The sequence below is a fragment of the Pseudogemmobacter bohemicus genome (genome assembly GCF_003290025.1).
In the GTDB taxonomy this organism is placed as follows: domain Bacteria; phylum Pseudomonadota; class Alphaproteobacteria; order Rhodobacterales; family Rhodobacteraceae; genus Pseudogemmobacter; species Pseudogemmobacter bohemicus.
The window spans coordinates 881,592-935,248 of sequence record NZ_QNHG01000001.1; the positions used below are offsets into that span (position 1 = coordinate 881,592).

Here is a 53,657-nt window from a genome sequence, read left to right on the forward strand (position 1 = left end):
GATGTGAACAGCCATTCCATCGGGATCGAGCTGGCCAATCCTGGCAATCACCCCTTCCCCGAGCCGCAGATGGCCGCGCTGGAGCATGTGCTGGCCGGCATCATGGCGCGCTGGCAGATCGCGCCTCAGGGCGTGCTTGCCCATTCCGATATCGCGCCTGATCGCAAGATCGACCCCGGACCCCATTTCGACTGGCAGCGTCTGGCGCGCCAGGGGCTGGCGCTGGCGCCATCCCCGGTTGCTGCGGCTGGCGGGGATTTCACAGCTCTGGCCCATGCGATTGGCTACGACCCGGGCCTTGATGCCGAAACGCTGCTCGGCGCTTTCCGGCTCCGGTTCCGGCCCTGGGGGCGGGGCGCGGTCACAGCGCAGGAGATTGACCTCGCGCAGCGGGTTCTTGCCGCATTTCCCGCCGGTTTTCCGGTTGACGGCGCCGGGGCAGGCGCCTAATTCCCGCCTCGCACGGATGGCCGGATGACCGCGGGGGGCGCGCAAGCGTCGTGCCGAGGAAAGTCCGGACTCCATGAAGCAAGGGCGCCGGGTAACTCCCGGCCGGGGTAACCCGAGGGAAAGCGCAACAGAGAAGAGACAGCCGCGCCGCCGGCTCTGGTCGGAGACCGGTGCGGTGATGGTGAAACGGTGGGGTAAGAGCCCACCGCGGTCCTGGCAACAGGAATGGCATGGCAAGCCCCGCCCGGAGCAATGCCGAATAGGGGCCTCGCGCGGGACCGGTCGGGCAACCGATACCGCCGCAGGGATGCTTCAGCCCGAGAGGCCCGGGTTGGCAGCTGGATCCCGTCCGTAAGGGCGGGGGCAGAGGAATGGTCATCCAGGGCGGCCCCCTTGCAAGAGGGACCAGCCGCCTGGACAGAATCCGGCTTACAGGCCATCCGTGCATTTTTCGCAGATATCGAGCCGCTGGCGGCAGGGCCGCCGGATTTGCGCATGGGGGCAGGGACCAGACCTGCCGCATCCCGTACCAATCCGGGTGCTGCGCAGCAATAACCATGCCTGGCGCGGCCCGGTTCCGTTCCTGCCGGATTCTTTGGCCTCCGGGCGGGGATTCTGCCCGCAATTCGGGCGGGTTTCTGGCCGGGCGGCGCCGCCCGGGCGAGAATCGACCTTCTGCATCCGTGAAAAACAGGGGTGAGCCATGCGCCGGCCAGGCCCCCGACAGGGCCGGCCCCCCAGGTGCCACCGCCCGCCGCCCCGCCGGGGCCGGAGCGCGTGGCATGCCCGGCGGCGGAGTTCCTTTCTATTGGTGAATTTTCAGGCAGATTGCCTGCATCCTGCCGCCACATCCGGCCAGTTGCCACGATCTTTTATTGCCCGTTGCATTGGGCTGCGGCATTTGCTTACGTCTGTGGCAACAGAGCGGACAATCCGCCACCCAAAAGACAGCCGGCAGCGCCGGCCGGGAAGACAGGGAGAACTGAGTGACGGTTGATCCGAAGAACGACGCTTTCGTCGCTTTTGAGCATGTGCAGAAAAGCTATGACGGTGTCTCGCTGGTCGTTAAGGATCTGAACCTCAACATTGCCAAGGGCGAGTTTCTGACCATGCTCGGCCCGTCCGGATCGGGCAAGACCACCTGTCTGATGATGCTGGCAGGGTTTGAAACCGCGACCCATGGCGAGATCCGGCTTGATGGCCGCCCGATCAACCAGGTGCCGCCGCATAAGCGCGGCATCGGCATGGTGTTCCAGAACTACGCGCTGTTCCCGCATATGACGGTGGGGGAGAACCTGTCCTTCCCGCTGGAAGTGCGCGGCATGGGCAAGGATGAACGCGAGACCCGGATCAGACGCGCGCTCGATATGGTGCAGATGGGGGCCTTTTCCAATCGCCGCCCGGCGCAGCTTTCGGGGGGCCAGCAGCAGCGGATCGCGCTGGCGCGCGCGCTGGTGTTTGACCCGACGCTGGTGCTGATGGATGAGCCGCTCGGCGCGCTGGATAAACAGCTGCGCGAACATATGCAGCTTGAAATCAAACACCTGCACGAATCGCTCGGCATCACGGTGGTCTATGTGACCCATGACCAGGGCGAGGCGCTGACGATGTCGGACCGCGTCGCCGTCTTCAATGATGGCCGCATCCAGCAGCTTGCGCCACCCGCCGATCTTTACGAGCGCCCCGATAACAGCTTCGTCGCGCAGTTCATCGGCGAGAACAACAAGCTGCCCGGCACCATCGAAGAGATCAATGGCGCGAAGGCCCGCGTGCGTCTGACCACCGGCGAGCTGATCGACGCGACCCCGGTGAATGTGACCCAGAAGGGCGAGAAAACCGTCGTCTCGATCCGCCCCGAACGCGTCGAGTTCAAGCCCGAGCTGATGCCGCCTGGCGCGCTGACGCTTGATGCTGATGTGCTGGAAGTCATCTATATGGGCGATATCCTCCGCACCCGGATGCGTGTCGCCGGAACCGATGATTTCGTGGTAAAATGCCGCAATACCCTTGGCCAGACCCGGCTTACGCCCGGCGGCAGGATCAAAGTCGGCTGGCATCCGGAAGATGCCCGCGCGCTTGACGCTCCCTGAAACGCTGCAGGCGGGCGAAAGACCCGCGCGGTTCAGAGGGTAAGGACTTTCCCCGAAAAACGGGGATCAGATATCAACACGGGAGACTGATATGAAGAAACTCTTGGTCCTTTCCACCGCGCTTGCGGGCTTTGCCCTGCCGGCGGTGGCGCAGGAAATCACGGTCATGGGCTGGGGCGGTGCTTACACCAACAGCCAGATCGAAGCCTATCAGAAGCCCTTCACCGAAAAGACCGGCATCAAGGTCAATTCGGTTGATGCCGACAACCCCGCCACCCCGGTCAAGGCTCAGGTCGATGCGGGCAACGTCACCGTCGACGTGGCCTCGCTGGAGATCGCCGATGCCGTGCGTCTGTGCGACGAAGGCCTGATCATCCCGATCGACGCCGCCTCGCTGCCCGATGGTGTCGATGGCAGCAAAGCCACTGACGATTTCATCGCCGGCACCCTGACCGAATGCATGATCCCGACCGATATCTTCTCGACCGTCGTGGCTTATGATGCATCGAAATTCCCGGAAGGCGCCGCTCCGACAACCATCGCCGATTTCTTCGATCTCGAGAAATTCCCCGGCAAGCGCGGCGTGAAAAAAGGCGCGAAAGCGACGCTTGAAATGGCGCTGATGGCGGATGGCGTGCCTGCGGGCGAGGTCTATGCGCTGCTCGCGACCAAAGAGGGCCAGGACCGCGCTTTCGCCAAGCTCGACACGATCAAGAAAGATGCCGTGTTCTGGGAAGCCGGCGCACAGCCGCCGCAGCTGCTGGCAGATGGCGAAGTCACCATGACCATGGGCTGGAACGGGCGGATCTACAACGCCGCCGTGGCCGAGAACAAACCCTTCACCATCATCTGGGACGGCCAGGTCTTTGAATGGGAAGGCTATGTGATCCCGAAAGGCGCCCCCAATGAGGCGGCGGCGCTTGACTTCGTGAAATTCGCCACCTCCTCCGAGGCGCTCGCCAAGGCGGCTGAATACATCTCCTACGGTCCGCCCCGGAAATCCTCGGCTCCGCTCGTCGGCAATGTCTTCGGCACCGATGTGCCGATGTCGCCGAACCTGCCGACCTCGCCCGAGAACATGACCAATGCGCTCGGCTCGGATCTGGAATTCTGGGTCGACCGCGATACCGAACTGGGCGAACGCTACAACGCCTGGCTGGTGTCGAACTGATCTGAGACCTGCGGCCATGGGAATTTCTCTCATGGCCGTTCTCATTCTGGCGGGAGAGATCTGATGGCCTCAGCTGACCCTTTCCGTATCGCGTCGGCTTTTCTGCTGGGGCTGGTGCTGAGCAGTGGCGCATTCACAGGCGCGCTCAGGGCCGAGACCGCAAAGGCGATGGATTTCGCCCGCGCAGATCCCGCGATGAATGCCGCGATTGATGCCGCCCGCGCCACCCTGCCGGAGTTTCTGGCAAAGGCGGCGGCGGCGGATCTGTCTTCGGGCGATTACCGCGTGAAATGGGCGCGTCCGACCGATGAGGGCAATGCGGCCACCGAACATATCTGGGTGGTGCTGACTTCGGTTGACCCGGAAAGCGTCGAGGGTACGCTGGCCAGCCGCCCGGAGACTTTTCGCGGTGCCAGTGGCGATGCGGTCCGTTTCGCGCAAAGCGAGATCTCCGACTGGATGCTCTTTCGCGCCGATGGGCTGATCGAGGGCTGCTACACGACCCGCGTGATGCTTGCCCGGATGAACGAGCAGGATCGCGAAAGCTATGAGGCGCAGCTGGCGCCGCTGCCGGCCACCGGGACGTCCACTGGAAAATCCACTGGGGCGGACAGGAAAATAAGCGCCGGGAACTGACCGGCGACAGGAAGAACGGGCCGCAGGGCCCTGCAGAGGTTTCAGGGACAGACTATGGCAGAGTTGACACATGGTGACGCCACCCCGCTGACGACAGCGGATGGCCGTCCTCTCAAGGCGGCGCTGGCGGCGGCACAGGCAAAGGCGAAATGGCGCGCGTTCTTTCTGGTGCTGCCCTTGCTTTTGTTCATCGTGATCACCTTTGTCGTCCCGATCGGTCAGATGCTCCAGCGCTCAGTCTACCATGACGGGTTCTCGAAAACCTCGCCCAATCTGGCGGCCTGGTTCGATGCCAACCCCGCCGGGACCGAACCCGATGAGGCAGCCTTTGCCGCCCTCGCCGCCGATCTTGTGCTGATGAAAGACAACCGCCTTGCCGGTGAGGCCGGCACAAGGATAAACTATTCGGTGCCGGGGACGCGCTCGCTCTTCACCGCCTCGGCGCGTGGGGCCGATGAGCTGGCACCGCCCTTCCGGGAGGCACTGACCGGGCAGGATGCCAAATGGGGCGATCCGCTGATCTGGGTCGCGATGCGCGAGGCCGCCTCCCCCTGGACCACCGATTTCTATCTGACCGGCATCGACATGCAGCGCACGGCCGATGGCGGTATCGAGAAGGTCGCAGAATCAAGCCGGGTCTATCTCTGGCTCTATGCCAGGACCTTCATTCTCTCGGCGGTGATCACCGGCATCTGCCTGCTGCTCGCCTTTCCGATTGCCCATATGCTGGCCACGCTGCCGATGGCGAAGGCCAATCTGCTGATGATCCTCGTGCTCTTGCCGTTCTGGACCTCGCTTCTGGTCCGCACCACCTCCTGGATCGTGCTTTTGCAAGGCCAGGGCGTGGTCAATTCGCTGATGGTCTCGCTTGGCATCATCGACGATGCCGGGCGGCTGCAGATGATCTACAACCAGACAGGGACCATCATCGTGATGGTGCATATTCTGCTGCCTTTCATGGTGCTGCCGCTTTACTCGGTGATGCGGGTGATCCCACCAGGCTATGCCCGCGCTGCCCGCTCGCTTGGCGCCACCTCCTGGACGACCTTCCGCCGCATCTACCTGCCGCAGACCCTGCCCGGGATCGGGGCGGGGGTGCTCCTCGTCTTCATACTGGCGGTCGGCTATTACATCACGCCCGCGCTGGTCGGTGGCGCCGATGGACAGCTCTTCTCGAACCAGATCCAGTTCCATATGTCCAAATCCAACTGGAGCCAGGCGGCCGCCCTTGCCGCGATGCTCCTCGCAGGCGTGCTTGTGCTTTACTGGCTCTATGACCGCCTGATCGGCATCGACAAACTGAAGCTCGGCTGACCCCCCTGAGAAAGGGAAGGGCAATCCGGCCCCTCCCTTTCATCTGTCCATAAATATCCTCTGGGGGTCCGGGGGGCGAAGCGCCCCCGGCGATCTCCGGATACGACACCACCTGTCAGGAGACAGACATGGCCCTTCCGACCTATGCCGACCCGCTGGAGCGCGCCTGGTATTACGCCTATATCGTGATCTGCACGCTGATCTTCATCTTCCTGATCGCACCGATCCTGGTGATCATTCCGCTGTCCTTCAACGCAGAGCCCTATTTCACCTTCACCTCAAAGATGCTGAGCTTTGATCCCGAGGGCTACTCCCTGCGCTGGTATAATGAGCTGGTGGTCAAGGGCATGCAGTCCACCGGCGCGACCGGCACGGCCTGGTGGTCGGATATGTGGCAAAGCTCCGTCTGGGTGAAAGCGGCGAAGAATTCGGTGATCATCGGCTTCTGGGCCACGATTCTCTCGACAGTGCTGGGGACGCTCGCGGCGCTTGGCCTCTCGCGCCCCGAAATGCCCTCCCGGCGGCTGATCATGGCGGTGCTGATCTCGCCGATGATCGTGCCTATCATCATCGTGGCGACGGGGATGTTCTTCTTCTATTCGAACCCCTGTTCGGTTATCGGCCTGACCTGCGGCACCGAAGAGAAACCCTGGCGCCTGACTTCGACTTATCTCGGCGTGATCCTCGCCCATGCTGCGCTTGGAATTCCTTTCGTGATCATCACCGTGACGGCGACGCTGTCGGGCTTTGATCAATCGCTGATCCGGGCTGCGGCCAGCCTTGGTGCCAATCCGCGCACGACGTTTTTCAAGGTGATCATGCCGCTGATCCTGCCGGGTGTGATTTCGGGCGCGTTGTTTGCTTTTGTGACCTCTTTCGACGAGGTGGTCGCTGTGCTGCTGATCGCCGGGCCAGAGCAGCAGACCATCCCGCGCCAGATGTGGAACGGGATCCGTGAGGCGATCAGCCCGGCCATCCTCGCTGTGGCGACCATTCTCGTGGTGATCTCGATCGCGCTTCTGACCACCATCGAGGTCCTGCGCCGCCGTTCCGATGCGATGCGCGGCGTGACGGGCCGCTGAAAGCGGCCCCGATTTCTATCAAGAAATCGGACCGGAGTTTTTGAAAACTCCGGTTCACCGCATCAGGGCAGAAGCTGTAGCCAGATCCAGACCGAGACGATCGAAAACCCGGTGCCGAACAGCACCGCCGAGGCATTCACCCGCTTTGCCACCCCATCCATATGGGCGAACATATAGGCATTGGCGCCCGGTGCCATCGCGGCAGTCAGGATCACCGAACGCAGGGCTGCATCGCTGATCCCGAAAGCGCCGCGCCCGATGCCCCAGGCTATGGCCGGATGGATCACCAGCGAGGTCACACAGACCATGGCGATGGTCCAGCGATCGCCCTCTGGCCGGTAGCGGTACAGCACCCCGCCCAGCCCGAACAGGGCTGCCGGCAGTGCCGCCAGCGCCAGCATATCCACCGCCGACCAGAGCGGACCGGGCAGCGGCACCCCGCTCAGATTGACCGCGAAGCCGAAGATGATCCCCAGCACCAGCGGCTGATGCAGGATCGCCCCCGCGATCTTGCGCGCAAGCCGCAGCGGAGACAGGCCCTGACCGCGCGTCCGCGCCCATTCCATCAGCGAGATCCCCAGCCCGTAAAACAGCGGCGAATGCACCGAGATGATCGCGAAATTCCCCGCCAGCGCTTCGGGACCATAGGCGCGCTCGGTAATCGGCAGGCCAAGCAGCAGCGAATTCGAGAACATCCCCGCGAAACCGATGGCAATCGCATCGGGGAGTGGCCTTTTGAACAGCCACAGCGCACCGGCGAAACAGATCGCAAAACCGGAAAACGCTCCGATATAGAAAGAGAGCATCAGCCCCGGATCATAGGCCAGCGACAGGTCCAGCCCCGCCACGCCGCGAAACAGCACACAGGGCAATGCGTAATTCTGCGCGAATTTCATCAGCCCGTCGATATGGCTGTCGCTGAACTTCCCCATCCGCGCCGCCAGCCAGCCGAATCCGATCACGATGAAAACCGGCAGGATAACGTCTAACAGGGCTGACATGTCTGGAACTCTTGCAGGGCCTCAGCCCGGGATGTCGTACTCTATGACCATGCCGTCAAAGGCCGGACGAATATGCGCCGGCAGCTCGGCGCAGAGCGTCTCATAATCAAGATCGAGATGCATATTGGTCAGCACTGCCCGTTCTGGCGCTGCGCGGGCGATCCAGTCCAGCGTCATCGCCAGATGGGCATGGGTCGGATGCGGTTTCCGGCGCAACGCATCGACCACCCAGCACTCAAGGTCCTGCAGATGCTCCCAGGCCGGCCCGGGGATCGCGACTGCATCGGGCAGATAGGCCAGCGGCCCGATCCGGAAGCCGAGCGCGTCGATGGTGCCATGTTCCGCGAGGAAGGGAATGAATTCGATATCCCCCCCGGCGCCAGAGATCACCACCGCGCCGTCAATCGTGTTCATCTCGAGGATCGGCGGATAGCTGCTGCCGGCCGGCTGGATAAAGGCATAGGCAAAGCGCGAGAAAAGTGCCTCCTGCGTCGGGCCGTCGGCCCAGACTGGCAGCCGGCGCTGCATGTTCAGCACCACCTGGCGCAGATCATCCAGACCATGCACATGATCGGCATGGGAATGGGTATAGATCACCGCATCCAGCGTGCCGATACCGGCATCAAGCAACTGATCGCGCATATCCGGGCCGGTATCGATGAGCACGCGGGTTGTGCCGCCGGTGCCGGTCCGTTCAACCAGCATCGAGCAGCGGCGGCGGCGGTTCTTCGGATTGGCCGGATCGCAGTCACCCCAGTTATTGCCGATCCGTGGCACACCGCCTGACGAGCCACAGCCGAGAATGGTAAAGCGCAGGCGGGTCATGGCTGGCCCCCGGCGGGGGGCGCGCCGAATGCAGCTGCCTTTGGGAACAGGCGGTCGAAATTCGCGCTGGTGGCGCTGGCGAATTCTGCCTCGCTCAGCCCGAAGATGCCGGCGCCGATCCGGGCGGTATGGGCGACATAGGCGGGCTCGTTGCGCCTGCCGCGATGGGGGGGCGGTGCGAGATAGGGGCTGTCGGTTTCCACCAGCACACGCCCGAGCGGGGCGCGGGCAAAGATGTCGCGGATCTCCTGGCTTTTCGGGAAAGCGGCGATCCCCGACATCGAGAGGTAAAAGCCCAGATCCAGCGCCACCTCGGCGAGGCGGGCGCCCGAAGTATAGCAATGCATCACGCAGCTATAGGGGGCGCGTTTCATCCCCTCGCTCAGCAGGCGCTCCATATCCTCATCGGCATCGCGGGAATGGATCACCAGCGGCAGACCAGAGGCTTGCGCGGCTGCAATATGGATTTGCAGCGAAGCGATCTGGGCGTTGCGGGTTTCGGGCGTGTAATGATAGTCGAGCCCGGTCTCGCCCAGGGCCACAAATTTCGGATGATCGCTCAGTGCGACAAGCGCTTCGGCAGAGATCGGCGGCTCTTCGGTCACATGCAGCGGATGGATGCCATAGGTGTAGAAAACGCCCGGATTGGCTTCGGCGAGGCCCTGGCACAACGGCAGCCGCGCGATCCTTGTGCAGATCGTCACCATCCGCGTGACGCCGGCTGCGGCGGCGCGGGCGATCAGCTGGTCGGTCTCCCCTTCGAAATCGGGGAAGTCGAGATGGCAATGGCTGTCGACCAGCTCTGGCAGCGGGGAGGGCATATCGGCGGGCATCCGTGTTCCGGTCTCGGTTCTGGCCGGCGTTTCAGCCGGAGGCGAGGCTTCCCGCCGTGGCGTCGATCCTCAGGAGGATATCCATGAGAAGCGCGGCAGGGTCAAGGTTGACCGATTTGCCGCGCCGGGCGCGCAGCGTCAGGCTTTGCGCGAGTTCCGCCCAGGGGCGGGCGGCGGCGGTATCCGGGGCGAGGCGGGTGAAAAGCGCAGCCTCGCCGGGGGCGGCCTCGGGTGGGGTCTCGCGCTTAGCGGCGGCGCGGGCGAGGCGGGAGAGCAAAAGCTCGATCTGGGTCAGAATCAGGTCGAAGCGTTCGCCCTGGCCGCGCGCGCCGGCCGCTTCGCTGAGCGCCAGCGCCTGGGGGCGGTCGAGGCGCGGCAGGCTGGACAGGAGCCGGACCAGCGCGGCATAGGTTTCCAGCCCTTCGAGATTGGTCAGGCGAAAGGCCTCACCCGCCGAGCCGCCGGCCAGTTCCGTAAGCGCGGTGACCTCGACCGGATCGGCGGCGCCACCTGCCTGGGTCAGCGCGTCCGAGAGCGCGTCAGGTGCCAGCGGCTGCAACCTCAGTTCGCGGCAGCGCGAGCGGATCGTCGGCAAAAGCCGCGCCGGCTGATGCGAAATCATCAGGAAAGTGGTGCCGGGCGGCGGCTCTTCCAGCAGTTTCAACAGCGCATTGGCGGCATTGGGGTTCATCTCATCGACGCTGTCGACAATGGCGACGCGGCGGCCGCCATCGGCGGCAGAGAGGGAGAAGAAGCTTTTCATTCGCCGGACCTCATCGACCGTGATCACCTGCGAGATGGCATTGCGCTTTTCATTGGGGGCGCGGCGCAAGAGGAAGAGGCGCGGCTCGGCCAGAGCGCGCATGCGCCGGGCGATGGGGCTGTCAGGATCGGTGTCGAGCGAGGCGGGCGGCTCTGGCGCGCCGAAAAAACCGCCATCGGCTTCGGGTGCGGTCAGGAGGAAGCGCGCGATCTTCCAGGCGAGGGTGGCCTTGCCCACGCCTTTCGGGCCGGTCAGCATCCAGGCGTGATGCAGGCGTCCGTGATTCCAGGCGTCGAGGAAGCCGTCTTCGGCCGGCTGCTGGCCGAAAAGGGTCGCGGTTTCGCGCGGATGCGGCGCGCCCTCGGTGCGGTCGGGTTCCGGGAGATCGGGATCTTCAGCCATGGGCTTTCTTCGCATGTCGGGCCGGCCGGGGGAAGGGGCCGCGCTGCAGGAGATCCCGCATGCGCGGGCGGGGGCGCTGCCCCCGGCTTTGCGCGGGCGGGCCCGCACAAAGCGCCCCCGGAGTATTTTCGTCAGGGGGAAGGGGGAAGGCCGGCCGCGATGGTCTGGCGGATCCTGGCGGCGATCTGGTCGGGCTCGGCATCGCCGTCAATCACCCGGAAGCGGGCGGGATTGGCCAGGGCCAGGGCGAGAAAGCCGTTGCGGGCGGCGGTCTGGAAGGCGAGGCCCATATCCTCGAACCGCATCTCATGGCCCTGGCGGGCGGTGGCGCGGGCAAGGCCGGTCTCGGGGGAGAGGTCGATCAGGATCGTCAGGTCGGGCTCGATCCCGATCATCAGGGCGTGGAGCCGGTTGACCGTATCGGTCAGATCGCCGCGGGTCAGGCCCTGGAAGATGCGGGTGCTGTCGGCGAAACGGTCGCAGATCACCACCTCGCCCCGCTCAAGCGCCGGGCGGATGGTTTTCTCCAGGTGGTCGCGGCGGGCGGCGGTGAAGAGGAGGATCTCGGTCTCGGCCGACCAGCGGTCGGTGGCGCCTTCGAGCACGAGGCGGCGGATTTCCTCTGCGCCCGCAGAGCCGCCCGGCTCGCGGGTCAGGGTGACAATGCGGCCTTCGGCACGCAGGCTTTCGGCAAGGCGCCGGGCCTGGGTGCTTTTGCCGGATCCGTCGATCCCTTCGAAGGAGAGGAAAAGGCCCGTCAAGCCGCGCTCAGCTGGCAGGCGCGGCATCGCCCGCGACATAGGTATTCCACAATATCTCCGAGGTGACCGTCAGGCGGCGCATGAAGCCCGCTTTGGCGACGGGCGCTTCGGCGACCAGCGGCACACGATTTTCCGGCAGGCCGGGGACGCGGACGATCAGCTCGGCCAGCTTTGCCCCGGCCTCGATCGGGGCGGGGATCGGGCCGCTATAGACGACCGAGGCGTCGATACTGGTGGTGCCCATTGTCGGCACCAGCAGCGTCAGATCCTGCGATGCCACCAGTCCGACCATGCCAGCCTCACCCATGAAGACCTCGGCCTCGGCGACCCGGTTGCCTTGTTTCACCACGGTTTTCGCAGCGAACTGGCGGAAGGCCCAGTTGACGATGGCCTCGGATTCCTGGGCGCGGGCGGCATCGGTATCAAGGCCGGTAATCACAAAGACCACCCGGCGCCCGTCATCATGCACCGCCGAGCCGACAAGGCCGAAGCCTGCCTCCTGGGTATGGCCGGTTTTCAGACCGTCGGCCTTCCAGTCGCCCCCTTTGATCCTGAGGAGCGGGTTGCGGTTCTCGCTGTTCGAGGGAACGCGGTCCTTATAGACAAAGCCCGTCATGCCAAACATCGGATAATATTCGGGAAATTCCTCGATCAGCCGCACGGCGAGGATACCCAGATCCTGCAGGCTCATCCGCTGGCCCGGGTCCGGCCAGCCCGAGGAATTGGCAAAATGCGACTGCATCATGCCCAGTTCGCGCGCGCGGTCGGTCATCAGACGGGCGAAATTCTCTTCCGATCCGGCCATGCCCTCGGCCACGACCACACAGGCATCATTGCCGGAATTGATGATGATCCCGTACAGGAGTTCCTCGATACTGGGCCGGTCATCGGGTTTGACGAACATTTTCGACCCGCCCATCTTCCAGGCCTTTTCCGAGACCGGGAAAGTGTCGGTCATCTGCATCCGGCCCGATTTCAGCGCTTCGAACACCATATTGATGGTCATCAGCTTTGACATCGAGGCGGGCGGCAGCGGCTCGGAGGCGTTTTTGTCCAGCAAAACCGTATGGGTGGTCACGTCATAGATCCAGGCGGCGCGCGCCTGAGTTTCAAAGGCCTGAGCCGGCGCCAGCGCGGTCACGACCACCGCGAAAGCGTATTTCAGGGAATTTGTAAGCCGTCTCAGGGGCATGGGATCGTCCTATTTCAGCATATAGGCATCGGCAAAGCCGGCGGATTTGATTTTTTTCAGCGTGGCCGCATCGCCTTTGGTAAAGACCGACCAGTAATCCTTACCCTGCGAGCTTTCCTTGCGGACGGTGGCGGTGACGCCGGCTTTGGCCAGCTGGTCGCGGGCGCGGGTGGCATTGGCCTCTTGCGAGAAGAAGCCGATCTGGATCGAGCGTCCACTGGTTGCGGCAGGGGCTGCTGGCTTTGCAGCCGGGGCAGGGGAGGCGGGTTTTGCGGCTGTGGCGCCTGCGGCGGCGGCCCCTGCTGCTGCGGGGGCGGCATTGGCCGCCATACCACCGGCGGCAGTGCCTGCCTCTGCGGCGGCCAGCGTGGCCTCGGCCTGTTTCGCGGCCTCTTCCGCCTCACGTTTCAACTGACGTTTGGTCTTTTTCTTGGCCGGTTTGGCGGGATCGGCCGCAGGCGCCGCCGCAGTGGCCGCCGTCGGGGTTCCGGGGGTGGCCAGCGCCGTGGTGGTGACTCCACCCGCTTCCACCGCCCCGGCCGTCACCGGCGCATTGGCAACCGCAAGGCTTTCATTGCTGTCGAGCACGGGCTGATCTGGCGTCGTCTCCTCGGCCTCTTCGCGCCGCAGCGCGGTGACCGAGAGCTTCGCCGGCTGACCAGCCAGCAGGCCAAGCGCATCGGCCGCATCAGACGAGATCTGCAGTTTCGGACCGGGATTGTCGACCTCGCGCCGGAACAGGGCGCCGATGACGAATTTGCCATTGGCCTGATTGCGCATGATCACGCGCTCCGGATCGGTCACATTTGGCGAGGCGACCCATACGCCGCCCAGCGAGGGCCGCCCGTCCCAGAGCGCCTCCTCGGTGACCTGGAAGACCTGCGGCGCCTCGACATCGCGCTCGACGATTTTGGTCGAGCGTTTAGGCTTTGCCGCCGTGGAAGCTCCGGCATTGCCGGCTCCGGGCGAGGATTTGAACGGGCCGGTACCAGGTTCGCAGGCCGCAAGCGCCAGCACGGCGCCGGTTGCAAGAAGCGCCCGGAAAAGGCGCCCGGAGGTCGCGGTTCTGCCCATCCCGCCAGAACCCGGTGCAACAGTCGGCCCTGCAGCCGCGCGGGTTGTTCCTGCCGGTTCCGGAAAACCGGAGGCAGCCTTCGAACCCTGATCGACCGGCTGTTCACGTCTGCTCATTTCCGCCCTCATTCGCGCCAGGCGCGGTCTCTGATGCCGCGCTTCAAATTTGTTTTCAGGCGCGCGCATCAGACGGTCTGCCGTCTGCCGGAATCTCTCTGGCCAGCAATGGCAGGCCAGCGTGGATCTGGCCTTCAGCCCTTCGGGGCCGTCCCGCTGGCGGGAATGTCTGTCTGCGGTGCCTGTCTGCTCTTTTGCGCGTCAGTATAGCCAGAGGTCTCCGCTATGGAAAGAGCCGAGGCTGAACCGCCCTTCACGATCAGCGGAGAACGACAGTGCGGCGGCACTGCTGAAATTAACCTATAAATTACAAGGTTGTGAGTGCTGATCGCGCGAAGGCTGCCGGCCCCCGAAGCCGGATCAGCCCCGGTCACGCGCCATATTCACCCCCGCTGGCCCGCTCGGGCGATGCACCGGCGCAACAGTCTGGAACAGGCGGACGGGCACCGGGTCTCTCTGCATGAGGGCCACAAATCGGCTTGGAAATCCCCGCGCCAGTCAGTAAGCAGGAGCTGCGCGGCTCGGGGCAGGAAAACCATCCTCTTCCCCGGATCCCGAGGATGAGTGGCCGAGTGGTTTAAGGCACTGGTCTTGAAAACCAGCGAGGGGCAACCCTCCGTGGGTTCGAATCCCACCTCATCCGCCACTTTGGAACCCCTCTGGGCACGCCAGCCACCGCCGATTGCCGCACTTGGCCAGCAATAAGCGTCCTTAGCAGCTCCGTCTTCGATCCCATGATGCGAATTGCGTCGTCGGCGACCTCGACACGCTGCGCCAGTGAGCGCAGATGATCCCGCCGATAGCCGCCCTCGCTGCCCCGGATGCGTTCGCGTGCGCGACGCGCAAATCCCCGGATCATGGTCGGGGTGATGGCGCTGTGGCCGGGGCTGTCGAGCAAGGCTTGCGCCCGGTCGGCGTCGGCCCTGGCCTGATCGCGGATGACCTTGAGGCCGGCGATGCGCTCCTTGAGCGCCGGGTCGTCAAGATCGGCGACGCCCGCCTCGATGGCGTCGTAGAGGCGCTTGAGGCGCAATTCCGATTCGGTCGCGCGCCGCTCCAGTTCGGCGATGTGCTGCCGGCGACGCTCGGCCTGATCGTCGCGACGGCCGAGCACGGTGCCAAGCAAGTCCTCCAGCCGGTCGGCATCAAGCAAGCGTTCCTCGATATGCCCGACCACCATGCGGTCGAGCTTATCCATCGGGATCGCGCGGCCCTTGCAGCCGGTTTCGCCCTGACGCGCCTTGATCGAGCACGCATAGTAGCGATAGCGGCCACCCTTGCCGGTGCGAATGGTCATCGCGCCTCCGCAATTGCCGCAATAGCAGATGCCGGTTAGCAGCGTCGGCCCGATCACGACGCGCGCGGGCAACTCGGTCTTGGGATTACGGGCCTGCAAAAGCTTCTGCACCGCGTCGAACGTCTCCCGCTCGATAAGCGCCGGCACCTGAACGGTGATAACCTCGTCTTCGGGCTTCACCTCTCCCTTGTTGGAACGGCGATTGAACCGATGCTCGCCGATATAGGTGCGCCGGGTCAGGATGCGGTGAACCTGACCGATGCCCCAGCGCCCGCCGTCGCGCGTGAAGATGCCTTTGCCATTGAGATATTTGACGATGGCCTTCACGCCCATCTGGCCGGATGAACCTTCACCCTCCAGCGCAAGGCGATAGATGAGCCGGATCGTCTCGGCGTGCAGAGGGTCGATTTCCAGCTTCTTCTTGACCTTCGCGCCGCGCTGCTCGGCTGCGACGACGCGGTAGCCGATGGGCGGCAGCGAGCCGTTCCAGAAGCCTTGCCGGGCGTTCTCCTTCAAGGCGCGCAGGACGTGCTTGGCGTTCTCCTTGGACTGGTATTCGTCGAATAGCGACATGATCCGCCGCATCATGTCGTGGATCGGATCGTCGCCAAGCTCCTGCGTGATCGAAACCAGCTTCACGCCGTTCTTCGCCAGCTTGCGGTAATAGAACTCCATTTCAAATTCGTCGCGGAAGAAGCGTGAGAAGCTGTGAACCACGACGACATCGAACGATGCCGGCTTGGCGGTGGCAGCCTCTATCATCCGCTGGAACTCCGGGCGGCGGTCGTTGGTCGCGCTGTTGCCCGGCTCCACGAATGTTTCGACAAGCTGATAGCCGCGCGCCTCGCAATAGGCTTCGCCCTGGCGCTTCTGGTCGGGGATCGACACGTCATGCTCGGCCTGCCGAGTGGTGGAGACGCGCAGATAGAGGGCGGCGCGCAGCGTGACGTTGGGATTGTGGACGGTGGGACTATGGACGTTCATTGCCGGCCTCCTGCCGCCTTGCGCGGCCCTGCGCGCTCGGTCAGCGGCAAGTCTAGTTCTACTCGGTCGTGGATGACCCTGGGCGTGAGCTTGCGGCCTTCGCCCTTCTCCATGCGGACAAGGCCGTAACTGGCCATCCGTTTCAGAGTGCGGGACAGGTTGGACTTGGCCCGGCCGGTGATCTCGGCCAGTTCCTCCAGCGAACCCGGCGCTTGCTGGTCGATGACGCGCAGCAATTCGCGATTGCCCGCCGACAGCACCTTGGCGAAGGATTCCATTGATGTGAACCACACCTTCGGATCGCCGGGCGCGGGCTTTTCCTCGCCCTTGGCAATCCGCATGGTGCGGGCCTTCATTTCTTCGTAGCCGGCAATCCCGACTTTCAATGTGGTCATGTTACGCCTCGCTCCTTCAACACCGCGTCCACCGCCTGCCAGAAGTCGGCCAGCAGCGTGGCCGCATCCTCGTAGGCGTAGGGCTTCACGGTCTGGAGGCGGTGCCGATGGTCCATCGGATCGCCGCGCCTGCCTCGGCCGACTGGATGGGCGTTGTCGAAGCCGACCAACCGTTCGCCCGAAGGCCCGTGAAGCGTGAGCGAGTAATCGAGGCCGTGCGGCTTCTCCGGCGATGCCGGAACGCGGGTGACGATGAACTTCACCCAATGGCCGCCCTCGGGATCGACAACGAGCACCTGGCCGTCGAGGTCCAGAAGCGTGTCGAGGTTCGGATCACGATCCTCGCTCATGGCTTTTTGTTATCAGATGAGGATAACTTTGTCAATCCTGCCAGGGGTGGAAGTGGGCCGAACATCTCGTCGAAGACATCGGCAAACCATCGCTCGAATACCTGAATCTCTGCCTCGGTGATCGGCACTTTCTCCGGCCAGTCGTCGATGACGGGCAGCTTCTCCACGTCGAAGGCATCGGGCGGGCTTCCGCGCGGCGGGCTGATGCGCGGCGCGGGATCGTCGTCATAGTCGTAAAGGTCATCGGGAAGCGTCTGCGGAGCCGGCTGTCGTGGGCGGCCCCTTTGGGTATGGCGGCGTCTCGCGCACATGGAATCCTCCGTGGTTCGTTGCTGGATTCCGGGTGGCTGGAAGCCCCGGAATTAGGCGAAGCATGGAGGGGGATCGGCGGCCTGTAGCGTGCCGCATTTGCGCTCACGCGCTGGCGGCACCCCTGCTGTCGGGTGCCGCCAACTAGGTTAGCTGGCCGCGCGGCGGGCCTTCTGAAACTCTCGATCCGTGGCGAGGAAGCGTTCCAGCATCGGCACAATTAGCTTTTCCGGCTCTATCGGCGGCTGTCCTGCCCCTGCCAACAAGCGTCCATAAAGTTGCAAATCTCGAAAGAGTGTCGCGGGCAATTCGCGTGACACCTTAACGGGCTTGTCGTCGGGCAACGTGCCGAGTTTCAGCTTGCTCATGGTCAACCTCTGTATGGTTCGAGCACAAGGTCGCGGGTGACGATCACGCGGACGGGGAAGCCCGGCCTGATCGTGAGCGTCGGCGCAACCTGCAACTGGCGGCGGATGATCTGCTGGCCGGCGTCGTTGATGGTGTCCTGCGCCCCGTCGCGGATGGCGCGCACAAGGCGGTCCTCGTCGCTGACGGCCAGCTCCGTGCCGACCGCAAGTAACGTCGAAAGGCCGGCGGCCTTCGCCAAATCCCACCAATGATAATCGACGCCATCCTCAAGACCGGCGTAGCCCTGGCTATCCGCGCCCGGCTGGCGCTCCAGAACGATAGAGCGGCCATTGGGGAGGATCAGCCGATTCCAGACGAGCAGCACACGGCGCTGGCCGAACTGAACGCTATTGTCATACTGCCCGATGATCCGCGTCCCCTGCGGGATCAGGAGCAGGCTGCCGGTCGGGCTGTCATAGATGTGCTGCGTCACCTGGGCGGTGATCTGGCCCGGAAGATCGGAACGGATGCCGGTAATGAGCGCAGCCGGGATCACGGCCCCGGCCTGGAGCACGAAGGGCGAGGCTGGAGCCATGACGCGATCCGACGACGTGGTGCGGCGATCGACGGGTGCATTGAGGAACGCAAGCTGCTTGTCCTGCGCGGTCTGCTGGCCGGGTTGCCCTGTCAGGCCGGCAAGGTCGAGGCCGGGAAGTCCCGGCGTGGTCGCGCCGCCCGGCGTTGCGGCCGGGCTGCCGGTGCGGGCCTCGGTCTGGAAGAACACGCGGCTGACGCGCGCGGCTTCTTCCTCGGCAAGCCGGCGTTCCTCGGCGCGATCCACGGGCGGCGTGGTGATCGTCGGCGGCACGACGGGCTGGCCCCTGTTCTGCGCATCCAAGATGGGTCTGCCGAGGTCGCCCGGCAGCGGCGGCCCCAGGACCGGGCCGGTATAGTCGCGCGGCAGGCCGGCAAGACGCGGCGGTGATGCCGGCGCGTCTTCCTTGCGGGTCATTTCGATGGCTGTCGCCGTGATGGCGATGGCCACGAATACGATTGCGCCCAGCCGGGCCAGCATCTTGCCGTCCATGGCCGCGCCCTCAATTGCCGTTGTTGAACATTTGCGCGTTGCCGGGCTGGTAGCCGTTGCCGGGCGTGAGGAAGCGACGGCGCTGCTCGCGCCCCTGTTCGGCTGCCGCTGCGCGTTCGGCCTCGGTCAGCGCGCCCGCCCGGCCGTTGGCTGCTAGCAACGCAACAAGGTCGGAAAGCTGCTGCGACTGGAGGGCTAGAAGCTGGTTGCCGGCTTGCGTCGCCTGGAGCGCGCCGGTCGCGTTCTGGCTCTGGCCGACCAGCTCCGACATCTGCGTGCGGTTGCTGTCGATGTTGCCGACTACGCCGGCCTGAACGCGCATGGCGTCCTGCAAGCCGCCTACGGTGTTCTGCCAGCGCGTGCGAGCGTTGGCGACGAGCTGCTGATCCGTCGCCGACATCGACACGTTGCCGTATTGCTGCTGGAACGCCTGGTCGATGCGCTGCACGTCGAAGGCGATGTTCTGCGCCTGGCTCAAAAGCTGCTGCGTGCGCTGGACGTTCTGTTGAAGCTGCTGGAGCGACGAGAACGGCAGGCTCGCCAGATTGCGCGCCTGGTTCATCAACATCGTCGCCTCGTTCTGGAGCGACGTGATCTGATGATTGATCTGCTCCAGCGTGCGCGCGGCCGTGAGGATGTTTTGCGCATAGTTCGACGGGTCGAAGACGATCCTTCCGAATTGCGCATGTGCCGGCGTCGCCAGCATGGGCGAAATCGCGAGCGGCGCGGCGAGGACCGTTGCGGCCATGACGATGGCGCGCGAGCGGAAAAGACGAATGGTCATGGTTGGGACTCCTTTTCGGTTTGGGGGATCAGCGTCGGGAAGTTCGGAAGAAGATCGACGGCCCAGCCGACATCGCGGGTCGTGAGCCAGGCCGCGAGAAAGCCGTCGCGGCCGTGTTCGGCGACGATCTGCGCAATGAGTGTCTGATCGGATTTGGCGGATGCGGCGCAGAGCGCGAGGCCGATTTCGGACAGGCCCAGCTCGAATAGGCGATTGCCGCGCCGCGACTGGCAGTAGTAGTCCCGCTTCGGCGTAGCGCGGGCTATCAACTCTATCTGGCGGTCATTGAGGCCGAAGCGCCGATAGATGGCGGTGATCTGCGGCTCGATGGCGCGTTCGTTCGGCAAAAGCAGCCGCGTCGGGCAGCTCTCGATGATCGCAGGCGCAATGTTGCTGCCGTCGATGTCGGACAGGCTTTGCGTGGCGAAGATGACGCTGGCGTTCTTCTTGCGCAGCGTTTTAAGCCACTCGCGGAGCTGGCCGGCAAAGCCTTCATCGTCGAGCGCAAGCCAACCCTCGTCGATGATGAGCAGCGTCGGCCGCCCGTCCAACCTGTCGCCGATGCGGTGAAACAGGTAGGCCAAAACGGCGGGCGCGGCTCCCGTGCCGACAAGTCCCTCGATCTCGAACGCCTGCACGTCGGCCGAGCCGAGATGTTCGGCTTCGGCATCGAGCAGCCGGCCATAGGGACCGCCGACGCAATACGGCCGAAGGGCTTGTTTGAGGTCGTTGGATTGCAGCAGCACCGCGAGGCCGGTGATGGTGCGTTCCCCGATTGGCGCGGAGGCAAGCGAGGTCAGCGCCGTCCAGATATGTTCCTTCACCTCCGGCGTGATCGTCATGCCTTCGCGCATGAGGATGGCCACGATCCAGTCGGCGGCCCAGGCGCGTTCATAGGTGTCGTGAATGCGGGCGAGCGGCTGGAGCGATACGGAAGCGTCGGAACCTTCGGTCAGGCCGCCGCCTAGGTCGTGCCAGTCGCCGCCCATTGCGAGCGACGCGGCGCGGATGCTGCCGCCGAAATCGAAGGCGAAGACTTGGCTGCGGTCGTAGCGCCGGAACTGGAGCGCCATAAGTGCGAGCAAGACGGACTTACCCGCGCCTGTGGGGCCGACGACGAGCGTATGGCCGACATCGCCGACGTGAAGGGAAAACCGGAACGGGGTCGAGCCTTCGGTCTTTGCATAAAGCAGAGGGGGCGCACCGAAATGCTCGTCCCGTTCCGGCCCCGCCCACACCGCTGAAAGCGGGATCATGTGGGCGAGATTCAAAGTGCTGATGGGCGGCTGCCGGACGTTGGCGTAGGCGTGGCCGGGCAAGCTGCCGAGCCATGCGTCAACCGCGTTGACCGTCTCCACCATGGCGGTGAAGTCGCGGCCCTGGATGACCTTTTCGGCCAGCCGCAATTTCTCGTCGGCAATCCTGGGGTCCGCGTCCCATACGGTGATGGTGGCGGTGACGTAGGCCATGCCGGCGACATCGGCCCCAAGCTCCTGCAAGGCCATGTCGGCGTCGGCGGCCTTGTTGGCGGCGTCCGTATCGACGAGAACGGATGCCTCGTTGGTCATCACTTCTTTCAAGATCGCGGCGATGCTTTTGCGCTTCGCGAACCATTGTCGCCTGATCCTGGTGAGCAGCTTCGTCGCGTCGGTCTTGTCGAGCAGGACCGCGCGCGTGCTCCAGCGATACGGGAAGGCGAGCCGGTTCAAGTCGTCGAGCAGGCCGGGCGTTGTCGCGGTGGGAAAGCCGGTGACGGTCAGGACGCGGAGATGCTGGTCGCCAAGGCGCGGCTCCAGCCCGCCGGTCAACGGCTGGTCGGCGAGCAGCGCGTCGAGATAGATCGGCGTTTCGGGAACGCGGACGCGATGCCGGTTGGTCGAGACGGTGGAATGGAGGTAGGTCAGCGTTTCGCTGTCGTCGAGCCACCGGCAGGACGGCATGAAGCCGTCGAGCAATGCGAGCACGCGGTCGGTGCGGTCGATGAAACCGCGCAGCACTTCATAGGGATCGACGCCGGATTGCTCGCGGCCTTCATAGAGCCAGGTTTCGGCGCGGGCGGCTTCCTCGGCCGGGGGCATGTAGAGGAAGGTCAGGAAATAGCCCGACACGAAATGCGCGCCGGCTTCCTCGAAGGCGGCCTTGCGCTCGGCGTCGAGCAAGGCCGACGCGGGATCGGGAAAGGTGCTGTCGGGATAGGTCGCGGCCTCGCTGCGCTGCGCCTCGACGAAAATCGCCCAGCCCGATCCGAGACGGCGGAAGGCGTTGTTGATGCGACCGGCGACGGCGACCAGCTCGGCCGCAACGGCGGAATCCAAATCGGGACCGCGAAACCTGGCCGTGCGCTGGAATGAGCCGTCCTTGTTCAAGACGACGCCAGAGCCGACCAGCGCGGCCCAGGGCAGAAAGTCGGCAAGGCGACTGGCGGTGCGGCGATATTCGGCGAGGTTCATCATGGCCACGCCCTCACGCTGCAAGGTTTGCGGGGATGCGCAGATGCCGCCGCCCCACCTCGACAAAGAGCGGGTCGCGCTTCGCCGCCCATACGGCCGCGAAATGGCCGATGGCCCATATGGCGAGGCCCACAAGCCAGAGGCGCAGGCCAAGGCCCACGGCCCCGGCGAGAGTGCCGTTCATGATGGCGATGGAGCGCGGTGCGCCGCCGAGCATGATGTGCTCGGTCAGCGCCCGATGGACCGGGACCGAAAATCCCGGCACCGCGTCGAGTTGTTCGAGGACGGCGGCCATCAAACGAGCGCCCCGCCGCCGAACGAGAAGAACGACAGGAAGAAGCTCGATGCCGCGAACGCGATGGACAGACCGAATACGATCTGGATCAGGCGACGGAAGCCGCCCGACGTATCGCCGAACGCCAGGGTCAGGCCGGTTGCGATGATGATGATAACGGCCACCACCTTGGCAACCGGCCCTTCGATGGATTGAAGGACTTGTTGAAGCGGTTGCTCCCACGGCATTGACGAGCCGGACGCATGAGCGGCCGGGGCGAGGATCATGCTGATGGAAACAGCGGCGGTTGCGGTCGCCATGGTGCGGTAGCCGCGCGAAAGCGTGCGGATCATTTGGGTTCTCCTGTGCTGTTGGGGATTGCGGGGGTGATGCGGTAATCGCCGTCCGGCCCCAGCCCTTCGACGCGGGCGAGTTCGGCCAGCCGGCGCGCGGAACCGCGCCCGGAAAGGACGGCAACAAGGTCGATGGTTTCCGCGATCAGAGCGCGCGGGACCGTGACGACAGCCTCTTGAATGAGCTGTTCAAGGCGACGGAGCGCGCCGATGCCGGTGCCGGCATGGATGGTGCCGATGCCGCCCGGATGGCCCGTGCCCCAGGCTTTGAGTAGGTCGAGGGCTTCCGCGCCGCGCACCTCGCCGATGGGGATGCGGTCGGGGCGCAGGCGAAGCGAGGACCGCACTAGATCGGATAGCGTCGCCACGCCGTCTTTCGTCCGCATGGCGACAAGGTTGGGCGCGGCGCATTGCAGCTCGCGCGTATCCTCGATGATGACGACGCGATCCGCGCCCTTCGCCACCTCGGCGAGCAGCGCATTGGTCAGCGTCGTTTTGCCGGTGCTCGTGCCGCCCGCGACAAGGATGTTCGCACGCGATGCGACGGCGGTGCGCAACGTCACGGCCTGGTCGGCGGACATGATGCCGGCAGCTACATAGTCATCGAGGCTGAACACCGCGACGGCGGGCTTCCTGATCGCAAATGCCGGTGCAGCGACGACGGGCGGCAAAAGTCCCTCAAACCGCTCGCCGGTTTCGGGAAGCTCTGCCGAGACGCGCGGGGATCGCGCGTGAACCTCTGCGCCGACGTGGTGAGCGACAAGACGGACGATGCGTTCGCCATCGGCCGGCGACATCGTTTCGCCCGTGTCGGCCAGCCCTTCGGAAAGTCGGTCGATCCAGATTCGCCCGTCTGGATTCAGCATGACCTCGACCACGGCCGGGTCTTCCAGAAACCGGGCGATGGCCGCGCCGAGCGCGGTGCGCAACATGCGCGCGCCGCGCTGTATCGCTTCCGGCTTATGGTGTGTGGATGTCATATCGGCCCCGATTCCTGACGGGGCGCGACAGACCGTCCCCGCAACGGGGTCGATTAAAGGAGCCTGAAATCAGGCTGATTCAACAAGTATCGAAGAGGATGCGGTGATCGGCGGCTATCGGCGGCGAATAGGACGGGTTGGAAATTCAGGTTACGCTGCCATCGGCCTCGAACTGATCTTGCGATGGACTATCGGGAAGCGAATCGACATCGCGCGACAACTCTTTGAGGAACCTGTCGCCGGTCGCAAGACGCCGGCCGAGCGTCTGCATGAAACCCTCGAACCGTTCGGCACCTTTCGCGCGGGCGGCGGCCTGCGCGCTCTCCGGCAGCGGCGGCGTGGCGGAAAGCCAGATGTTGACGAACAGCGAGACGGTTTCGCCGAGCACGGCAAGATCCTCGTCGAGCGCGTGGATCTCGCGGCCGAGCTTGTCGAGGCGGCGCGACATGGCCGCCTCCAGCCGATCCGAACTGTCGCCGGACAGGAAGGAAGCGACGGCTGCCTCGACGATGGCGGATTTCGACACTTGGCGGCGCAGCGCCAGCGCCTCGACCTGGGCGAGCAAGTCCGGGGCGAAATAGACGTTCATGCGGGTTCGGGTGGTCATGGGCGTATCCTCAAAGCTCGATGCCGTCGCCGGGGTCGAGCGACGCTTGCCGCGCGACCATCCGCATACGCTGGCGCAGCGCGCGGGCTTTGGCGGCGTCAACGTCCGGTTCATCGTCCAGAATGTCGAACTCCTGTTCGGGCGGACGTGGCGGCGCGACGATTTCCTCATGCTCCGGCAATTCCGGCTCGCGGCGGATGCCGGCATTGGCCGGATCGCCTTCGGTCCCGCCAGCCGTGGCCTGGGCCGCTGCTTTCGTCGCCGCGACGATGCGGCTCGACCAATCGTCGGATGACGGGTTCGCGGCGGCGGGATCGGCTGCCGGATCGGGCGGGGTCAGGATGCGTTCCATGAACCGCGCATCCTCGAAATAGCGGGCCTTGGTCGCGCGGATGGGCGGCGTGCCGGCGACCATCACGATTTCGTCGCTCGGCGGAAGCTGCATCACCTCTCCAGGCGTGAGCAGCGGCCGTGCCGTCTCCTGCCGCGAAACCATCAAATGCCCTAGCCACGGCGCAAGCCGGTGGCCGGCATAGTTGGTAGAATCGCGCAGCTCGGTCGCGGTGCCGAGCGCATCGCTGATCCTTTTCGCCGTCCGCTCGTCGTTCGTCGCGAAGGCGACGCGGACGTGACAATTATCCAATACGCTGTTGTTCGCCCCGTAAGCCTTTTCGATCTGGTTGAGGCTCTGCGCGATCAAAAAGCTTTTGAGGCCATATCCGGCCATGAAGGCGAGCGCGGATTCAAAAAAATCCAGCCGGCCGAGCGCAGGAAACTCGTCGAGCATCAACAGCAGCCGATGCCGCTTGCCGGACGTGTGCAATTCCTCCGTCAACCGCCTGCCAATCTGATTGAGGATCAGGCGAATGAGCGGCTTGGTGCGGTTGATGTCGGACGGCGGCACGACAAGGTAGAGGCTGACCGGCTTCTTGCTGCCGACAAGATCGGCAATGCGCCAGTCGCACCGCGCCGTGACGCGCGCCACGACGGGATCGCGATATAAACCCAAGAACGACATGGCGGTGGACAACACGCCGCTGCGCTCGTTCTCGCTCTTGTTCAACAGCTCGCGGGCCGATGACGCGATGACGGGATGAACGCCGGCTTCGCCCAGGTGCGGGGTGTCCATCATCGCGCGCAAGGTCGCCTCGACGGGGCGCTTCGGATCGGAAAGGAAGCTGGCGACGCCAGCCAGCGTCTTGTCGGGTTCGGCATAGAGAACGTGCAGGATTGCGCCGACAAGCAGGCTGTGGCTCGTCTTCTCCCAATGGTTTCTTCGATCCAAGCTCCCTTCGGGATCGACGAGAATATCCGCGATGTTCTGCACGTCGCGGACTTCCCATTCGCCCTGGCGCACCTCCAGTAGCGGGTTGTAGGCCGACGACTTCGCGTTGGTCGGATCGAATAGTAGGACGCGGCCATGCTTCGCCCGGAAGCCGGCAGTCAGCGTCCAGTTTTCTCCTTTTATGTCGTGGACAATGCAGCTTCCCGGCCAGGTCAGCAGCGTGGGAACGACAAGCCCGACGCCCTTTCCGCTGCGGGTCGGCGCGAAGCAAAGGACATGCTCGGGGCCGTCATGGCGCAGATAGTCGCGTTCGCGCCGGCCGAGCACGACGCCATCCGGGCCGAGCAATCCGGCCGTGCGGATTTCCTTGTCCTCGGCCCATCGTGCCGATCCATAGGTGGCGACGTTGCGCGCCTCCCGCGCCCGGATGATCGACATCATGATTGCGGCGGCGATGGCCATAAGCCCGCCCGACGCTGCGATGACGCCGCCCTCGACGAAAATCGAAGGTGCATAGGCGTCGAAGGCATACCACCACCAGAACAGCGCGGGTGGGTAGTAGATCGGCCAGCCGGCCAGCTCGAACCATGGATTGCCGAGCTGCGCCTGAAAGCCGAGACGCCATGCGGTCCATTGCGTCGCCGCCCAGGTCATCACCAGAACGATGGTGAAGACGACGGCGATCTGACCCCAAAGGATTCGGCCTCCGCGCATACAGGCTCCAGTCGGAAAAAGAGACGGAGCCGATCAGAGAGTAGGCAATTATGGGACAGGCAACAGTAAAGGTGGAGCGGGAGGGCTGTCGGATACTATCGGCGGCAAATAGGACGGGTTGCGTCCACTCATTGTCTGCGCGGATGTCTGTCGCGGGAAGACCGTAACGAATCGCGGACGAGACTCAATCCGCCGGGATAGTTCGCCCCATTTCTCTTGCGAGGGTGAGCAAATTGCGAAGCGCCGCGCTACAGTTGAATGGCGACCAGACGGCCGAGAAAGGAACCGGCTCCGGTTCGTCCGCGACCGGAAGGAAAGTAACGTCGGAAGTTCGTAGCAGCGACGTAGCCGCGCCGACGATGGTGACGCCGAAGCCCTGTCCGACCATGGAAAGCAGCGTGCCGCGCTCGACATCGAAGCGTTGGATAGATGATGCCGGCCAGCGTCCGGCAAGGCGCAGCACGATATGGTCATGGACTTGTGGGCCGGTGCCGCCGTGCCGGGCAAGGAACGTCTCGCCCGCTAGATCGGCCCAGGTGACGGCGGCTTGCTTGGCGAGCCGATGCCTATCCGGCAGCGCGGCGACCAGCGGTTCGGTCCATATCCGCCGCGTGTGGCAGTCGGGTAGCTCGGGCGTGCCTGCCATGAATACGATGTCCAGACGGTCGGCGCGCAATTGCATAACCGCATCGCGTGCCGTGCCTTCCGTGATCTCGACTTCGATGCCGGGATAGTCTTCGCGATACTGTCCGATCAGTCCTGCGAGGAAGCTGCGAGGGATCAGGGCATGGACGCCGATGCGCAGGCGTCCGCACTCTCCTGACGCCGCCATGCCGGCGGTCTTCACGGCATGGTCGAGTTGATCGACGCCGGCCGCAACATGCTCGACGAACTGGCGACCGGCCTCTGTCAGCCGGACGCCTCGCGCATGGCGCTCGAACAGCAAAACGCCAAGGTCTTGCTCCAGCGTCTTCACGCGAGCACTGACGCTCGACAGGCTGACGCCGAGTGCGTTCGCAGCGTGCCGGAAGTTCAGATATTCGGCGACGGCGAGCGTTTGAATGAGGGACGCGAGGGGAATGCGTGAACCCAACGAGGTCGGCACTCCCCATTTGCGGTCGATCATGGGTGTTGAACGCCGCCGCCGCACCGTTTCACCTGTGCTCGGTCAATCGACGGCGACCGTCGCGCCGGACACCGGGAACATTGTGAATGTCTGACCGGAAAATCAGTGGCAGACCGATCATGAGACGGCGGCCTCCCATCCGCCCCCTAGTGCCTTGTAGAGAGCGACAACGGCCATCAGCTCGCCGACGCGAGCATCAAGGCTCGCACGCTCCGCAGCGCTGTATGCGGATTGCGCGTCCAGCAATATCGTTAGGTCGTCCTCGCCAGCCTGGTAGCGCTGGCGGGCAAGATCGACCGCAGCGGCCGCCTGCGTTGTCGCCCCCTCCGCTTTCCGGCGCATGATCTGTGCGGCGGCATATCGGTTAAGCGCCGTCTCACTGTCGGTAAGCGCGCCCGTTACGCTCCGCTCGTAGCGGATCATGGCTGCATCGGCTCGGGCATCCGCCGCCCGAATCTGCGCTCGGATGCGCCCCATGGAGAATATGGGCCAATGGAAGCTCGGCCCAACTTGCAATCGTGTGCTCGCCCCCGATGCCAGATCGCCTGCGCTCTGAGCTTGCTGACCAATCGACCCAATGAGCGATAGTCGCGGAAAGAGGTCAGCCGTGGCCACGCCAACGTCAGCGGTGAAAGCCGCCAATTCGCGCTCTGCCTGACGTATATCCGGGCGTCGCCTTAACAGTTCGGATGGAAGCCCAGCCGTAACCTGCGATGGAGCAACCGGAAGCGACCCAGGGCTCAACAGCCGAAGTGAAGTCGCCCCCGGTGCTTGGCCAGTTAGCAAGGATAAGCGATAGGCTGCCGCGCGCGCGTCGGCCTCAATCCCATCAAGGCTTACGCTGGCTGCCCGAGCCTGTGTGTCGGCACGAGCAAAGTCAAAGCGCGACGCCTCGCCGGCCCTAAACCGCCTTTCGACCAGGCTGGCGATGGCCTGCTGTGCGTTGGCGTCTGCGCGAGCAACCAACAGCCTAGTTTGGGAACCGCGTAGATCGACGTAGCTTCGGACAACCTCTGCGATCACCTGTAAGATGACATTGCGCCGGGCTTCCTGAATTGCCTCTGCACGGGCGTCCGCCGCTTCGATGCTACGCCGTGTTCGGCCCCATAGGTCGATTTCCCACGACGCATCGAATCCGAAATCGAAAAGGGAAAATTGAGGATCGAACCCCGGAACATTGGCAACCGGCAATTGACCGTTTTCGCTGACGCGGTTCGCCGTGGCCGCGCCGGATAATGCTGCATCTGGACCGGCGCGACCGCGTGCGACGTCGCGCAGCGCCCGCGCTTCGCGTAGGCGCGCTTCCGCCTCCCGAACGTCGTGGTTGCTGGTTACTGCCAATTCCACAAGTTCAACGAGCTGTGGATCATTGAACGAGCGCCACCAATCTTCATCAATCGGATGTGGGTTGGCAGCCGAAATCCAGCCGGGCGCCACCGCCGGGCTGGATTCGACATAGCTTGGTCCGACCGTGCAGGCCGCAACGCTAAGAGAGGCTAGTAGTGCCGGGAACGGGGGATGACGCATGGGCTACTCCATCCGAGCGCGGAAAAGAATTGCCGAAACGGTCAGCGTGACGGACGCGATAGCCGCTAGCGGCCATGTGTTCGCGAGAATGACCGCCGCCGGCATGTCTTTCAGGAAGACGCCTTCGGAGACGACGAGGAAATGCCGGCAGGGATTGGCGAAAGCGATCACCTGTAGCCAGCCGGGCATGTTATCGACTGGAGTGGCGAAGCCGGACAGCAGAATTAGCGGCACCGTCACCAGAAACATGCCGAGAAAGGCTTGTTGCTGGGTTTGCGACAACGTGGATACCAGCATCCCGACGCCGATCAGCGACACTACATAGAAGAACAGAGAGAAGTAGAACGACGCCACGGAGCCGGTAAGCGGCACTCCGAAGACCGTGGGGATAAGGATCACATAGAGCGTGGCATTGAAGAATCCGATCAGCAAAGGCGGTGCCATCTTGCCAATGAGGATTTCGTGGACCCTCAACGGCGAAACCATAAGCTGATCGAAGGTGCCTAGCTCCCGCTCGCGGGCAACGGATTGAGCCGTAATCGACAAGGTGCCGGTTGCGCCCAGGGTCACAAGCAACGCCGGCATCACGAACCAAAGGTATATCAGCGCGGGATTGAACCAGTTGGTGACGACGGTTCGGGTAGTGGACTGCCCTGGAGTTGCGGCGGGGCGCGCTTCGGCTGCGACCTGGCCAATGATCTGTTGCAGGTATGAGGAAACGATCTGCGATGCGTTCGAGCGTCGCCCGTCTAGGACGATCTGAACCTCGCCAATCTGCCCGCCCTCGATAGCCGCGCTGAATCGCGAATCGAAACTGAGAACGGCGATGACCTGCTGATTGTTGATTGCCTCCCGCATGTCGTCGGGCGAGGCGAGCGGCACGATGCGGCCGACGTTGGGGCTGCCTGCCACCCGCGAAACAATTTCATGGCTCCAGATGCCGGAATCGCGGTCGAGCACGCCAACGTCGAAGTTGCGCACTTCCAATGTCGCTGCGAATCCGAACAGGACGAGTTGGAGCAAGGGAGGCGCAATAAGGGTGATGCGAGCCCTGGGGTCGCGAAAGACCGCCCATAGCTCTTTCACGATGATCGCAGATAGTCGCGCGAAGCTGGCGGAACTCATCATGCGATCCTCCGGCGCGTCACTCGGAAGGCGAGGCCGAAGAACAGGAGGCCGAAACCCAGCATCGCCAGGATGCTGCGAACGAACATCGGCCAAAGATCGCCGACCACGAAAACGCTGGTCAGGGGCGGGATGAAGTAGCGGGCTGGAACCGCATAGGTCATCCCCTGAATGAATTTCGGCATCGAGCCGATCTCGAACAGAAATCCAGACAGCAGCAGGCCCGGCATAAATGCCGTGAGCAACGCAACCTGACTGGCCACGAACTGATTTTTCGTCGCCGCCGAAATCAGCAAGCCTTGGCCCAATGCCGGCATGAGGAAGGCCGCGCCAACCGCATACAGCGCGAGGATCGACCCTCTAAAGGGCACGCCGAACAGGAAGACGGCCACGACGACGCAGAGCGTCATCGAACCGAGCCCGAGCACGAAATAAGGAATGATTTTCGTGGCCAGGAACTCGCCCATGCTGACGGGCGTAGCCATCAACGCTTCGAGCGTGCCGCGCTCCCATTCCCGCGCGACGACGAGCGCGGTCAGAAGCGTCCCGATCATCGTCATGACAATGCTGATCGAGCCGGGAATGAGAGCGAAGCGACTTTCGAGGCCCGGATTGAACCAGAAGCGGGGCAGCGGGGCGATTGCGGGAGCTAGTCGCACGCCACGATCCAATGCACGGCCTTCCGCCCAGGTGGCCCGCACACCTTCGGCATAGGCGGCAACAAAGGATGCCGTGTTCGGCAGCGAGCCATCGGTAATCACCTGGATCGGTGCGTCGATCCCGGCTGCGACCCTCTGGCCGAAATCACTCGGAATGACCACGATGCCCCGGATATGCCCGGCGATCAGTTCATCCTTGAGCGAAGTCACGTCGCGCCGGGATTGAACCTCAAACCACCGGGATGATCGGTAAGCCCCCGCTAGGCTGGCCGCCGCTTCGCTGGAATCTTGAACCGCCAAGCCGATCCGCGTCCTCGCCGTATCGAGAGACACGCCGTATCCAAACAGGAAAAGCAGGAGCAGCGGCAGCACAAAGGCGATCAGCATCGTCGAGGGGTCGCGGAGAATCTGTAGCGACTCCTTGACGAGCAGGGCCATGAAGCGTCGAGGATAGAAGCGGTCGTTCATGCGGCCTCCCGCTTTCGATCCGTTTCCTCGATCAACGCAATGAAAGCGTCCTCCATCGTAAGGTCTGTGCCGCCACTGATTTCAGCCGCGCGGGTTTTGAGGTCTTCGGGCGTGCCTTGGGCGATTTCCTGCGCGCGATAGATCAGCGCTATGCGGTCGCAATATTCCGCTTCTTCCATAAAGTGGGTGGTGACGAGCACCGTCACGCCGCGTTGCACGAGGCCGTTGATGTGCAACCAGAACTCGCGGCGGGTGATAGGGTCCACGCCCGATGTCGGCTCATCCAAGAAAAGCACGGGCGGTTGATGGAGCACGGCGCAGGCAAGCGAGAGCCGTTGCTTGAAGCCCAGCGGCAATGTTCCGCTGTTCACCGGCAGATGACGTTCAAGCTGGAAAATGTCGATGACGCGCGCAACGGCCTCGGCCCGCTGGCGTCGATTCAAGCCATAGGCTCCGGCGAAGAAGTCCAGATTTTGTTTGACGCTAAGATCGCCATACAAAGAAAATTTCTGCGCCATGTAGCCGAGAGACTGACGCGCCTCCGCGCTGGCGGTGCGAAGATCATGGCCAGCAACGCGGCCTTCGCCCGCTGTCGGCGTGAGAAGCCCGCAAAGCATCTTGAAGGTCGTGGACTTGCCAGCGCCATTCGGCCCCAGAAGGCCGAATATTCGGCCTTGCGGCACGGAGAATGTGATGTCGCCTGCCGCCGTGAACGTCCCAAAAACCTTGGTAAGCCCTCGCGCCTCGATGGCCGGCGCGTCGGACTTTTCGATAGGCTTGTAGCTCGCGGCGAGTTGGCTGACGCCTTTCGGTCCTCCACCAAGGATGTCAATGAACGCATCCTCAAATCGCGGCTGCACGGCTTCGATTCGGTCGCCCTGCGACATTCCGAATCGTTCTGTGGTCGGCGCAGCAGCGCCTTCGTCCATGAGGACGCGAACGGAAGCGCCCTGAATGGTGGCGTCCTTTACATCGTCGCGAAGGACAAGGCTGGCGAGTAAAGACCGCCGGCTTTCGGAAGGACCAAACAGACGATAGGTCCGACCTTCGACACGGGATGTCAGCCGCTTCGGCGGTCCACTGAACAGCAGCTTGCCTTCGTTCAGCAGGAATACCGTATCGCACTTCTCGGCCTCGTCGAGATAGGCGGTGGACCAGACGACGCCCATGCCCTCCGTCGTGAGCTGGCGGACCATCGCCCATAGTTCCCGTCTGGCCACGGGATCGACGCCAACGCCAGGCTCATCAAGCAGCAGCACGCGAGGGGGCCGCACCAGCGCGCAGGCGAGGCCCAGCTTTTGCTTCATGCCACCCGATAGACGGCCAGCCAACCGGGGGCGGAATCGCTCAAGGTCCGTGAAAGACAGGAGTTGGGAAAAGCGCTCCGTGCGTTCTTTCCCTGGGGGTAAGCCGCGAAGATCAGCGTAGAGTGAAAGGTTCTCGATAACCGACAGGTCTTCGTAGAGTCCGAAGCGTTGCGGCATGTAGCCTAGTGCCGATCTATCGGCCGCGATGGCGGGCTCGCCGAGAAGGGTAACTTCCCCTTCATCCGGGTCGAGCAATCCGGCGAGCAAACGGATCAGGGTTGTCTTGCCCGCGCCATCAGGGCCGACCAAGCCGGTCATCACGCCGCCCATCACCTCCATGCTCACGGCATCAAGTGCCGGGGCTGCATTGGGCGCGAAGCGTTTGGTGACATCTACAGCGTGGGCGACTGCCTCTGTCATTTCACTGGCCCGCCCCTGGGTCCGGGCTCTGCTGGAGCCTCACGGTCACGGGCTGACCTTGACGGAGACGGTCATCGGGATCGGTGACGTTGATCCTCAAACGATAAACGAGGTCGGCGCGCAGTTGTTCGGTCTGGACCGTCCTCGGCGTAAATTCAGCGGTTGGTGAAATGAAGCCGATGACGCCACGATAGACTTTGGGGTTGCCGTCAGTGGTTACGAACACGGTCATGCCGGGCGCGATCCGCCCAAGGTCGGGTTCGGCAACATAGGCGCGCACCCGGATCGGCCGATTGATGGTAAGCGTGAAGATGGTTGCGCCGGATTGGACGATGGCACCGGGCTCGGCCGCTCGCGTGAGGATCGTGCCAGCGTCCGGTGCTTTAAGCGTCGTGTCGGCCAGATTGGTTTTCACCCTATCGCGTTCTGCTATCGCCGCCGCGAGTTGCGCCTCCGCTGCCGCGATGTCTTCGACGCGAGAGCCGGCGCGAAGCAACGCCAATGCTTCCTCTGCCGCCCGAAGCTGCGCCTCGGCGGCGAGGTATTCAGCCTCGGCGGCCTCGAAAACCGATTGGGATACAGCGCCGGTCGCAACCAGCGCCCGGCGACGCTGGAAGGCTTCTCGTGTTCGCACCATGTCCGCCCTTCGGACGGCGACCGCAGCCTCCGCCTGGGCAATTTCCTGGGGTCGATTCCCGTTGCGCCGTTTTTCGAGTTCGGCGCGGGCGGTCGCAACCTGCGCTTCCGCACCCGCCAGCGCGTCGATGAATGGCTGTTGGTCAAGCTGCGCCAGAGTTGCCCCAGCCTCGACCGAAGCACCTTCATCAATCGGCATTTCGGCGATACGACCCGCAACGCGAAACCCGAGATTCACCTGACGAATATCGACATTCCCATAAAGGACCAGCCCCTCGTTGGGCTTGTCCAAGAAGCCGAAGCCGCGAGTGTAGTATCCCGCCGCTGCGACGCCCGCGATGATGACTGCCAGGATGATGATGCGGCGGGACACTATGCGCCCCCCACATTCGGGGAGGCAGGCGCAATGGACCCAACGAGTTCAACCACCAAAGCCTCAATGGCTGCTAGGCCGTTGTCGTCTATCGTCTCCCAATCGAGCGCGGCGAGGACCGAAGCGCGCCCCATCCTGAACATGAGGACGCTTCCAACCAATGCGAGGGTTCTGAGGCGCACATGCTCGGAAGCAGAGTCTTCGTCGAGCAAGGTTCCAATTAGATGGTCACATATATTGAGCAGCGGCCCCATCAAGTCGTCGTAGAGGCAACGAAAGGCCGTAGTCGGCTGCATCTGCTCGCGGATAATGAAGCGCGCCCAAGGCTCGGAACGGCTGCTCACGAATAGCGCCGCCATCCGCTGAATGATTTCGGTCAGCAGGCGGCGTGCCTCATCCGTGCCAAGCGGCGTTCCCGAGCGCGCTTCTTCGACACGGGCAAAGACGAGGCTTCGCAGCGGGGCGATATGATCCTTGATGCCATCCCCGATGGAGGTGGCCGCAGCTAGGTAAAGTCCCTCCTTGTTCCCGAAGTTGTAGGCGATTGCCTGCTGGTTTGCCCCGGCCTTCTCGCAAAGCATCCGGGTCGTCGCGCCGTCGAAACCGACACGCCCGAAAACATCCACGGCTGCGATAAGCAGCTTCTCGCGAGTTTGATCGCCGCGCTCGATCCTTCGTCCCGACATGTCGCCCGTGCTCCATTCTTCATCTTGGGGAACTGAAAGCCGCCATTCGCTCGCTCGCGACGAGTGCCGGCCCCGTGTCCCACGGTCAGCATTAGCGTGGATCAGACACTAAATCAATCACATGATTTAGTTTACGTCTGGTGAATGAGCTAGGTCAGGCCGGTGGACTGTGGGTATCCGGCATCAGCGCTGCCAGCATCGCGGTCGAAACAGCATTACAGTCCCAACCCCTTCTGCCGCCCCAACTGCCACGACACCGAACCGCCCTGCACGACGCCCATGATCTCACGGCCGAGCTGGCGGTCGATGACTGGCCGCCAAGGGACAAGGGTGAACTCGTGCGATTTCTCGACGATGGCGAACTTGCCGCTGGTCAGTTGCACGGTGCCGGTGAACTTGCCGCTGACGGTTTCGCCATCGGCGGCGGCACGGAACGGCAGCACCTTGCTCGCTGCCATCTCCGCGCCGAAGTTGGCAACCTCGCGCTCGCGTAGCGTGGCGAGAAGATTGCGCCGGTAGAAGATTCGGCCGTCCCGGCTGCGCGTGGCGTCGCCATGCTCGACGTGATGCTCGCGGCGCTGGTCCATCGCCTCGCGCACCTGCTGGCCGAAGCCGGCCGATGCAAGGTCGGTTGCGTCGGGCGTAACCAAGCGCCGGTCGAGCCAGGTCGCGCCGTCCGCGCCGATCTGCTTTTCAAGGTCGAGCACCGAAAGGACGCGAACGCTGGCCTGCCGATTGCGGCCGGCGTCGTAGGCGGTGGCGCGGCTCTCGAAATCTTCAGGGATGCGCCATTGGTCGGCGTCGATCCGCTCGACGATCCCGGCGCGGCGCAATGCCTCCAGCCGGCGCACATGAGCATCGACATATCCCTCATAGTCGCCGCCCGGAACGCGCCCCTCGAACTTGGCCTGCTCCAGATGCCGGCTCGGCCGGTAGATGCCGTCCTCGGCGATGGCGGCAATGCTTCGGTCGGACGGACGGCTTGCCGTTTCGGCCGGGCCGATCTCGACGACGCTGCCTATCCGCGCATCCTCGACGCGGGCCGGTTCGATACCGGCGACGTGATGGGTCCGGCCGTCAATGCCGTCCACCACGACGGTCAGGTTCTCGCCCAGCTCGTCGGACAGATACTTATCGACGACGCGCCCGATGACGGGCGCCTCCGGCGGCCCGTCGTGGATATGGAAGGTCATGGGATCGCGCTCCAGACCATCGGCCTTTAGCGCCTTGTGCATGTTGCGGATGATGTCGCCGCGCTCGCCCAGCTCGCGCAAGGTCGACTCCATGTCCTTGCTCAATTCCCACACGCCTGGCGCATGTGGGGTCGCCAGTCCCATCTTTTCCAGCTTGGCGAGACGGCGCAGGCGCAGCGTTCGATTGAATTGCCGCCTCGGCTCGGCCGGTTCATGGCGAAGGTCTAGGAACCGCTCGTCGGCTTCCTCCGTCATGGCGCGGTCGATCCGGGTGAAACGGTCCTGGTCGATCTCGGCCGACAGCTTGCGAGCCTGCTCGATCTCGGTCACGGGACCAAGCTCCAGCGTCGTTAGCTCGCTGGCGCGCTCGCGGATTCCGTTGGCGAGATAGTCGCCATTGATGACAAGATTCTCGCCCAGGTGGTCCTTGCCCCGGACGATGACATGCACATGGGGATGGCCGGTGTTGTAGTGGTTGACGGCAACCCAATCGAGTTTCGTGCCAAGGTCGGCCTCGATCTGCTGCATGAGGTCGCGAGTGTGTGCGGTCAGGTCGGTCAAGTCCGCACCGTCTTCCGGCGAGACGATGAACCGGAACTGATGCCGATCCTCCTTGCCGCGCTCAACGAAGGCGTCGCCATCGGCACGGTCCTCGGTCGCGGAATAGAGCTGGCCGCGCTCGCCGTCGCGCGATGTGCCGTCGCGCTGGATATAGCGCAGATGGGCGGCGGCCCTTCCGTTCCTGCCCGCCTCCTTGACGTAGCGGGTCTTGACGACGACGCGGCGCATTCCGGGCGCGCTGTGACGCCAGCCGCCCGACAAGGTGCGAGCGCGCACGAAGGCCGCGCCGCGTCCGCGCCGGACGCCCGGTCCTCCAGTCGAGCGCGCTCCCTTGCCGCCCTTGGCGGTCGGGGTCTTGCCTGGACGCGGCGACGATCTGGATGACGTGGTGCTGTGCTGCCGCGCAATCTTCTTCGCCTGGGTTATAAAGCTCTTGGTCTTGCCGCCCTTCGGCGCGTCGGATCGGATGCGGCCGGGCTTCGGGCGGAAGCGGTTTTCGTCGTCGGCGCTCATCGCTGCGCCTTCGGCCAAAACCCAAGAAAATCGGGCATTCGGCGGTCATGGTGCCGGTCGAACTCCAGCAAAGCCAAGGCTTTGCGCAATATCGCGGCACGCGGGATCAAAAAGCATGGTGCCGCTCGCGGCTCCCCTAACCAGTGTGCAGACAACAACAATTTCAGAAATCCGGCCGACCTAGTGCCGGTTTCCTTTATCTTGCCCTCCGCTCTTTCGGCCCTTTCTGCCCTTCCGGCCCGGTATGCAGCCAAGCGCAAACCTGCCTGCCTGCACACCGGAACGAGCGCCGCCGAGCGCGGGAACGCCACCTTCATGGCGTATCTCCGACGCTCGCGCGGGCTACAAAAATGCTGCCGTCTTGCGGCTCCGTAGCGGCGGGATCGCGCACCGGAACGGTCGCGCGAGCGTCGCCGGTTTGCGTGCCAGATGACGGCGCGACGGCTGCACGGCTGTCGCTCGGGCGCAGCACAAAGAGCGGCGCGTCGCGCCAGTCAGGCGGCGGCGCGGACTGCCGGGATGGTGCCTCGGATGCAGCCGTGCCGCCAAGGATCGGCGCAAGCGCGGCGACATAGGCGCGGGTTTCGGCCGGCAGCGGACGGCCGGTCGAACGGTGCTCGTCGTAGCGGCCGGGGCCGGCATTGTAGGCCGCGAGCATCGCGCCGACATTGCCGTAGCGATCCCACATCTCGCGCAGATAGGCGGTGCCGGCGAGGATATTGTCACGCGGCTGATAGGGATCGCGGCCGAGCCGATAGCGAGCGCGCAAGCCGGCCCAGGTGTCGGGCATAACCTGCATCAACCCCATAGCGCCGGCCGACGAAATCGCGCGCACGTCGCCTGCGCTCTCGGCGCGCAGCACGGCGCGAATCCAGCGTTCGGGGATGCCAAACCGCTGCGACGCCTCCGCGATGTGAGCGGCATGGGGATCGGCCGCGACAGTGCGCACAACCGGAACGGATTGCGCGACCGCGACGCTCGATCCTATGCAGACGGAAAGCGCCCCGGCGAGCAACACGACGGCACAACGCCATGCCGCCCTGTCTCCGCAATGGCTCCAGCCTGCCAGCGTGCTCGCTGCGGTCAAGGGCAAGGCGCAAGCGCCGGCCGATGGCCGCCCCTGACCTTCGCTGCGCGCGCCGGCCGTCTGGTCGCCGAGCGGGACGAAGGGATGAGACGGCTTTTCCGCGAACAAAGGGATGACCGGAACGCGCACCGATTAGCTCCGATCCTCGCGCGCCTTCGGCCGCTTCCACGCGAGCCGAAAGGTGCGTGCCTCGTCGTCGGCCTGGAACAGCGCCGGGCGAAACAGCGCAGGGAAAAGCGGGCTGTCGATCTCCAGGGCGATGTAGTCCCCCGCGCGTTCGCCGACACGTTTCCACGCCCCGCCGATCTCGGGGCCGTCCTCGTCGTCGAGGTGGATGCGATAGGCCGGCGTGTTCTCGCCGTCGCCCGGCTCGATGGCGACGAGCACGATTGCCTCGTCAATGCCGAACAGCCGGACGCGGCCGGCGTAACCGTTGGCGGTGGGTTCAAAGATATTGGTGGGCATTGTCAGTCTCCTTGTGATTGGTTGGGGAAGCGCGAAGTCAGTGCGTCGGCGCGCGCCACTCGAAGCGGCCGACGCCTTCCTCATCGGTCCAGAGCGGGACCGCTCGGCCGATGACGGAGCTTGCGGGGATGGGTCCGAAGTAACGGCCGTCCAGGCTGTCGCGGACATCCCAATTCATGAGGAAGATTTCGCCGGGCGCGATGACGCGGCAGCCCTGCCAGGCGGGCAGTTCACGGCCGATCCGGTCGCTCTCCAGCGCCTCGCCCATCTCGATCCCGTCAACCGTGATCGTGCGGCCGGCGCGGCAAACCCGCTGCCCTGGAAGGCCGACGACGCGCTTCAACAGCGGCACGCCGCGTCCGACATAGCCGCGCTGCACCATGAAGGCGGCGAGCGGTTCGGGCGGCATGACCGCGACCAGCTCGGGCACCTCGATCCGGTCGGCCGGCTCGACGGTGTAGAAGCCTACCGGCGCGCTGGCCGTGGCGTTCCAAATGAGTTTCGTCGGCGTCTCGATGGCGCTTGCGACGGCAACGCCCATCGCGGCCAGCGCCGTGACGGCGAGATAGCGGCGGCGCGTCACGGGTCGATCCTCCGACGCCCAATCCACGCCGCATGTCGTTCCGGCGTGTAGTCGCTCGGCTCCAGATTGGCGGCTAGGCGGTTGTGCGCGTGTCGCCAGTAGTCCGGCGACACGTCGGCCGGGTCGAGGCCCAGCGCCTCCACGGCGTCGATGACGGCAAGTGCGCGCTGCACTTTCGGCCAGCCGTCCAGGCGTAACAGGATGTCGCCCCCAGGCCGGACGAAGGGCAACGTCTGGAACGGCTCGCCCCGACCGATGGCCCGCGCGATGTCGATGCGTGAAATGATCGTGCCGTGCTCGCCGGCCGCCCAGCGGACGAAGGCGAAGATGTTGTTCGGCGCGAAGCCGACGACGCTTCGGCGACGGTCGATGATCTGTTCGTAGCTCTTGCGGCCGAAGCGTATCCAGTGCTCGACCTTGCGTTTCTCGAAAGTCAATTCGACAAGCGTGGTGAAGGGCGCGGGTCCGTCCGGCAGCGGACGGCCGTGCGCGCTGCGATGGGCGCGACGGGTCATTGTTCGTCTCCGGTGATGGCTTGGGGGTTGCGCGGGCGCACCGCGTCGAGCGCGGGCGTCATGGTTCGCCTCGCTCGGCGGCACCGGCACCACGCCTCGCGTGTGCGCGCGTCAAAGAAGAAAAGTTAGATTCTCTGTTAGACTCTAAGTTAGCGGTCGGATTGCGCGTTTCAGGCCAAAGCGTTAGCTGGGGTTCGTGCGCCTGATCTGCCGACAGGGTTGCGCCTGATGTGCCGATACCCCGTGCGCCTGATGTGCCGATGGCATTCACACCGTTATCAACAGGCACTGTGGACAGGTTTACCGGGCGGATGCGAAGCAGCTCACGGCCGTCTTCCCGCTCGATCTGGAGTCGATAGCCGGGGAGCGGCTGGCGGGCCGCGATGCGGCGCAAGTCGAGCGCGAAATCGGACGGCCGTGCGAGGCTGCCGGATTTCTGATGAAGGTGCGCAAACTCGAACAGCCAGCCATGGCGCTGGCGGCCGGCGTGCTTACGGGCGACGCGGTAAAGCCAACGCTCGATGCCGCCTGTCAGCCGGAAATAGGCCGGGTCGATGGTCAGGACCAACGAGCGGTCGATGACGCTGTTGTAGAACCATTCGGGCAGGACAAATTCCATGCCCTCGACGCGGCCGGCGCGCGTCGTCATTTCCTCCCACTCGTTGATCCATGAAAATTGCCGGCGACGCCAATGCGGGCCGTTGCGGATGGTGGTGGCGATGACGGTCGATTGCAGTCGCGCGAGCGCGGCTTTCAGGAGCAGGTATTGATGGTTGCCGGTCGGCCGCCCGATGGCGCGCAGTAGATGGTAAGGCGTGAAGCGGACGAAGCGTGACGTGGTGAGGCCGTTGTTTTCGGCCGCGACGATCTGCGAGGCCGCCCATATCAGCACGTCGGCGTCCCATATGGTCGCCATGCCGTGCTCGGGCATCCCGAACACCTGCACCTCGACATCGGCGGCTTTGTAGAAAATCGGCTTGGTGCGCGGCGTCTTCGCCAGGGAGAAGAACGGCCGCTCCATCAAATCGCGCTGGTCGCGCGGTGCGGCGTCGCCGGTCGCGACCACGAAGGGGTCGAGTCGGCTGCGTTCGCTGGCGTCGGCCGGCTGCGCGGGGCTATGGTCGTCCTCGCGCAGCATTTAGCAATCGCCCAGCTCTTTGGGCGTGAGCGGACGCGCGGGAAAAACCGTGCCGGCGTTCTTGTCGCGGGTGGATTTGCGCGTGCCGACCGCGCTCCAGGCTTCAAGGTCGCGGACGGTGTAGAGGACACGGCCGCCGATCTTGCGATAGGTCGGGCCGGTGCCGTAGGTGCGGTGCTTCTCAAGGGTGCGGACGGACAAGCCGAGAAAGCGCGCGGCTTCCTGTGTGCGAAGTAGGCGCGGCGGCAGGTCCGCATTGCGGCGGATGGCCATAAGATCACCTCTGGTTCGGTTGACGTGGCCGCCGAAAACTTCGGCGGGCTGTGGCGAACCATGGCGAGGGATCGGCGGCGCGTAGCGTGCCGCATTTGCGCCTACGCGCTGGCGGCACCCCTTGGGGAGCGGCGGCAAGCCGAAAAGACGAAGACTTTCGCGGGCGGGTCGGTTAAGACTGAACGCGGAGCAGGACGCGCTGCTTCGGGGCTTAGTAACCCCTCATGACTAGGTAGGTGTCGCCGAACTGGCACCACTCTTCGACCTATGGTCGGGGAGCCTGCGGCGTATGCAACAGGTTCTCCGAACTAAAGGCCGTGGGGCCGTGTCATGCGGTTACTAACTCCCCGATCACCAGAGTCAGAGAGCACCGTTTGCGGGGGCGCACCGCAAACAAACCCTCTCGGATACGGGGAAACGGCCATGCGAGTGCCCGTCGAACTTGATCCCGATGTGGACGACGAAGCGCCAGCGGGAAACGACATAACGCCTTATGACGAACAGCATTACGTCACCTATCTGCGCCTTCTCGACGCAAAGGCCGAAGGGGCGGACTGGATGGAAGTCGCGCGAATCGTGCTGCATCGCGATCCGGTCGGCGATGAAGCGCGGACGCGGCGATGCTGGGAAAGCCACCTTGCCCGCGCCCAATGGCTTTCACGCGAAGGCTATCGTCGCATCTTGGAACAGGCTGTCGCGGCCGGGCGCTGATCGTTGCCGGTTTTTCACTCGGCAGGCGATTTGATCGGATAGTGCAGCAATAGGCGGTAGCCGCCCCTCATCATTTTCAGGCCGTGCGCGACCAATCGGCGGGCCTGGTTCTTGCGGGGGTCGGCTTCCCAATCCTCCTTGGTCCCGCGAAAGCCAAGCAGGACTTCCGCGATGGTGCGATAGCTTTCGCCTCGCAAGCGGGCGTCGAGCGCGCGCAGGGACAGGATATGAAACTTGCGGAGCTGCGCCGGCATGGTGCGGAAGTCCGCGCCGGGCGCTCGCCCATTGAGGGACCGCCAAAGTCGGCGGGCGGCATGGGCGCGAAGCTCCATGAAAGAATCCATCGGAAGGGATACGGCATAGAAGGCTGCTGCGTCGGGCACGGCCTGGGGCAGCCAGAATTGATGCGCGACGCCATCCACATTCCAGATGCCATGCCACCCATCCGCCGCGTGCCGTAGGTCGAGGTCGGACAGGTGCGCCAGCGTCACTATAGGTTCCGTCGCCCCGTCACGGTGCTGCACCGGGGACAAGAGAACCGCTTGCGGCTGGAGACTTGGAATCCAGAACAGGGATTGCCGATCAGGCGGCGTTTCGGGATCGCACGGGAAATCGCAAACCCCAACGCTGCGAGAATCCATCAAGCTGGTCGCCGGCTGGCTCCTTCACCTGGGATATTGTTTGGAAGTCGCGATGATAGTCCTCATGGCGACGAAGATACTCCCAGGCGAAACCGGCGGGGGGAATAGCTTTCGCGTGCCCGTAAGCCGCCGGCGCACGCCAATCAATGCTAAGCATGGCGTCACCTCCCTATGCCGGGCGGCGCAGGGCAACGCCCGGATAGAGAGTTTCCGAAATCGCCAACACTGGATATAGCTGGAGTTATACGGAATGTTGTTCGTCCAGGCCGCACATTTATAGTTATTTTCTTCTTAACAACATTTCCGTGATTTTACTAGTCTGCGAGGTCGTGCGTGTTGCCTTGCCCGCTGGCGCAGGCAAGGCAACCCAAGTCTCACCTGTTGGAAAAGACATGCACCTCGTCGCGTGCCGTTTCTATCGTGAAGAACTCGCCGCCCATTTCGGCATCGCGTGCCATAGCCTCCCAATCGACATAGTAGCGCAGGGCTTCGGGGATCGTGACGCTCTCGGCGGTCAGCTCCTCCATGTAGTCCGCAAGGCTCGCGTGCTGTCCGTGATAGCAATCCTGCAAGGCGCTCTCGGCCTGATCGATGTCGCCGACGAACTGCTCCAGCAATCCAGCGCCTAGCGCGCCGTGCTCGGCGATGAAAGCGCCCATCCGCGCCACGTTCTCAATGCCTGCATATTCCCTGATGGTGACGCCCTCGAAGCCTTCATAGTCATGGATGGCATATTCCTCCGCGTCCTTGATCGGGGAACGCGCAAGCATGGCGGAAATCTCGTCCCTGATGTCGTCGGCGTCCTGATCCGCGTCGATCCAGGCACCATGCAGATGGCCGTTGTTGTAAGCTGCAAGGCAGGCAACATAGATGCGGGGATTACTGTCGGTAACGCTGGTCATGTCTCTGTTCCTTCGGGTGTTGGGTTCAGAGCAGCGAAGCGCCGCTCCTGAACCCTTGCCCGGCGGCGAGCCAGGGGTAGCAAGGCGCACGAGAAGTCTTTGGCACCGTGGAATAAATGGAGGGGACCCGCTTGCGGGGAGCGGGCCGTTTATGCCGCGAAAGGGCAGAGAGTTTTCTTGCGCTGCGCGAGGGCAACGCCCTTAGCAATTTCTCGAACAACAAGATCAGTTGGCCGAACTACCGTGCGTCCGGTTCTCCATATTTCCAGGCGGTAGGTGTCGAACGACGCGGCGACAGCCGCGCCGACCCGGAGGCGAACGCGCTTCCAAATTGCGCCGTAGTGAGCCGGAGGGTCGCCAGTGACAAAGCCCCGGCGCTTTAGCGCCGGGTCAATTTGATATTACGCCGTTGGATTAGCGAACGGGCGTGGGTCCGCTGGCCGAAGGTGCTGCCAGTCGCAGCAAGGCCGAAATCCCGACAAAGCCGCCGCCGATGATGCAGAAGATTTGCCGCCAGATTTCGGACGGGACCGATTCCTTGGTGACGCCGTGGACCAGCGCATAGCCGGCCACGGCAGCGGGTGCAGCGAAGATCAGCGCCACGGCGAGGCGCAGGATCGGGGAGCGTAGCGAGTCAAAGAGAAGCGCCAGGACGCCGAAGGCTGCGCCGGCCGCGACCAACCCGACCAAGCCCGCGCCGATCAAGCCGGAGCCGGTCTGATAGGCGAACTGCGCGGCCGTCAATCCGAGCATGAAGGGCAGCGCATAGACCGCGAGCGTATAGGCTGCGACGCAAAGCATTGCGATCAATACAACGCTCATTATCATTACGACGGCCATGGCTCTGCTCCTTTACGACTGGCGCGGTTCGCTCTTTCTTGCTCCTTCGCGTGGCGATGCGCCTATGATGACGGTCCTCGTTTATTCTGTCGACCGCGAACATGGCTTTCTCGCGCAAGCCTGCGAAACAAGCGTGATTAAACAGAAGCGGCCGGAAACCTGCTGAGATTTCAGCAGATTCCGGCCAATTTTCATGGTTCATTTTGGAGGGCTATGGAGTAAACGTAGTGCTCATCGGTATCCCGCACGTCCCGCCACTTGACCTCGCGAAAGCGTTCTCTCGATCCGGCTGCGGCCGGATTTTTCCGTTGTTTTCGGGGGTTATGCGAGTTGGGTTGCCGTCATGCCGATCTGTGTCGCGGGCTCGAACCATTCCAGAATCTCGCGCCATTGCTATCGTCCCGTGCGCTGCCTCGGTGGCATTCGTCGATGACGATGAGGTCGAAAAAGTCCCTTGCATAATCGCGATAGAGGCCGGGCCGGTTCTCGTCACGCGCGATTGACTGGTAGATCGCGAAATAGATGTCGCGGCTCTTGACTGCCAAACCGCCGGTGATCTTGTGGCGCGCGTCGCCGAACGGGCTGAAATCTTTGGCCATCGGGTCGTCGACCAGGACGTTTCGATCCGCGAGAAAGAGGATCTTCGGGTTGCGGTTCACGCCCTTCGAATTCCAACGTGCAGACCAGAGCTTCCAGCAGATCTGAAAGGCCACTGCTGTCTTGCCCGCCCCAGTGCAAAGGGTGAGGAGCACCCGCTTCCTGCCCTGAAGCGTCGCCTGGACAGCACGGTTTACCGCAATTTCCTTATAATACCGAAGGGGCTTTGTCCGATCCGGAAAAGTGGGCGTCAGCAAGCGCTCTGCCACTTCATCGTCGACGATGCCTTCGGCACGACGGAGCCTGGCCCAAAGATCATCAGGGGCAGGGAAATCTTGGATGGTCCGCTCAACACCCGTCGTGTAATCGAATTCGACGATTTCTATGCCGTTGGTTGAATAGGCAAAACGCAATCCAAGAATCTCAGTATATTCCTTTGCCTGCTGAAGTCCGTCAGCGGCATGCCGATATCTAGATTTTGCCTCAACAACCGCAATCGGAAAGTCTGGATTATATCGTAGTAAGTAGTCGGACCGCTTCTGCTTTCCCCGGCGCGCCTTCCCGCCAATGAAAACAACGCGTCCGTCAGTGAAGCTTTTTTGCTCGTTTATGGCATATGGCCTGTCATCCCAGCCTGCTGCTTGCAGTTTGGGTACGACCAACTTCCTGCAAGTATCGGCCTCATTCATTCAGATATTTCTTCAAAGTTTGCTTCCGCCACCTCTTGAGAAATATATCCTTTAAGTCGATCTGACAATTGGCTCAGATTTCGCTTTGTGCTCGCAAGTAAGAATATTGGAGCATTTGTCGGCCGCTCCAGGTAAATCTTCAGGTGCACTTTAAGCTCTGCAAGTTGCTTCCAAGCTTCCTCAGGATCTACTGCAGTTTGAACAGGAACCCTGTCATATCGAATCCCTCTCCTTTTGAACTCGTCCAGAGCTTTCGATGTTGAAACGAAAACTGAAAAGAAATCTGGAAAGGCCCGCGTATCAAGGACCAACTCAGGATTCCTCTCTTCCAATGCTCTCAGAAATTTATGGGAAGTGACTTCCGCAACGGGAACCAATATGATCCGCAGCTTGCAGAAGTCGTCAAACAAACCCAGCTGTTGGGCATTCTCAAATCCCCATGCTGCGCGCTCATTTTTCGCCCGGTCAGAGACCGTATTGCTGTGAATCAATCGAAGTCGGCGATCAGTCATCGGCTGCATCTAACGACAACTCGGCTTCCATTGAAGGATAAGATACCCGATACACTTCTGTTGGCCTTCCCCAAGCAGGTTCACCAAGCGCATACTCTCCGGTGATCTTGTTCTTATAGTCGCGATCCTTCAGAAAAACACGCCGATAGAGACGCGGCGCGACTCCGACGAAAGGTCGGAACAATACATGTGTTCCGGCATCGGAAGGTGGGAGCCAATAGTGGGATTCCGTTGTAATCGAGTCGCTGTGTAAATCGGTCTCTTTGCTTTTCGGATAGGGTTCGATGAATTGAACTTCGTCAATTCCGGCAGCCACGATGTGACGAGCACAGTAGTGGCATGGGTATGTTGTGACATACATCCGACAACCCCGCGGAGAAATTCCTGAAATAGATGCCGACAGGATGGCGTCCATTTCAGCATGCACGGCCCTGCTGAACTCAATAAGTCCTCCTAACCTCGTACCACGTACCTCTTAGCTTCTTTATAACTGTTGCTCTTTCTTTGCCTTCCGCCAGACCAGGAAAGGCGTCAATAAGTTCATCAATTATCTTGTTTTGTTCGCGGTTACTGCTGCAAAATACGGTTTCTCTGAAAGCGCATCGCTCATCACCTTCAATCTTTATCGAGAAGTCCTCACCATACAGGCCACCACCTGCTCTAGGGACATCATTGGTGCCGGTAGCGACTATGTTTCCACGCATATCACCAATGCGGCTCCAACTTGTCTCGAAAGACAAGCACTCCGCATTTGTGCAGAGCGGGCATGGTGCATCGCCGTCTCAGAAACGGTCGAACGGACTATCTTGCTTTGTGTTATCAGATTTACAAATCGGCGAAGTTGATCGTTCATTCCCGTTAGGGCCAGATTTTCACCTGCATCTTCCGAGTTGTCGACGAAGAAATCAGCTTCGTGGAACGTGTCAGAAACATGCTGGCCATATTTATCAGGGGCGTCTTCATCCCGGCTAAGGAAGTCCCTCACCTGGACCTTCACTTCTGGATTGCCCCATTGGCCTCTATCAAAGAAGTTTTCGCGGATACGCCTCTCGTGCTTTCCGGGGTCGCAAACAATTCCTAGAAGATAGAATGCATCTTTATAGACCTCGCGCAGAAGTGCAACTTCCGATGGATGTCTAAGAGAGTCAACAATGAATGCTCGTTGCGAACCATCTGGTTCTACTGGATCACCCGAATACACTACTCCCCGCAGCGTCGCCCTCCGTTTACCGATCTCCCGCAAGACTAAACGTGCAACCGCCGAATGATCTTTAGGTAGCCCATAGTTGACGCCTTGCCGAAGTTCATCGCCGCGATCTTGCATCATTTGTACGCCAGCGAGGGATTTCCTCGCTCCCGATGGCGGTACTTCTCGACTGGCATGTTGGGCCGCTTTACGGATCAGTCCGCTCGCCTTGACCACTTCGGTTTCAAAGCCGCTTTCTTCGAGGAAGACCTTCAGTATCTTGGCGGCAGTTCCGGCACCCGCCCCGGCAGGACCAACGATTGCTATGAACACTTCATTTGTGCGAAGCTCGCGCAAGACGTCTTGTCCAGCTCGCACAACCGCGGCCGGTTTCCCGGAAGTAGTTTTTGGATGTGCTTTGGACTCGTTATTCATGCCTGCCTGCTAGCTTGGTCGCGTTGGACCTGTTTTATAACACTCTAACCCGAATGCGACGCTGCCGTCGACTGGGTTTGCGGCGCTTCGGTTGTCGTCTTCAGCCGGAGCTGTTCGTCCCATGCACTTGGAATGGATGCCATGAGCCTCGGAAGACACGTCTCGGGCCCATGTTTACCGTCCAAGATCGCTTCTACGATGTCCGGGGCTAGCAAAGTAAGCCGCAGAATGCAGGAAAGGTAGGACGTGGCGATCCGCTCATGTCTAGCAAGTTCTGCGAAGGTTGCGAACTTTCCCGATTCGACCAAACGCTTCCACCTGAACGCCCTCGCCAGTGCCTTGACCAAGGTGTCGTCCTTCTTGCGCTGCGCTGTCGCCGCAGTTGGCAGGACTATCTCTTTGCGCCCGCCACGCTTCACAAGTCGGAACGGGACATGCACCGTGATGGTATCGGGGATCGCCCGTGCGCGGGTCATGCCGCTGCTCCCACCTCTGCAGTCATCTCTCGCGCCAACGCTGCCAGCCCGTCCGTGCGCAATCGCACATTCATGCCATCGGCGTTGATGTCGACCCGCTCCACCAGGAGCGCCACAATGCGCGCCTGCTCGGCGGGGAAGATTTCGTCCCATAGCGGGTCAAGCCGGGCCAGAGCTACGTGGGTCTCGGCCTCGTTGATCTCCACAGCTTTCTCCCGGGCCGCCTTCCACGTCCCCGCTACGATCTCTGGCTGGCGGAACACCGCGCGCAACTGGTTGATGACGGCGGCCTCGCTCTCGCCCGCAGGCACTCGGCCCACAGGGCACGACCCAGCACCATGCTTCAGTACAGTCTGGCTGACGTAGTATCGATACAGCCGCCCGCCCTTGCGGGTGTGGGTGGGCGAAAACGCAGCGCCATCGGGGCCGTAGAGCAACCCTCGCAGCAATGCGGGCGTGTCAGCACGGGTTCGGGCGGCGCGTTTACGCGGGCTTTCTGTCAAGATGGCGTGCACTTTGTCCCAGACATCGCGGTCAATGATCGCTTCATGCTCGCCGGGATAGCTTGTCCCTTTGTGCACGGCGTCGCCGATGTAGACCCGGTTGTTCAGCATCCGGTAGATGAACTTCTTGTCGATGCGGTGGCCACGGCTGGTGGTGACGCCCCGTTCGGCTAGTTCCCGCGCCAGCAGCGTGCCGGAACCGATCTCGATGAAGCGTGCGAAGACCCAGCGAACATGGGCGGCATCGGCAGGGTTTTCGAGCAGTTTCCGGTTTTTCACCTCATATCCCAGCGGCGGGCAGCCCCCCATCCACATGCCTTTCATCCGGCTGGCGCGGACCTTGTCCCGGATGCGCTCGGCCGTGCATGGGCGGCGGGCCAGGTCCCGTCGCCGACCGTGCCGGTCGAATGGTCGCCGCCGAAGTTCGAGGTGGTCGATCCGCAGAAGGACGCGATGGCGAACCTGCTGTCGATCCGCTCGGGCACCATGACGCTGGCGGAGGTGATCGCCCGGCAGGGCCGCAACCCGGACGCGGTGCTGGCGGAAATCGCCGCGACCAACGCCAAGCTCGATGGTCTCGGCCTCGTCCTCGACAGCGACCCGCGCCGCGTCACCAAGACCGGCAGCGCGCAGGCGGGCGATCCAGCGAGCGACCCGGCCGACGACGATCCCTTCGCCGAAGCGGAATCCGACACAGCGCAGGCCGACGCCGACCAACAGGACTGACCCATGGACACGATGATCGAACTGCCGACCATGCGCCGGTCGGCGGAGCTTGCGCCGAACACCGCCGATGCGGGAGCCCGCACCGTCGAGGTGATCTGGTCGGCCGGCACCCGCGTCCGCCGCGCCAGCTTCAGAACCTCGTTCCCCGGTCAGGGCATCAGCTTCGCACTAAAGCCGCCATCAAAAAGTAGAATGCTCTGAGAATCTTTGTTTATTTGACAAATCATATCATGTGATCTGCTCGGCATCATGAAGCTGCCGGGTGCTTGTTCATCCATTTGCGCGGTCAGTTCGTCCCGCCAGCCCCTCCTGTAGAAATAGGTCTCACAGAACAGGAAGAACCAACGTCGGTCACTTCGTGGAAATATTGCAAGCCGAAGCCACAATTCTCCAATTGCTATTTTCTCGCCAACAATTACTACTGCTGATCGTTTATCAGTTCGCTCAAAATAAACTTTTTGAAGCTGATCTTTAAAAAGTGGATGGCTATCCGACGCGCCTGCTGGTTGATCTGTTCTGGCCACCGTCTCATTTTTATTAATCTGAACACCGAAACGGCGGTAAGCCCAATCAGGCCAAGGTCGATCAAGTTTCCATAAAGATTGGACGTAGTGCGATTGCCAAGAATACATCGCTTGACGTGTTCCTTTTCTTGAGACTCCGATTGAGTTCAGCTTGCACCGTGTTTCTTGTTGAGGCAAGAGTTCTGCTCGTAACAGTGGTGCCTGAGAAGCATGATGCCCTGCCGCCCTCGACCCCAAGGCCATCGCCACGCGGGCGCGCGAGGCCGAGCGCGACCGTGTTTCGTAAGCTGTGTAAAGACCCCATGTTTTAACAAATCAATGAGTTAGCGATACTGCTGTCACCTGAACTGAAGGAGGTGACGATGCTGGACGGGACGATGCCCGCCAAGTCGACGGTCTGGGGCATAGAGGTTCCCATCCGCGACAATGGTCGTAAGAACTGGCCCTTGGAGCTGCGGGCCATGGCAGTGAGGCGGATCGCGGAAGGGGCCGGAATCCGTGAAATCGCCGAGGAGATCGGTGCCAACAAATCCCTGGTCTCGACTTGGGTCAAGAAGACGGACGCAGCTGCGGTGCAAGGGGCCCCGGCGTTTGTCGAGCTTTTGCTGCCGGATGAGCCTGCTCGCAAGAAGCTGGCGGCGAAGCATACGGCAGCAGCAGCATCCGAGACACGGATCTGCCATATCCTTATCGGGGATGCCGATATCGCGATATCGCCGGATTTCCCTGCGGAGAGCCTCATCGGTATTCTCCGCGCCGTGCGGGCATCGCAATGATGGTGCCGACCGGCAGCTTTCGGATCTTCCTTGCCGCCCAACCGGTTGATTTCCGCAAGGGCATTGATGGGCTGGCCGCCCACGTTGCCAATCATTTCGATCTCGATCCCTATTGCGGCGCGATCTTCGTCTTTCGCTCACGCAGCGCAGGCAAGATCAAGGTCCTGGTCTGGGATGGCACCGGCATGGTGCTGGTTATGAAACGGCTTGCGGAAGGTCGGTTCACTTGGCCCAAGATCCAGGAAATGCCCGTTAGTCTCAGCAGGGTGCAGTTCGACGCCCTGTTCGAGGGCTCGGACTGGACAAGGATTGACACTGTCCGGACCCACAGACCGGCTTTCCTGTAACATACGATCCATAAATGCACTGCGATGGTCAGGCTGCGGCCTGACCAGCCACTCTGCCAGATACGCTCGCAACCCTGCATAAACTCAGAGACTGGCAGCGCGGGATGGGGCCATCCCATCCCAATACAAATCGACGAACCAAAAATCCGAAACGCCTGAGAATGCAATGGTTTCTCAGAAAATTCACTTATGCCGCGAGGTTGCCAAGCCATGACAAGGATACCCATGCTCGGGATCAGACTGTTCGATCCGGATCAGACCGCCGATGCCCTCCGCAAGCGCTTCCTGAGCCATCTGGTGACACTCCGGGCCGCCAAGGATCCGGAGCTGGCCGGAAAGCCCCTTCACCGCGTTGTCATCAAGTGCCTGATGCGCGATCTGACCTTCGACGAGACCGAGAAGATCGGCCGCCGCATCGAGCGGCTTGTGAAGGCGCGCAACCAGGTTCGGGAAGATGGCCACCTGAAGCCCGATGATCTCCGCGCGTTGCAGCCGTTGGCGAACGGCGCCGAACTGATCTCGATCCCCAGCGAACACCGCGCGGATGAGATCGCATCGGAGCTGCACACTGACATGCCCTGGATGGGACCGGCCAACGAACGGGTCTGGCGCGCCATGCGCAGCTCCGTCCGTGAGGGCTGGATGGGCTTCCGTCTGCCGCCCATGCTGCTCGACGGACCGCCCGGGATCGGCAAGAGCCACTGGGCGCGCAAGCTGGGCGCGTTGATCGCCGCCCCGGTTATGGTCATGGACGCGGGCAACGAGAATGCCAGCTTCGGCCTGGTCGGATCTCAGCGCGGCTGGAGCGGCGCTGAGCCGGGTCGGCTGGTCAGGTGTATCCTGCGGGCGAGGATCGCGAACCCTATCGTTGTGGTGGACGAAATCGAGAAGGCCGGAACCGCCACCTCGACACGGGGTCAGGCCTACGGGCTTCCGGAGGCCATGCTGCCCCTGATGGAGCCGCTGACCGCACGGCGCTGGAGCTGTCCCTATTATCAGGTGCCGTTTGACATGAGCTGGGTCGGCTGGATCCTGACCTCCAACACCGCCGCCCTGCTCCCTGAACCGTTTCGCAGCCGCTGCCCGCCGATCACGCTTCGACATCTTACCGCCGATGAGCTCTCCGCCTTCGTGCGGCGCGAGGGTGCCAGGCGTGACCTGTCCGAGACGGCGATTGAGGCCATGGCGGAGGTGCTGACACACCCTTCCCTGCGGGATCATCGCCCCAGCCTCAGGATCGCGGCCCGCATGCTGCAGCGCGCCTCGGATCTGGAAAACGCACCGCTTCTGCACTGAACCATTAAGAGGATCTATCTGATGAAACTGTCCCCGGAACTCCGCCTGTCCTTCGACGGGCTTGTCCTTGCCATCGCAGCCGCCGAGATGGGTCCGTCGCCGGCGGACCTTGCCGAGGCGCCCGTCATCGACCTGTGGCGCCCGCTCATGTTCGGCCCCAGGACCGTTGTGCTCTGGGGCCTCGTGTCCGGCCATCCGGAGATTAGCAGAGATTACACCACCACCTCGGCGCTGATCGCACTCGACCGCGAGCGGGGCTGGGCCCGGACCTGGAACCGCTGGTATCGGCTTGCCGCACCCCTTCCGGGCCTTTTCCCCGACGCCTCGGGTAATCCGACGAGCCTGAGATTCACGGATTTCGAGCTGCCCGGCTTTGAGGTGATCGAGGATCCGGACCGGCTCCCGGAGCTCTTGGCGGATTACATCGCCCGGGCGCGGGCGGTCGATGCAAGGGATCGGGCCGCGCGGCAGGTAGCGGAAGCGGCGGGATGACAAGGATACATCCAGTCACCGGAGCCATACTGGTCAGAGGTGTGCGCCCCCTTACGCTACGCTTCGGCGATCAGACCAGGGTGATCGAGATGCCGGGGTGGTATGCCGACGACGATCTGACCGGTGAGTATGGTCTGCACGACCCGGACGACATGCGGGTTTCGGATCGCCTTGTGTCAGATCTCGTCGGCGGATTCAGCATGGCGAAGAGACACGCTCGGCTGGAGACGCTCATTGATGAGGCTATTCGGGAGCCGACACCGACCGAATTGCAGGCTGCACTACTCATCGACCCTTGGCAAATTTGCGAGGACCCACTGGGCTTCACAGTTCTGATCGGGAAGGCGTCCCTGCCGTCTGGTCTGACGGGTGCGGAAATCCGCACTTCACCCCTACTCCGACTCGAAATGCACCAAGGCTGGGCGCGGACACTCCAAGCATATTACCGGCTCGGGGAATACGTCTCTGACCGAACTGGGCTATCGGATGCAGAAATTCAGCGTGCAATCGACCGAAACAGGCAGTTGATCCCATCGAGACCATCGAGGTTCGAACCACCAGGCTCCAGCAGGGTGTGAAAAGGCATAGGGGCGTGTCCGCTTTGGGGCCTCGATCATGCAGGGTTCACACCGGTCACGAATGCCACCATGGGGCGGATGGCCAGCAGAAGGGTGTCCTGCTCCTGCGCGTCCAGTGTTCTGAACAACTCCAGAAGTCCTTGCTCCTTCGGGGAGAGGCGCGACATCGTGGACCGGACATCAGTGGGGCGATCGGGGAGAAGGTCGAGGGGGTGGCAGGACAGTGCGGTCGCCAGCCTCTCCATCCATTCGTAGCTGAGCTTTCTCCTGCCCCGTTCCAGATGGCTGATCTGCTGATTTGAAGTATTGGCCCGCTTGGCGACTTCCACAAGGGTCAGTCCGCGCGCTTTCCTGATTTCAGATATTCGGTTCTTCATCCTGACAGAATCAAACATTCCGTATTCTATGGCAAGGCCAAGCCGCAGAACATGGCCGCAAACGTTGCCATTTTCTATGATAATACGTGCCAGATATGGCGGAAAATTCCAACATTCCGTATGGACTCAACGTTTCTCCCACCCTAACCTCCCGGTCCATCGATGTGGCCGCGCATGATGGGAGGTCGGGCGTGGTGAGAAAGACCCAGCGACGTCGTAGCCTTGACACGTCCGCGCCTGGCCAGCGGCGTGCGGTGGCCTATGTGCGCATGTCGACAGATCACCAGAAATACTCGACCGACAATCAGTTGGACGCCATCCGGGACTACGCGGCCAAAAACAGCATCGCACTCGTTCACACCTTTGCTGACGAGGGCAAAAGCGGCATGCGCGTCAAAGGCCGGGACGCGTTTCAGACCATGATCGATGTCATCGAGGAGGGCATGGCGGATTTCGATCTGATCCC

Annotated in this window: 59 protein-coding genes, 1 tRNA gene, 1 other RNA gene and 3 pseudogenes (1 of these 64 only partly in view); 17 read left to right on the forward strand and 47 right to left on the reverse strand. The window is 62.9% G+C overall.

The features are described from left to right. From DRF71_RS04230 to DRF71_RS04260, 7 genes are all read left to right on the forward strand, one after another. Positions 1-450, forward strand: the 3' portion of a protein-coding gene (locus DRF71_RS04230; RefSeq protein ID WP_232831290.1) for an N-acetylmuramoyl-L-alanine amidase. It extends 252 nt beyond the left edge of the window; the window shows 450 of its 702 coding nt (coding positions 253-702); the start codon falls outside the window, past its left edge; it ends in the stop codon at positions 448-450. Positions 451-462: 12 nt separating this feature from the next. Next, positions 463-898: RNase P RNA component class A (gene rnpB, locus DRF71_RS04235), an RNA gene on the forward strand. A 538-nt stretch (positions 899-1,436) separates the two neighbouring features. Continuing rightward, a complete protein-coding gene (locus tag DRF71_RS04240) occupies positions 1,437-2,540 on the forward strand; it encodes an ABC transporter ATP-binding protein (RefSeq protein WP_112309292.1) in 1,104 nt (367 codons plus the stop codon). 91 nt (positions 2,541-2,631) lie between these two features. Next, the gene (locus tag DRF71_RS04245; protein ID WP_112309293.1) at positions 2,632-3,711 is read left to right on the forward strand and encodes an ABC transporter substrate-binding protein; all 1,080 of its coding nucleotides are present in this window, start codon (positions 2,632-2,634) and stop codon (positions 3,709-3,711) included. 63 nt (positions 3,712-3,774) lie between these two features. Beyond that, the gene (locus tag DRF71_RS04250) at positions 3,775-4,347 is read left to right on the forward strand and encodes a DUF2314 domain-containing protein (RefSeq protein ID WP_112309294.1); all 573 of its coding nucleotides are present in this window, start codon (positions 3,775-3,777) and stop codon (positions 4,345-4,347) included. Between the two features lie 54 nt (positions 4,348-4,401). Beyond that, positions 4,402-5,661, forward strand: coding sequence for an ABC transporter permease (locus DRF71_RS04255; RefSeq protein ID WP_112309295.1), 1,260 nt, complete (start codon positions 4,402-4,404; stop codon positions 5,659-5,661). 128 nt (positions 5,662-5,789) lie between these two features. Next, positions 5,790-6,743, forward strand: a complete 954-nt coding sequence (locus DRF71_RS04260; RefSeq protein WP_112309296.1) for an ABC transporter permease — start codon at positions 5,790-5,792, stop codon at positions 6,741-6,743. Between the two features lie 62 nt (positions 6,744-6,805). Here DRF71_RS04260 and DRF71_RS04265 read toward each other — a convergent pair whose 3' ends face one another. The 7 genes from DRF71_RS04265 to DRF71_RS04295 all read right to left on the reverse strand — a co-directional run bounded on the left by DRF71_RS04265 (position 6,806) and on the right by DRF71_RS04295 (position 13,711). After that, entirely contained in the window at positions 6,806-7,744 is a 939-nt protein-coding gene (locus DRF71_RS04265) for an AEC family transporter (RefSeq protein ID WP_112309297.1), read from the reverse strand. A gap of 21 nt (positions 7,745-7,765) precedes the next feature. Continuing rightward, on the reverse strand, positions 7,766-8,569 hold the full coding sequence (locus DRF71_RS04270; RefSeq protein ID WP_112309298.1) for an MBL fold metallo-hydrolase: 804 nt from the start codon (positions 8,567-8,569) through the stop codon (positions 7,766-7,768). Continuing rightward, positions 8,566-9,402 (reverse strand): TatD family hydrolase, encoded by an 837-nt coding sequence (locus tag DRF71_RS04275; RefSeq protein ID WP_112309299.1) that lies wholly within the window; start codon positions 9,400-9,402, stop codon positions 8,566-8,568. The genes DRF71_RS04270 and DRF71_RS04275 overlap by 4 nt, the downstream gene beginning before the upstream one ends. A 31-nt stretch (positions 9,403-9,433) precedes the next feature. Beyond that, positions 9,434-10,567: a DNA polymerase III subunit delta' gene (locus tag DRF71_RS04280; protein ID WP_112309300.1), complete on the reverse strand. Its 1,134-nt coding sequence runs from the start codon at positions 10,565-10,567 to the stop codon at positions 9,434-9,436. Positions 10,568-10,698: 131 nt separating this feature from the next. Continuing rightward, positions 10,699-11,355 (reverse strand): dTMP kinase, encoded by a 657-nt coding sequence (gene tmk / locus DRF71_RS04285; protein WP_112309981.1) that lies wholly within the window; start codon positions 11,353-11,355, stop codon positions 10,699-10,701. Further along, positions 11,336-12,520 (reverse strand): D-alanyl-D-alanine carboxypeptidase family protein, encoded by a 1,185-nt coding sequence (locus DRF71_RS04290; RefSeq protein WP_112309301.1) that lies wholly within the window; start codon positions 12,518-12,520, stop codon positions 11,336-11,338. The genes tmk and DRF71_RS04290 overlap by 20 nt, the downstream gene beginning before the upstream one ends. A gap of 9 nt (positions 12,521-12,529) precedes the next feature. Continuing rightward, positions 12,530-13,711, reverse strand: a complete 1,182-nt coding sequence (locus tag DRF71_RS04295; protein ID WP_232831291.1) for an SPOR domain-containing protein — start codon at positions 13,709-13,711, stop codon at positions 12,530-12,532. Between the two features lie 558 nt (positions 13,712-14,269). On the opposite strand from DRF71_RS04295, the gene DRF71_RS04300 reads away from it, so the two are divergent. Both DRF71_RS04300 and DRF71_RS28410 read left to right on the forward strand, forming a co-directional pair. After that, positions 14,270-14,357 (forward strand) — tRNA-Ser (locus DRF71_RS04300). 141 nt (positions 14,358-14,498) lie between these two features. After that, the gene (locus tag DRF71_RS28410; RefSeq protein WP_232831293.1) at positions 14,499-15,047 is read left to right on the forward strand and encodes a hypothetical protein; all 549 of its coding nucleotides are present in this window, start codon (positions 14,499-14,501) and stop codon (positions 15,045-15,047) included. On the opposite strand, the pseudogene DRF71_RS28415 reads toward DRF71_RS28410, so the two are convergent. The 28 genes and pseudogenes from DRF71_RS28415 to DRF71_RS04440 form a co-directional block, all read right to left on the reverse strand. Next, a pseudogene (locus tag DRF71_RS28415) lies at positions 14,934-15,992 on the reverse strand (recombinase family protein); the annotation flags it as partial. The gene DRF71_RS28410 and the pseudogene DRF71_RS28415 sit on opposite strands and share 114 nt — an antisense overlap. Further along, a complete protein-coding gene (locus DRF71_RS04310; protein WP_003052372.1) occupies positions 15,989-16,387 on the reverse strand; it encodes an HVO_A0114 family putative DNA-binding protein in 399 nt (132 codons plus the stop codon). The gene DRF71_RS04310 and the pseudogene DRF71_RS28415, both read right to left, overlap by 4 nt. After that, the gene (locus DRF71_RS04315) at positions 16,384-16,737 is read right to left on the reverse strand and encodes a toxin-antitoxin system TumE family protein (protein WP_003052370.1); all 354 of its coding nucleotides are present in this window, start codon (positions 16,735-16,737) and stop codon (positions 16,384-16,386) included. Before DRF71_RS04315 ends, DRF71_RS04310 begins: the two co-directional genes overlap by 4 nt. Next, positions 16,734-17,048 (reverse strand): hypothetical protein, encoded by a 315-nt coding sequence (locus DRF71_RS04320; protein WP_003052367.1) that lies wholly within the window; start codon positions 17,046-17,048, stop codon positions 16,734-16,736. Before DRF71_RS04320 ends, DRF71_RS04315 begins: the two co-directional genes overlap by 4 nt. Before the next feature lie 147 nt (positions 17,049-17,195). Beyond that, on the reverse strand, positions 17,196-17,414 hold the full coding sequence (locus DRF71_RS04325; RefSeq protein ID WP_030540344.1) for a DUF2274 domain-containing protein: 219 nt from the start codon (positions 17,412-17,414) through the stop codon (positions 17,196-17,198). Positions 17,415-17,416: 2 nt separating this feature from the next. Beyond that, positions 17,417-18,481, reverse strand: a complete 1,065-nt coding sequence (locus DRF71_RS04330) for a TrbI/VirB10 family protein (protein ID WP_232831295.1) — start codon at positions 18,479-18,481, stop codon at positions 17,417-17,419. A gap of 10 nt (positions 18,482-18,491) precedes the next feature. Next, positions 18,492-19,265 (reverse strand): P-type conjugative transfer protein TrbJ, encoded by a 774-nt coding sequence (gene trbJ, locus DRF71_RS04335; protein ID WP_112309302.1) that lies wholly within the window; start codon positions 19,263-19,265, stop codon positions 18,492-18,494. Then, positions 19,262-21,718, reverse strand: a complete 2,457-nt coding sequence (trbE, locus tag DRF71_RS04340; RefSeq protein ID WP_112309303.1) for a conjugal transfer protein TrbE — start codon at positions 21,716-21,718, stop codon at positions 19,262-19,264. The genes trbJ and trbE overlap by 4 nt, the downstream gene beginning before the upstream one ends. 10 nt (positions 21,719-21,728) lie before the next feature. After that, a complete protein-coding gene (locus tag DRF71_RS04345) occupies positions 21,729-22,010 on the reverse strand; it encodes a VirB3 family type IV secretion system protein (RefSeq protein WP_003052343.1) in 282 nt (93 codons plus the stop codon). Beyond that, entirely contained in the window at positions 22,010-22,342 is a 333-nt protein-coding gene (locus tag DRF71_RS04350; RefSeq protein ID WP_003052341.1) for a TrbC/VirB2 family protein, read from the reverse strand. Before DRF71_RS04350 ends, DRF71_RS04345 begins: the two co-directional genes overlap by 1 nt. Further along, the gene (gene trbB, locus DRF71_RS04355) at positions 22,339-23,274 is read right to left on the reverse strand and encodes a P-type conjugative transfer ATPase TrbB (protein WP_456300087.1); all 936 of its coding nucleotides are present in this window, start codon (positions 23,272-23,274) and stop codon (positions 22,339-22,341) included. The genes DRF71_RS04350 and trbB overlap by 4 nt, the downstream gene beginning before the upstream one ends. A 193-nt stretch (positions 23,275-23,467) precedes the next feature. After that, on the reverse strand, positions 23,468-23,929 hold the full coding sequence (locus DRF71_RS04360; protein ID WP_003052333.1) for a CopG family transcriptional regulator: 462 nt from the start codon (positions 23,927-23,929) through the stop codon (positions 23,468-23,470). 10 nt (positions 23,930-23,939) lie between these two features. After that, complete coding sequence (locus DRF71_RS04365) at positions 23,940-25,928, reverse strand: conjugal transfer protein TraG (protein WP_112309305.1); 1,989 nt, start codon at positions 25,926-25,928, stop codon at positions 23,940-23,942. A 184-nt stretch (positions 25,929-26,112) separates the two neighbouring features. After that, the gene (locus DRF71_RS04370) at positions 26,113-27,054 is read right to left on the reverse strand and encodes a LysR family transcriptional regulator (protein WP_030540334.1); all 942 of its coding nucleotides are present in this window, start codon (positions 27,052-27,054) and stop codon (positions 26,113-26,115) included. A 117-nt stretch (positions 27,055-27,171) separates the two neighbouring features. Further along, the gene (locus DRF71_RS04375) at positions 27,172-28,581 is read right to left on the reverse strand and encodes an efflux transporter outer membrane subunit (RefSeq protein WP_112309306.1); all 1,410 of its coding nucleotides are present in this window, start codon (positions 28,579-28,581) and stop codon (positions 27,172-27,174) included. A 3-nt stretch (positions 28,582-28,584) separates the two neighbouring features. After that, positions 28,585-29,706: an ABC transporter permease gene (locus DRF71_RS04380; RefSeq protein WP_112309983.1), complete on the reverse strand. Its 1,122-nt coding sequence runs from the start codon at positions 29,704-29,706 to the stop codon at positions 28,585-28,587. After that, the gene (locus DRF71_RS04385; RefSeq protein WP_003052322.1) at positions 29,706-30,833 is read right to left on the reverse strand and encodes an ABC transporter permease; all 1,128 of its coding nucleotides are present in this window, start codon (positions 30,831-30,833) and stop codon (positions 29,706-29,708) included. The genes DRF71_RS04380 and DRF71_RS04385 overlap by 1 nt, the downstream gene beginning before the upstream one ends. Then, positions 30,830-32,560, reverse strand: a complete 1,731-nt coding sequence (locus tag DRF71_RS04390; protein ID WP_030540330.1) for an ATP-binding cassette domain-containing protein — start codon at positions 32,558-32,560, stop codon at positions 30,830-30,832. Before DRF71_RS04390 ends, DRF71_RS04385 begins: the two co-directional genes overlap by 4 nt. A 1-nt stretch (position 32,561) precedes the next feature. Beyond that, positions 32,562-33,569 (reverse strand): secretion protein HlyD, encoded by a 1,008-nt coding sequence (gene hlyD, locus DRF71_RS04395; RefSeq protein WP_112309307.1) that lies wholly within the window; start codon positions 33,567-33,569, stop codon positions 32,562-32,564. Continuing rightward, positions 33,569-34,255 (reverse strand): CerR family C-terminal domain-containing protein, encoded by a 687-nt coding sequence (locus tag DRF71_RS04400; RefSeq protein WP_112309308.1) that lies wholly within the window; start codon positions 34,253-34,255, stop codon positions 33,569-33,571. Before DRF71_RS04400 ends, hlyD begins: the two co-directional genes overlap by 1 nt. A gap of 215 nt (positions 34,256-34,470) precedes the next feature. Continuing rightward, on the reverse strand, positions 34,471-36,522 hold the full coding sequence (locus DRF71_RS29210; protein WP_112309309.1) for a relaxase/mobilization nuclease domain-containing protein: 2,052 nt from the start codon (positions 36,520-36,522) through the stop codon (positions 34,471-34,473). Continuing rightward, entirely contained in the window at positions 36,519-36,839 is a 321-nt protein-coding gene (locus tag DRF71_RS04410; RefSeq protein ID WP_112309310.1) for a hypothetical protein, read from the reverse strand. Before DRF71_RS04410 ends, DRF71_RS29210 begins: the two co-directional genes overlap by 4 nt. After that, positions 36,836-37,738, reverse strand: coding sequence for a lytic transglycosylase domain-containing protein (locus DRF71_RS04415; protein ID WP_112309311.1), 903 nt, complete (start codon positions 37,736-37,738; stop codon positions 36,836-36,838). Before DRF71_RS04415 ends, DRF71_RS04410 begins: the two co-directional genes overlap by 4 nt. A gap of 3 nt (positions 37,739-37,741) precedes the next feature. Then, positions 37,742-38,074: a DUF736 domain-containing protein gene (locus tag DRF71_RS04420; protein ID WP_112309312.1), complete on the reverse strand. Its 333-nt coding sequence runs from the start codon at positions 38,072-38,074 to the stop codon at positions 37,742-37,744. Between the two features lie 37 nt (positions 38,075-38,111). Next, complete coding sequence (locus DRF71_RS04425; RefSeq protein WP_112309313.1) at positions 38,112-38,657, reverse strand: S26 family signal peptidase; 546 nt, start codon at positions 38,655-38,657, stop codon at positions 38,112-38,114. Next, entirely contained in the window at positions 38,654-39,172 is a 519-nt protein-coding gene (locus DRF71_RS04430; RefSeq protein WP_046846274.1) for a DUF2840 domain-containing protein, read from the reverse strand. Before DRF71_RS04430 ends, DRF71_RS04425 begins: the two co-directional genes overlap by 4 nt. A gap of 58 nt (positions 39,173-39,230) precedes the next feature. Further along, the gene (locus DRF71_RS04435; RefSeq protein WP_030540320.1) at positions 39,231-40,310 is read right to left on the reverse strand and encodes a replication initiator protein A; all 1,080 of its coding nucleotides are present in this window, start codon (positions 40,308-40,310) and stop codon (positions 39,231-39,233) included. Further along, positions 40,311-40,583, reverse strand: a complete 273-nt coding sequence (locus DRF71_RS04440) for a helix-turn-helix transcriptional regulator (RefSeq protein WP_003052294.1) — start codon at positions 40,581-40,583, stop codon at positions 40,311-40,313. A 423-nt stretch (positions 40,584-41,006) separates the two neighbouring features. On the opposite strand from DRF71_RS04440, the gene DRF71_RS04445 reads away from it, so the two are divergent. Beyond that, positions 41,007-41,294 carry a DNA -binding domain-containing protein gene (locus DRF71_RS04445; protein ID WP_112309314.1) on the forward strand — a complete coding sequence of 96 codons (288 nt, stop codon included), beginning with the start codon at positions 41,007-41,009 and terminating at the stop codon, positions 41,292-41,294. Positions 41,295-41,308: 14 nt separating this feature from the next. Here DRF71_RS04445 and DRF71_RS04450 read toward each other — a convergent pair whose 3' ends face one another. The 10 genes and pseudogenes from DRF71_RS04450 to DRF71_RS04495 all read right to left on the reverse strand — a co-directional run. Continuing rightward, positions 41,309-41,785: a DUF2285 domain-containing protein gene (locus tag DRF71_RS04450; protein WP_232831297.1), complete on the reverse strand. Its 477-nt coding sequence runs from the start codon at positions 41,783-41,785 to the stop codon at positions 41,309-41,311. A gap of 91 nt (positions 41,786-41,876) precedes the next feature. Beyond that, positions 41,877-42,092: a transcriptional regulator domain-containing protein gene (locus tag DRF71_RS29340; protein ID WP_081856739.1), complete on the reverse strand. Its 216-nt coding sequence runs from the start codon at positions 42,090-42,092 to the stop codon at positions 41,877-41,879. A gap of 217 nt (positions 42,093-42,309) precedes the next feature. After that, entirely contained in the window at positions 42,310-42,837 is a 528-nt protein-coding gene (locus tag DRF71_RS04460) for an antirestriction protein ArdA (protein ID WP_003043907.1), read from the reverse strand. A gap of 414 nt (positions 42,838-43,251) precedes the next feature. Beyond that, positions 43,252-43,677, reverse strand: a complete 426-nt coding sequence (locus DRF71_RS04470) for a hypothetical protein (RefSeq protein ID WP_003043905.1) — start codon at positions 43,675-43,677, stop codon at positions 43,252-43,254. Positions 43,678-44,010: 333 nt separating this feature from the next. Next, positions 44,011-44,963, reverse strand: a pseudogene (locus DRF71_RS04475) (DEAD/DEAH box helicase family protein); the annotation flags it as partial. Then, a complete protein-coding gene (locus DRF71_RS27200; RefSeq protein ID WP_157970918.1) occupies positions 44,960-45,475 on the reverse strand; it encodes a hypothetical protein in 516 nt (171 codons plus the stop codon). The pseudogene DRF71_RS04475 and the gene DRF71_RS27200, both read right to left, overlap by 4 nt. Next, a complete protein-coding gene (locus DRF71_RS04480) occupies positions 45,468-45,902 on the reverse strand; it encodes a deaminase (protein WP_269814329.1) in 435 nt (144 codons plus the stop codon). The genes DRF71_RS27200 and DRF71_RS04480 overlap by 8 nt, the downstream gene beginning before the upstream one ends. Before the next feature lie 261 nt (positions 45,903-46,163). After that, complete coding sequence (locus DRF71_RS27210; RefSeq protein WP_157970920.1) at positions 46,164-47,096, reverse strand: hypothetical protein; 933 nt, start codon at positions 47,094-47,096, stop codon at positions 46,164-46,166. Between the two features lie 44 nt (positions 47,097-47,140). Further along, a complete protein-coding gene (locus DRF71_RS04490; protein ID WP_112309318.1) occupies positions 47,141-47,572 on the reverse strand; it encodes a hypothetical protein in 432 nt (143 codons plus the stop codon). Then, positions 47,569-48,447 (reverse strand): annotated as a pseudogene (locus DRF71_RS04495) (recombinase family protein); the annotation flags it as partial. The gene DRF71_RS04490 and the pseudogene DRF71_RS04495, both read right to left, overlap by 4 nt. 357 nt (positions 48,448-48,804) lie before the next feature. Here DRF71_RS04495 and DRF71_RS04505 point away from each other — a divergent pair. Continuing rightward, positions 48,805-49,002 (forward strand): hypothetical protein, encoded by a 198-nt coding sequence (locus DRF71_RS04505; protein ID WP_112309319.1) that lies wholly within the window; start codon positions 48,805-48,807, stop codon positions 49,000-49,002. Here DRF71_RS04505 and DRF71_RS27215 read toward each other — a convergent pair. Then, a complete protein-coding gene (locus DRF71_RS27215) occupies positions 48,951-49,433 on the reverse strand; it encodes a hypothetical protein (RefSeq protein WP_157970921.1) in 483 nt (160 codons plus the stop codon). The two genes, DRF71_RS04505 and DRF71_RS27215, sit on opposite strands and share 52 nt — an antisense overlap. A 254-nt stretch (positions 49,434-49,687) precedes the next feature. Here DRF71_RS27215 and DRF71_RS04510 point away from each other — a divergent pair, with 254 nt between their 5' ends. The 5 genes from DRF71_RS04510 (at position 49,688) to DRF71_RS29345 (ending at position 52,814) form a co-directional block, all read left to right on the forward strand. Beyond that, positions 49,688-50,101: a helix-turn-helix domain-containing protein gene (locus DRF71_RS04510; RefSeq protein ID WP_157970922.1), complete on the forward strand. Its 414-nt coding sequence runs from the start codon at positions 49,688-49,690 to the stop codon at positions 50,099-50,101. After that, the gene (gene tnpB / locus DRF71_RS04515; protein ID WP_112309321.1) at positions 50,098-50,448 is read left to right on the forward strand and encodes an IS66 family insertion sequence element accessory protein TnpB; all 351 of its coding nucleotides are present in this window, start codon (positions 50,098-50,100) and stop codon (positions 50,446-50,448) included. The genes DRF71_RS04510 and tnpB overlap by 4 nt, the downstream gene beginning before the upstream one ends. Positions 50,449-50,673: 225 nt before the next feature. Further along, complete coding sequence (locus DRF71_RS04520; protein WP_232831299.1) at positions 50,674-51,744, forward strand: AAA family ATPase; 1,071 nt, start codon at positions 50,674-50,676, stop codon at positions 51,742-51,744. Between the two features lie 21 nt (positions 51,745-51,765). Further along, a complete protein-coding gene (locus tag DRF71_RS04525) occupies positions 51,766-52,236 on the forward strand; it encodes a DUF6634 family protein (RefSeq protein WP_112309323.1) in 471 nt (156 codons plus the stop codon). Between the two features lie 200 nt (positions 52,237-52,436). Next, positions 52,437-52,814, forward strand: coding sequence for a DUF6634 family protein (locus DRF71_RS29345; protein ID WP_408634525.1), 378 nt, complete (start codon positions 52,437-52,439; stop codon positions 52,812-52,814). A gap of 35 nt (positions 52,815-52,849) precedes the next feature. Here DRF71_RS29345 and DRF71_RS04535 read toward each other — a convergent pair whose 3' ends face one another. Beyond that, the gene (locus DRF71_RS04535; RefSeq protein WP_112309325.1) at positions 52,850-53,209 is read right to left on the reverse strand and encodes a helix-turn-helix domain-containing protein; all 360 of its coding nucleotides are present in this window, start codon (positions 53,207-53,209) and stop codon (positions 52,850-52,852) included. 173 nt (positions 53,210-53,382) lie between these two features. Between DRF71_RS04535 and DRF71_RS04540 the strand changes: the two genes are divergently transcribed. Then, a partial coding sequence (locus DRF71_RS04540) for a recombinase family protein (protein WP_232831300.1) occupies positions 53,383-53,657 on the forward strand: 275 nt, incomplete at its 3' end.

Bases quoted from the DNA above. Each gene is read 5' to 3' on its own strand.
- DRF71_RS04245 (WP_112309293.1), top strand. From the start codon at position 2,632: ATGAAGAAACTCTTGGTCCTTTCCACCGCGCTTGCGGGCTTTGCCCTG.
- DRF71_RS04250 (WP_112309294.1), top strand. From the start codon at position 3,775: ATGGCCTCAGCTGACCCTTTCCGTATCGCGTCGGCTTTTCTGCTGGGG.
- DRF71_RS04255 (WP_112309295.1), top strand. From the start codon at position 4,402: ATGGCAGAGTTGACACATGGTGACGCCACCCCGCTGACGACAGCGGAT.
- DRF71_RS04260 (WP_112309296.1), top strand. From the start codon at position 5,790: ATGGCCCTTCCGACCTATGCCGACCCGCTGGAGCGCGCCTGGTATTAC.
- DRF71_RS04265 (WP_112309297.1), bottom strand. From the start codon at position 7,744: ATGTCAGCCCTGTTAGACGTTATCCTGCCGGTTTTCATCGTGATCGGA.
- DRF71_RS04270 (WP_112309298.1), bottom strand. From the start codon at position 8,569: ATGACCCGCCTGCGCTTTACCATTCTCGGCTGTGGCTCGTCAGGCGGT.
- DRF71_RS04275 (WP_112309299.1), bottom strand. From the start codon at position 9,402: ATGCCCGCCGATATGCCCTCCCCGCTGCCAGAGCTGGTCGACAGCCAT.
- DRF71_RS04280 (WP_112309300.1), bottom strand. From the start codon at position 10,567: ATGGCTGAAGATCCCGATCTCCCGGAACCCGACCGCACCGAGGGCGCG.
- tmk (WP_112309981.1), bottom strand. From the start codon at position 11,355: ATGCCGCGCCTGCCAGCTGAGCGCGGCTTGACGGGCCTTTTCCTCTCC.
- DRF71_RS04290 (WP_112309301.1), bottom strand. From the start codon at position 12,520: ATGCCCCTGAGACGGCTTACAAATTCCCTGAAATACGCTTTCGCGGTG.
- DRF71_RS04295 (WP_232831291.1), bottom strand. From the start codon at position 13,711: ATGAGCAGACGTGAACAGCCGGTCGATCAGGGTTCGAAGGCTGCCTCC.
- DRF71_RS28410 (WP_232831293.1), top strand. From the start codon at position 14,499: ATGATCCCGCCGATAGCCGCCCTCGCTGCCCCGGATGCGTTCGCGTGC.
- DRF71_RS04310 (WP_003052372.1), bottom strand. From the start codon at position 16,387: ATGACCACATTGAAAGTCGGGATTGCCGGCTACGAAGAAATGAAGGCC.
- DRF71_RS04315 (WP_003052370.1), bottom strand. From the start codon at position 16,737: ATGAGCGAGGATCGTGATCCGAACCTCGACACGCTTCTGGACCTCGAC.
- DRF71_RS04320 (WP_003052367.1), bottom strand. From the start codon at position 17,048: ATGTGCGCGAGACGCCGCCATACCCAAAGGGGCCGCCCACGACAGCCG.
- DRF71_RS04325 (WP_030540344.1), bottom strand. From the start codon at position 17,414: ATGAGCAAGCTGAAACTCGGCACGTTGCCCGACGACAAGCCCGTTAAG.
- DRF71_RS04330 (WP_232831295.1), bottom strand. From the start codon at position 18,481: ATGGACGGCAAGATGCTGGCCCGGCTGGGCGCAATCGTATTCGTGGCC.
- trbJ (WP_112309302.1), bottom strand. From the start codon at position 19,265: ATGACCATTCGTCTTTTCCGCTCGCGCGCCATCGTCATGGCCGCAACG.
- trbE (WP_112309303.1), bottom strand. From the start codon at position 21,718: ATGATGAACCTCGCCGAATATCGCCGCACCGCCAGTCGCCTTGCCGAC.
- DRF71_RS04345 (WP_003052343.1), bottom strand. From the start codon at position 22,010: ATGGCCGCCGTCCTCGAACAACTCGACGCGGTGCCGGGATTTTCGGTC.
- DRF71_RS04350 (WP_003052341.1), bottom strand. From the start codon at position 22,342: ATGATCCGCACGCTTTCGCGCGGCTACCGCACCATGGCGACCGCAACC.
- trbB (WP_456300087.1), bottom strand. From the start codon at position 23,274: ATGTTGCGCACCGCGCTCGGCGCGGCCATCGCCCGGTTTCTGGAAGAC.
- DRF71_RS04360 (WP_003052333.1), bottom strand. From the start codon at position 23,929: ATGACCACCCGAACCCGCATGAACGTCTATTTCGCCCCGGACTTGCTC.
- DRF71_RS04365 (WP_112309305.1), bottom strand. From the start codon at position 25,928: ATGCGCGGAGGCCGAATCCTTTGGGGTCAGATCGCCGTCGTCTTCACC.
- DRF71_RS04370 (WP_030540334.1), bottom strand. From the start codon at position 27,054: ATGATCGACCGCAAATGGGGAGTGCCGACCTCGTTGGGTTCACGCATT.
- DRF71_RS04375 (WP_112309306.1), bottom strand. From the start codon at position 28,581: ATGCGTCATCCCCCGTTCCCGGCACTACTAGCCTCTCTTAGCGTTGCG.
- DRF71_RS04380 (WP_112309983.1), bottom strand. From the start codon at position 29,706: ATGAGTTCCGCCAGCTTCGCGCGACTATCTGCGATCATCGTGAAAGAG.
- DRF71_RS04385 (WP_003052322.1), bottom strand. From the start codon at position 30,833: ATGAACGACCGCTTCTATCCTCGACGCTTCATGGCCCTGCTCGTCAAG.
- DRF71_RS04390 (WP_030540330.1), bottom strand. From the start codon at position 32,560: ATGACAGAGGCAGTCGCCCACGCTGTAGATGTCACCAAACGCTTCGCG.
- DRF71_RS04400 (WP_112309308.1), bottom strand. From the start codon at position 34,255: ATGTCGGGACGAAGGATCGAGCGCGGCGATCAAACTCGCGAGAAGCTG.
- DRF71_RS29210 (WP_112309309.1), bottom strand. From the start codon at position 36,522: ATGAGCGCCGACGACGAAAACCGCTTCCGCCCGAAGCCCGGCCGCATC.
- DRF71_RS04410 (WP_112309310.1), bottom strand. From the start codon at position 36,839: ATGAAGGTGGCGTTCCCGCGCTCGGCGGCGCTCGTTCCGGTGTGCAGG.
- DRF71_RS04420 (WP_112309312.1), bottom strand. From the start codon at position 38,074: ATGCCCACCAATATCTTTGAACCCACCGCCAACGGTTACGCCGGCCGC.
- DRF71_RS04430 (WP_046846274.1), bottom strand. From the start codon at position 39,172: ATGACCCGTCGCGCCCATCGCAGCGCGCACGGCCGTCCGCTGCCGGAC.
- DRF71_RS04435 (WP_030540320.1), bottom strand. From the start codon at position 40,310: ATGCTGCGCGAGGACGACCATAGCCCCGCGCAGCCGGCCGACGCCAGC.
- DRF71_RS04440 (WP_003052294.1), bottom strand. From the start codon at position 40,583: ATGGCCATCCGCCGCAATGCGGACCTGCCGCCGCGCCTACTTCGCACA.
- DRF71_RS04445 (WP_112309314.1), top strand. From the start codon at position 41,007: ATGCGAGTGCCCGTCGAACTTGATCCCGATGTGGACGACGAAGCGCCA.
- DRF71_RS29340 (WP_081856739.1), bottom strand. From the start codon at position 42,092: ATGCTTAGCATTGATTGGCGTGCGCCGGCGGCTTACGGGCACGCGAAA.
- DRF71_RS04460 (WP_003043907.1), bottom strand. From the start codon at position 42,837: ATGACCAGCGTTACCGACAGTAATCCCCGCATCTATGTTGCCTGCCTT.
- DRF71_RS04470 (WP_003043905.1), bottom strand. From the start codon at position 43,677: ATGGCCGTCGTAATGATAATGAGCGTTGTATTGATCGCAATGCTTTGC.
- DRF71_RS27200 (WP_157970918.1), bottom strand. From the start codon at position 45,475: ATGACTGATCGCCGACTTCGATTGATTCACAGCAATACGGTCTCTGAC.
- DRF71_RS27210 (WP_157970920.1), bottom strand. From the start codon at position 47,096: ATGAATAACGAGTCCAAAGCACATCCAAAAACTACTTCCGGGAAACCG.
- DRF71_RS04490 (WP_112309318.1), bottom strand. From the start codon at position 47,572: ATGACCCGCGCACGGGCGATCCCCGATACCATCACGGTGCATGTCCCG.
- DRF71_RS04505 (WP_112309319.1), top strand. From the start codon at position 48,805: ATGGACACGATGATCGAACTGCCGACCATGCGCCGGTCGGCGGAGCTT.
- DRF71_RS27215 (WP_157970921.1), bottom strand. From the start codon at position 49,433: ATGTATTCTTGGCAATCGCACTACGTCCAATCTTTATGGAAACTTGAT.
- DRF71_RS04510 (WP_157970922.1), top strand. From the start codon at position 49,688: ATGCTGGACGGGACGATGCCCGCCAAGTCGACGGTCTGGGGCATAGAG.
- tnpB (WP_112309321.1), top strand. From the start codon at position 50,098: ATGATGGTGCCGACCGGCAGCTTTCGGATCTTCCTTGCCGCCCAACCG.
- DRF71_RS04520 (WP_232831299.1), top strand. From the start codon at position 50,674: ATGCTCGGGATCAGACTGTTCGATCCGGATCAGACCGCCGATGCCCTC.
- DRF71_RS04525 (WP_112309323.1), top strand. From the start codon at position 51,766: ATGAAACTGTCCCCGGAACTCCGCCTGTCCTTCGACGGGCTTGTCCTT.
- DRF71_RS29345 (WP_408634525.1), top strand. From the start codon at position 52,437: ATGGCGAAGAGACACGCTCGGCTGGAGACGCTCATTGATGAGGCTATT.
- DRF71_RS04535 (WP_112309325.1), bottom strand. From the start codon at position 53,209: ATGTTTGATTCTGTCAGGATGAAGAACCGAATATCTGAAATCAGGAAA.